This window comes from Viridibacillus sp. NPDC096237, assembly GCF_050278625.1.
GTDB lineage: Bacteria > Bacillota > Bacilli > Bacillales_A > Planococcaceae > Viridibacillus.
Genome location: NZ_JBNNTI010000033.1, coordinates 1 through 49,143, shown reverse-complemented (window position 1 = coordinate 49,143; position 49,143 = coordinate 1). Strand labels below are relative to the sequence as shown.

Annotated in this window: 44 protein-coding genes and 3 pseudogenes; 13 read left to right on the top strand and 34 right to left on the bottom strand. The window is 33.9% G+C overall.

Features of this window, described 5'->3' with window-relative positions; all coding sequences use genetic code 11:
* Window positions 1-344: 344 nt before the first annotated feature.
* From ACQKMD_RS16375 to ACQKMD_RS16360, 4 genes are all read right to left on the bottom strand, one after another.
* Window positions 345-1,154 carry a YitT family protein gene (locus tag ACQKMD_RS16375; protein WP_427753257.1) on the bottom strand — a complete coding sequence of 270 codons (810 nt, stop codon included), beginning with the start codon at window positions 1,152-1,154 and terminating at the stop codon, window positions 345-347.
* A 257-nt stretch (window positions 1,155-1,411) separates the two neighbouring features.
* A complete protein-coding gene (locus tag ACQKMD_RS16370) occupies window positions 1,412-2,677 on the bottom strand; it encodes a M48 family metallopeptidase (protein ID WP_427753265.1) in 1,266 nt (421 codons plus the stop codon).
* Between the two features lie 316 nt (window positions 2,678-2,993).
* Window positions 2,994-4,712, bottom strand: coding sequence for a DHA2 family efflux MFS transporter permease subunit (locus ACQKMD_RS16365; protein ID WP_427753255.1), 1,719 nt, complete (start codon window positions 4,710-4,712; stop codon window positions 2,994-2,996).
* Between the two features lie 31 nt (window positions 4,713-4,743).
* Window positions 4,744-5,295, bottom strand: a complete 552-nt coding sequence (locus ACQKMD_RS16360) for a PadR family transcriptional regulator (protein ID WP_427753253.1) — start codon at window positions 5,293-5,295, stop codon at window positions 4,744-4,746.
* Between the two features lie 327 nt (window positions 5,296-5,622).
* Here ACQKMD_RS16360 and ACQKMD_RS16355 point away from each other — a divergent pair, with 327 nt between their 5' ends.
* Window positions 5,623-6,207 (top strand): GNAT family N-acetyltransferase, encoded by a 585-nt coding sequence (locus ACQKMD_RS16355; protein WP_427753251.1) that lies wholly within the window; start codon window positions 5,623-5,625, stop codon window positions 6,205-6,207.
* A gap of 63 nt (window positions 6,208-6,270) precedes the next feature.
* Here the strand turns inward: ACQKMD_RS16355 and ACQKMD_RS16350 are convergent, their stop codons facing one another.
* The 3 genes from ACQKMD_RS16350 to ACQKMD_RS16340 all read right to left on the bottom strand — a co-directional run bounded on the left by ACQKMD_RS16350 (window position 6,271) and on the right by ACQKMD_RS16340 (window position 10,236).
* On the bottom strand, window positions 6,271-7,482 hold the full coding sequence (locus ACQKMD_RS16350) for a NupC/NupG family nucleoside CNT transporter (RefSeq protein WP_427753249.1): 1,212 nt from the start codon (window positions 7,480-7,482) through the stop codon (window positions 6,271-6,273).
* 491 nt (window positions 7,483-7,973) lie between these two features.
* Entirely contained in the window at window positions 7,974-8,768 is a 795-nt protein-coding gene (locus ACQKMD_RS16345) for a VLRF1 family aeRF1-type release factor (RefSeq protein ID WP_427753248.1), read from the bottom strand.
* A gap of 262 nt (window positions 8,769-9,030) precedes the next feature.
* The gene (locus ACQKMD_RS16340) at window positions 9,031-10,236 is read right to left on the bottom strand and encodes an EAL-associated domain-containing protein (RefSeq protein WP_427753246.1); all 1,206 of its coding nucleotides are present in this window, start codon (window positions 10,234-10,236) and stop codon (window positions 9,031-9,033) included.
* Window positions 10,237-10,868: 632 nt separating this feature from the next.
* On the opposite strand from ACQKMD_RS16340, the gene ACQKMD_RS16335 reads away from it, so the two are divergent.
* On the top strand, window positions 10,869-11,147 hold the full coding sequence (locus ACQKMD_RS16335; protein WP_427753263.1) for a hypothetical protein: 279 nt from the start codon (window positions 10,869-10,871) through the stop codon (window positions 11,145-11,147).
* Window positions 11,148-11,230: 83 nt separating this feature from the next.
* Entirely contained in the window at window positions 11,231-11,518 is a 288-nt protein-coding gene (locus ACQKMD_RS16330) for a hypothetical protein (protein WP_427753245.1), read from the top strand.
* Window positions 11,519-11,678: 160 nt separating this feature from the next.
* On the opposite strand, the gene ACQKMD_RS16325 is transcribed toward ACQKMD_RS16330, so the two are convergent.
* The 3 genes from ACQKMD_RS16325 to ACQKMD_RS16315 form a co-directional block, all read right to left on the bottom strand.
* Complete coding sequence (locus tag ACQKMD_RS16325; protein WP_427753243.1) at window positions 11,679-12,173, bottom strand: hypothetical protein; 495 nt, start codon at window positions 12,171-12,173, stop codon at window positions 11,679-11,681.
* Window positions 12,174-12,205: 32 nt separating this feature from the next.
* Window positions 12,206-12,958, bottom strand: coding sequence for an N-acetylmuramoyl-L-alanine amidase (locus tag ACQKMD_RS16320; protein ID WP_427753241.1), 753 nt, complete (start codon window positions 12,956-12,958; stop codon window positions 12,206-12,208).
* A gap of 331 nt (window positions 12,959-13,289) precedes the next feature.
* Window positions 13,290-14,480 (bottom strand): hypothetical protein, encoded by a 1,191-nt coding sequence (locus tag ACQKMD_RS16315; RefSeq protein ID WP_427753240.1) that lies wholly within the window; start codon window positions 14,478-14,480, stop codon window positions 13,290-13,292.
* Between the two features lie 308 nt (window positions 14,481-14,788).
* On the opposite strand from ACQKMD_RS16315, the pseudogene ACQKMD_RS16310 reads away from it, so the two are divergent.
* Window positions 14,789-15,762: pseudogene (locus ACQKMD_RS16310) on the top strand (carbohydrate kinase family protein).
* A 147-nt stretch (window positions 15,763-15,909) separates the two neighbouring features.
* On the opposite strand, the gene ACQKMD_RS16305 reads toward ACQKMD_RS16310, so the two are convergent.
* Window positions 15,910-16,005, bottom strand: coding sequence for a PH domain-containing protein (locus ACQKMD_RS16305; protein WP_427753261.1), 96 nt, complete (start codon window positions 16,003-16,005; stop codon window positions 15,910-15,912).
* 111 nt (window positions 16,006-16,116) lie between these two features.
* Complete coding sequence (locus tag ACQKMD_RS16300; protein WP_427753238.1) at window positions 16,117-16,692, bottom strand: GNAT family N-acetyltransferase; 576 nt, start codon at window positions 16,690-16,692, stop codon at window positions 16,117-16,119.
* A 495-nt stretch (window positions 16,693-17,187) separates the two neighbouring features.
* Here ACQKMD_RS16300 and ACQKMD_RS16295 point away from each other — a divergent pair, with 495 nt between their 5' ends.
* Window positions 17,188-17,376 (top strand): hypothetical protein, encoded by a 189-nt coding sequence (locus tag ACQKMD_RS16295; RefSeq protein ID WP_427753236.1) that lies wholly within the window; start codon window positions 17,188-17,190, stop codon window positions 17,374-17,376.
* A 68-nt stretch (window positions 17,377-17,444) separates the two neighbouring features.
* Here ACQKMD_RS16295 and ACQKMD_RS16290 read toward each other — a convergent pair whose 3' ends face one another.
* The 11 genes from ACQKMD_RS16290 to ACQKMD_RS16240 all read right to left on the bottom strand — a co-directional run bounded on the left by ACQKMD_RS16290 (window position 17,445) and on the right by ACQKMD_RS16240 (window position 28,831).
* Window positions 17,445-17,660: a hypothetical protein gene (locus ACQKMD_RS16290; RefSeq protein WP_427753235.1), complete on the bottom strand. Its 216-nt coding sequence runs from the start codon at window positions 17,658-17,660 to the stop codon at window positions 17,445-17,447.
* A gap of 586 nt (window positions 17,661-18,246) precedes the next feature.
* Window positions 18,247-18,921, bottom strand: coding sequence for a peptidylprolyl isomerase (locus tag ACQKMD_RS16285; protein ID WP_427753233.1), 675 nt, complete (start codon window positions 18,919-18,921; stop codon window positions 18,247-18,249).
* 155 nt (window positions 18,922-19,076) lie between these two features.
* Complete coding sequence (locus ACQKMD_RS16280) at window positions 19,077-19,235, bottom strand: NUDIX domain-containing protein (protein WP_427753260.1); 159 nt, start codon at window positions 19,233-19,235, stop codon at window positions 19,077-19,079.
* Between the two features lie 448 nt (window positions 19,236-19,683).
* Complete coding sequence (locus ACQKMD_RS16275) at window positions 19,684-20,811, bottom strand: conserved virulence factor C family protein (protein ID WP_427753232.1); 1,128 nt, start codon at window positions 20,809-20,811, stop codon at window positions 19,684-19,686.
* A gap of 14 nt (window positions 20,812-20,825) precedes the next feature.
* Window positions 20,826-22,709 (bottom strand): ABC-F family ATP-binding cassette domain-containing protein, encoded by a 1,884-nt coding sequence (locus ACQKMD_RS16270; RefSeq protein WP_427753231.1) that lies wholly within the window; start codon window positions 22,707-22,709, stop codon window positions 20,826-20,828.
* A complete protein-coding gene (locus ACQKMD_RS16265; RefSeq protein ID WP_427753229.1) occupies window positions 22,706-23,335 on the bottom strand; it encodes an HD domain-containing protein in 630 nt (209 codons plus the stop codon). Before ACQKMD_RS16265 ends, ACQKMD_RS16270 begins: the two co-directional genes overlap by 4 nt.
* Window positions 23,336-23,404: 69 nt before the next feature.
* Window positions 23,405-24,538: a bifunctional cystathionine gamma-lyase/homocysteine desulfhydrase gene (locus ACQKMD_RS16260; protein WP_427753228.1), complete on the bottom strand. Its 1,134-nt coding sequence runs from the start codon at window positions 24,536-24,538 to the stop codon at window positions 23,405-23,407.
* Complete coding sequence (locus ACQKMD_RS16255) at window positions 24,539-25,474, bottom strand: PLP-dependent cysteine synthase family protein (protein WP_427753226.1); 936 nt, start codon at window positions 25,472-25,474, stop codon at window positions 24,539-24,541.
* Window positions 25,475-25,512: 38 nt separating this feature from the next.
* Entirely contained in the window at window positions 25,513-26,157 is a 645-nt protein-coding gene (locus ACQKMD_RS16250) for a class I SAM-dependent methyltransferase (protein ID WP_427753225.1), read from the bottom strand.
* Window positions 26,158-26,370: 213 nt separating this feature from the next.
* On the bottom strand, window positions 26,371-28,050 hold the full coding sequence (locus tag ACQKMD_RS16245; RefSeq protein WP_427753224.1) for a formate--tetrahydrofolate ligase: 1,680 nt from the start codon (window positions 28,048-28,050) through the stop codon (window positions 26,371-26,373).
* A 388-nt stretch (window positions 28,051-28,438) separates the two neighbouring features.
* On the bottom strand, window positions 28,439-28,831 hold the full coding sequence (locus tag ACQKMD_RS16240) for a DoxX family protein (RefSeq protein ID WP_427753222.1): 393 nt from the start codon (window positions 28,829-28,831) through the stop codon (window positions 28,439-28,441).
* A gap of 426 nt (window positions 28,832-29,257) precedes the next feature.
* Here ACQKMD_RS16240 and ACQKMD_RS16235 point away from each other — a divergent pair, with 426 nt between their 5' ends.
* Window positions 29,258-30,028, top strand: a complete 771-nt coding sequence (locus tag ACQKMD_RS16235) for a polysaccharide deacetylase family protein (RefSeq protein ID WP_427753221.1) — start codon at window positions 29,258-29,260, stop codon at window positions 30,026-30,028.
* 115 nt (window positions 30,029-30,143) lie between these two features.
* Window positions 30,144-30,398: a GlsB/YeaQ/YmgE family stress response membrane protein gene (locus ACQKMD_RS16230; protein ID WP_427753220.1), complete on the top strand. Its 255-nt coding sequence runs from the start codon at window positions 30,144-30,146 to the stop codon at window positions 30,396-30,398.
* 332 nt (window positions 30,399-30,730) lie between these two features.
* Here ACQKMD_RS16230 and ACQKMD_RS16225 read toward each other — a convergent pair whose 3' ends face one another.
* Window positions 30,731-32,566, bottom strand: a complete 1,836-nt coding sequence (locus tag ACQKMD_RS16225; protein WP_427753219.1) for a DNA ligase D — start codon at window positions 32,564-32,566, stop codon at window positions 30,731-30,733.
* A gap of 113 nt (window positions 32,567-32,679) precedes the next feature.
* On the opposite strand from ACQKMD_RS16225, the gene ACQKMD_RS16220 reads away from it, so the two are divergent.
* Window positions 32,680-33,507 (top strand): Ku protein, encoded by an 828-nt coding sequence (locus tag ACQKMD_RS16220; RefSeq protein WP_427753218.1) that lies wholly within the window; start codon window positions 32,680-32,682, stop codon window positions 33,505-33,507.
* 584 nt (window positions 33,508-34,091) lie between these two features.
* Here the strand turns inward: ACQKMD_RS16220 and ACQKMD_RS16215 are convergent.
* Window positions 34,092-34,364 (bottom strand): annotated as a pseudogene (locus tag ACQKMD_RS16215) (ArsR/SmtB family transcription factor).
* Window positions 34,365-35,282: 918 nt separating this feature from the next.
* Between ACQKMD_RS16215 and ACQKMD_RS16210 the strand changes: the two are divergent.
* Entirely contained in the window at window positions 35,283-35,483 is a 201-nt protein-coding gene (locus ACQKMD_RS16210; protein ID WP_427753217.1) for a cold-shock protein, read from the top strand.
* A gap of 328 nt (window positions 35,484-35,811) precedes the next feature.
* On the opposite strand, the gene ACQKMD_RS16205 is transcribed toward ACQKMD_RS16210, so the two are convergent.
* The 3 genes from ACQKMD_RS16205 to ACQKMD_RS16195 all read right to left on the bottom strand — a co-directional run bounded on the left by ACQKMD_RS16205 (window position 35,812) and on the right by ACQKMD_RS16195 (window position 39,314).
* Window positions 35,812-37,119, bottom strand: a complete 1,308-nt coding sequence (locus ACQKMD_RS16205; protein WP_427753215.1) for a hemolysin family protein — start codon at window positions 37,117-37,119, stop codon at window positions 35,812-35,814.
* Window positions 37,120-37,494: 375 nt separating this feature from the next.
* The gene (locus ACQKMD_RS16200) at window positions 37,495-38,868 is read right to left on the bottom strand and encodes an aspartate kinase (RefSeq protein ID WP_427753213.1); all 1,374 of its coding nucleotides are present in this window, start codon (window positions 38,866-38,868) and stop codon (window positions 37,495-37,497) included.
* A 254-nt stretch (window positions 38,869-39,122) separates the two neighbouring features.
* Complete coding sequence (locus ACQKMD_RS16195; RefSeq protein WP_427753212.1) at window positions 39,123-39,314, bottom strand: zinc-finger domain-containing protein; 192 nt, start codon at window positions 39,312-39,314, stop codon at window positions 39,123-39,125.
* A gap of 191 nt (window positions 39,315-39,505) precedes the next feature.
* Between ACQKMD_RS16195 and ACQKMD_RS16190 the strand changes: the two genes are divergently transcribed.
* Entirely contained in the window at window positions 39,506-39,892 is a 387-nt protein-coding gene (locus tag ACQKMD_RS16190; RefSeq protein ID WP_427753210.1) for a ribonuclease HI family protein, read from the top strand.
* 111 nt (window positions 39,893-40,003) lie between these two features.
* Here the strand turns inward: ACQKMD_RS16190 and ACQKMD_RS16185 are convergent, their stop codons facing one another.
* Window positions 40,004-40,555, bottom strand: a complete 552-nt coding sequence (locus ACQKMD_RS16185; protein ID WP_427753209.1) for a GNAT family N-acetyltransferase — start codon at window positions 40,553-40,555, stop codon at window positions 40,004-40,006.
* 581 nt (window positions 40,556-41,136) lie between these two features.
* On the opposite strand from ACQKMD_RS16185, the gene ACQKMD_RS16180 reads away from it, so the two are divergent.
* Window positions 41,137-42,561, top strand: coding sequence for an anion permease (locus tag ACQKMD_RS16180; protein ID WP_427753208.1), 1,425 nt, complete (start codon window positions 41,137-41,139; stop codon window positions 42,559-42,561).
* A 333-nt stretch (window positions 42,562-42,894) separates the two neighbouring features.
* Here ACQKMD_RS16180 and ACQKMD_RS16175 read toward each other — a convergent pair whose 3' ends face one another.
* From ACQKMD_RS16175 to ACQKMD_RS16160, 4 genes are all read right to left on the bottom strand, one after another.
* The gene (locus ACQKMD_RS16175; RefSeq protein ID WP_427753207.1) at window positions 42,895-43,287 is read right to left on the bottom strand and encodes a hypothetical protein; all 393 of its coding nucleotides are present in this window, start codon (window positions 43,285-43,287) and stop codon (window positions 42,895-42,897) included.
* A 346-nt stretch (window positions 43,288-43,633) separates the two neighbouring features.
* Window positions 43,634-43,843, bottom strand: coding sequence for a DUF3923 family protein (locus ACQKMD_RS16170; protein WP_427753205.1), 210 nt, complete (start codon window positions 43,841-43,843; stop codon window positions 43,634-43,636).
* Window positions 43,844-44,027: 184 nt separating this feature from the next.
* The gene (locus ACQKMD_RS16165; protein WP_427753203.1) at window positions 44,028-44,594 is read right to left on the bottom strand and encodes a GNAT family N-acetyltransferase; all 567 of its coding nucleotides are present in this window, start codon (window positions 44,592-44,594) and stop codon (window positions 44,028-44,030) included.
* A gap of 215 nt (window positions 44,595-44,809) precedes the next feature.
* On the bottom strand, window positions 44,810-45,061 hold the full coding sequence (locus ACQKMD_RS16160; RefSeq protein WP_427753202.1) for a hypothetical protein: 252 nt from the start codon (window positions 45,059-45,061) through the stop codon (window positions 44,810-44,812).
* 1,314 nt (window positions 45,062-46,375) lie between these two features.
* Here ACQKMD_RS16160 and ACQKMD_RS16155 point away from each other — a divergent pair.
* Both ACQKMD_RS16155 and ACQKMD_RS16150 read left to right on the top strand, forming a co-directional pair.
* Entirely contained in the window at window positions 46,376-47,500 is a 1,125-nt protein-coding gene (locus tag ACQKMD_RS16155) for a YibE/F family protein (protein WP_427753200.1), read from the top strand.
* Entirely contained in the window at window positions 47,500-48,273 is a 774-nt protein-coding gene (locus ACQKMD_RS16150) for a YibE/F family protein (RefSeq protein WP_427753258.1), read from the top strand. The genes ACQKMD_RS16155 and ACQKMD_RS16150 overlap by 1 nt, the downstream gene beginning before the upstream one ends.
* Before the next feature lie 274 nt (window positions 48,274-48,547).
* Here the strand turns inward: ACQKMD_RS16150 and ACQKMD_RS16145 are convergent.
* A pseudogene (locus ACQKMD_RS16145) lies at window positions 48,548-49,143 on the bottom strand (IS3 family transposase); the annotation flags it as partial.

The window sequence follows — 49,143 nt, the reverse complement described above, 5'->3', positions numbered from 1 at the left end:
GTTCTTCTTTTACTGGACATAGTAGATTCTCCTTCTTGTTATCTATTATTCTACTTGCCCTTAATTTTACTGTCCAACTAAGTGTAGACTATTCATCATATGTTCTTATTATGCAAAGTTATAACTTTTCTACATTACCTAACAAGTGAGGTGTATAAAGATCCCTTATACAAACTTTTAGGTTTACATAAAAAATCAGAAAGTAATATGTAAGTTACAGTAAAGGTACGTTGAAAACGGCTCTTGAAATAATAAAAAAATCAGAGTTGACCTAAAATCAGGTTCAACTCTATTTTTCATGCTAAAACAACAGTGTAATTTAACATGACTTATTTTATAATATCTTATCTCCGATCAAACATACCAATAACTTCTTTTGTCTCTGTGATGTTCACAAACGCATTTGAATCGACTTCATTAATCATCTCTTTAACTTCTGATAATTGATAACGTGTGATAACAGTAATAAGGACTTTTCTACCTTCTCCTGTATACGCGCCTTCACCGTCCATAATTGTAATTCCTCGATAAAGATTCGCAAGTAATTTCTTCTTCACTTCGTCACCTTTACCCGTAATGATCATGAGGGTTAGTTTAATGTGATTCGTATGAATCGTATCAATAACCTTACCAGTTGCATAAATCGTTACTAACGTATATAATGCTGCATCCCAGCTAAATACAAAGCCAGAAATTATTATAACAACCGCGTTCATCGCAGAAATCATTGCTCCAAGAGGAAAATCTCTTTTCTTATTTAGAAGCATCGCAATAATATCGAAGCCACCTGATGAGCCTGATGCTTTAAAAATTACTCCAATTCCTATTCCCGTAATAACTCCACCAAATAGTGCGGCTAGAAGTGGCTCATGTGTTACTTTATAAACCGGAATTACATACAAACTGACTGAAAGTACTAGTACTGAAAGAATCGTATTTCCAATAAACCGTTTCCCTAATTTCATTACGCCTAAAATAAGTAAGGGAAGATTTAATAAAAAGTTTAATATACCTGTATTGAAAGGTGTTACTAGACCAAGCATGATGGCAATTCCACTTAATCCACTGCTTAGAATTTCATGAGGAATTAACAAGAAGTTGTAAGCAAACCCCACTAAGATAGAACCCATTGTAATAATAAAAATATTGCGCATAGCTACTCTCCCTAACAAATAATCCTGTGCCACCATTTTTTTATCCATTAAATAAAAAATTACACAACACTTCATAATAACGCTTCCGAATTTCTACTCGGTCCATGTCATAAGCGCAATTGAATTATATTATAGTTGAGTTTAAACGAATAAAAAATTTAATAGTTTTTTCTGAAAAATGGGAATAACTACAACTAACCAGTAACAACAAAAATTGTTCACAAGTATATATATGAACAATTCATACACTGCCTTCCTTACTCTTTTGCACTTTTTTGATCCGCCACTTTATAAATCCTTTCTAACATTGGAGGATGCGTATATCGGAACCATTTTACGAGTAATGGTGGATTTACTTCACTTAACCCAGACTTCGTGAGCTGTTGAAACGCCTTCACTGCTGCCTCTTTATCTCCCATTAACTCGATTGCATACTGGTCAGCTCTTGATTCTTGATATCTAGAAACATAATTCGAAAGAGGACTTGATGCAAATAATAGAATCGAAGTAATCAGTAAAAACAAAGGGAGCGAACTAATATCGTTTATTTTCTTTATTTTTAATACCTTACCATGTCTTGCGATAACCCAAATCATGATCCTCGAAGTTAGCCAAAGTCCAATAAGTGTCATAAAGATATAACCTAACATGCCAAAATAAATATGTTTCTCTACATAATGTCCCATTTCATGTGCCATTATGAAAAGAATTTCATTATCTGATAAACGATTTAAAGTCGTATCCCACAGCACAATTCTCGAATTACTACCAACCCCAGTAACATAAGCATTGAGTGCATTGGTTTTTTCCGCCATATTCACTTCATACACATGTTCTGTTGGAATATTTGCCTGTTCTGCTAACGACAGAATTTTTGTTTCTAATTCTTTATTCTTTAGCGGGTAAAAATCATTATATAATGGGTCAATTACTACCGGTTGGATAAACATGATAAAAATAGAGAATGGAATCGTTAATAACCAAGCATATAGCCACCATCTCTTGGTACTTTTTTTAATGAGCCAGTACAGAACTGACACAATCACTACAGTCATGCCGAAGCTAACCCAAAAGTCTATTACTCCATCTTTCATCCACGAAGAAAAATTCTGATTACTAATCCCGTATTTTTTACTTAGAGAAAAGCGATAATAGTCTAATGGAAATAATACAATATACGTAAGAAGCGACAATAAAAATAAATAAATTACGTTTTTCAAGATTGTCCATTTAGATAATGACGCTGACCATTTTTCTAACATGAAAGAAAGCCCTATCAACAACATTAAGAAGTAGAAGAGCCATTCAAATGGCGTAGCTACAAAAAAGAGGAAATTCCTAATTTTCGAGTACTCCCCACTTAATAATAATTCGCGCTCAGACATAAATACCGAAGGATCTGCAACAGTCCCCTTTAAAGCCGCGGGTATAGCGCCTCCACCACTATGAAAAATATAAAAGTACATCGCTAAAGCATACACTCCAAATATCAATAGAGCTGAAATTCCCAATTTTTTTGCTATGTCGTTTCCTCCCTTGTTCAGTTCTTCCTACATTAAGTGTAATCCAAAATGACAAAGATAGAACAGGTTTCTATGTTAAAGCTTTGTTAACAATTGCTTAATCAACACTTCAGGAGAAATTTGTAAAACTTTTTCCTTATTGTGAAAATTTATAAGTATATTCTTCCCCAAGATGAACAAATTCATGATTTTTTTATTTTTTATTCATGAGGAAGATATACAGATATTCGAGAGTTTGGTATTTATGAGCATAGAACGGGGTACAAGCCTACGAGTTTGATGTTATTCAGGATATTATCATCCACACTTGAATTTATTAAATTGATTCCTTTCTTCTCCCAATAAACAACAAACTCACTAATCCACAAACCAAAATAATTGGTGCGCTTACTTTATATAAATCAGTAAAACTCATTGCTAATTCTTTTTCTGCGTAACGACTAATGTCTTGTGAGTATTTCTGAATTTCATCATTTATTTTCTCTGACTCTTCTTCCACTTCTTTTGTTACTTGTTTTGTTATCTCTACTTTCTTTATTTCTTTATAATTCTCTGGGATGTCTTTTATTGCTTTCCCCACGGTTTGTTGAATTAAAGCATCTTTTTGCTCTTGAGTAACTCCGAATTTTTCTCTTACTTGTTTCTTTTGATTACTTTCTTCTAAATTGTTTTCGTTTATTTTATCTTTAGCAGCTAGTAATATTTTATCTTGCTCTTTTTTATCTACATGAATTTCACGTACTTTTTCTTCCGCAAATTGTTCAATTTTATTTTTATTAATTGTTAAATTATGCGTTAAACTTGATACAAATATTGCTACTGCTAATACTATACCTACTTGTCGTAACATCGATACAACACTTTGGGAAGCCGTTAGTAATTCTCCTTCAAATGAGGAAGCAGTTAAGATCGTTATTGGTCCTACAACTAAACCATATCCAACTCCTAGTAACATACACGGTAAAATAATCTCTTGATTTGAAGACTGAATACTGATCATTTGTAGCCAAAAATACGAAATACTCATAGCAATAAATCCTAATAATATAATAGGAACTTTGCCGATTTTGTTAAGAAGAATCCCCGCAAAAGGAGAAACCAAAAATATCATCGCTGAAATTGGTGTCACTAATAAAGAAGCTGTTAATTCTGTTCGATTTTGCATTTTTGTAAGGAATGTTGGAAGTAATACAGTTACTCCGATTAAAAATAAATTACTTAGTATAACAACAATCGAAGCTCCGACAAAAATCCGATCTTTAAATAGCTGTAAATTCACCATTGGCGAAACTACTTTTCTTTCGACTAATATAAATAATACGAAAGATATGCTACTAGTAACGTAACATACCCATGCAAGCCCACTCATCCAGCCCCATGCATTTCCTTTTACTAAAACTAAAGTGAATAAGAAAATAGTTGAACTACATAGTACGCATCCAACCCAATCTATTTTAGATATCACGCGTTCTTCATTTCTAACTTGGAGTAAAATAAAACAAAGTATAATACCGGCTATACAAAATGGAATATTAACAAGGAACACCCATCTCCATCCTAAGTTTTGTGTAATAACGCCACCTATCACGGGACCCATGGCTGCGGATAGACCTTGCGTAACCCCTAATATTCCAAGAGCTATATTCCTCTTAGCTATTGGCATTGCGGATACACCAATTACCATACTTGTAGGGAATAATATAGCAGCTCCTATGCTTTGAATAAATCGCGAAAAGATAAGAAAATCTCCTGTATTCGCAAAAGCACATAATATTGAACCAAATCCAAATACAAATAATCCAATAATGTACATTTTCGCTTTCCCAAATATATCTGCAATACGTCCTAATGGAATCGCTAATACCGCAATAGACATTGTGTATATATTCAAAATCCATGACATCTTCTCTAATGTAGTTCCTAAATTAGTTTGTATTGCTGGTAAGGCTATATTCATAATCGTTGTATCAATCATACATAGGAAAATACCTAAACACATTAAGAAGACGATTTTAATTCCTTTTGACTGCTCCATGTGAATCTCCCCCTTTAATTATCTATATAATTCACTCTCGAAAACTATCTTCTTGCTCATATCCTTCTTTTTCCCTTAGCTGTGTTAACTTTCTCTTTAAGGTTTCAACTTCTGCAATATAGGTTGCGATACCAACTTCTAATGAAACTTCTCCTTCAAATGTCATGTCCTCTTTCCACGTTTCGTATTTCGACAAAAGATCCTCGATAGCCGATTCTTTTCTTTTTATTTGATCTTCCATCCATGTTTGAATAGTTTTTGCATCGCTATATTTACCAAAATACATGCGCATTAAAAAATCAGAACGCAATACTTCTTTTTCCACATCGCTCTCCAAATATTGCTGGAACTCTTTTCGTCCCTCTTCCGTTATAAAAAACATTTTTTTATTTGGTTTTCCATCTTGCATCAAGACTTCTTTCCTGATTTTTCCGTCCTTCTCCAACTGTTTTAAAGTTGGATAAATCATTCCAAAGCTACCATCAAAAAAATGTGTGAATACATCTTCAAATACAATTTTTATATCATAGCCTGATAGTTCTTTCTCCATCAACAATCCTAAAACAACGTCTCTTCCCTTCATACAAACACCTCACACAATTTTTATTATTGATATTTATATTAACATTATTAATATACTTAATGATAATATATTATATATATTAAATTGTAAAATAATACATTTCATATAACCTCAAAATTCATAGTTGCAGTTGTTTTAATTATACAAAGCCCCAAAAATAGCTGTGAAATTAACCATCATCATTTTACCTAAAATGGTATAATTAACTAATTCTAATTGAAAGGTGTGATTGTAGATGAAAAATTTATTTAAGGTGATTGAACAGTAGGAAATACAGCCTTCTTTTCCATCACAATGCACTAATACTATTTGAAAAGAGGCTATAGAATGTACAGAGATCAAGAATTAGTAATTAGACCAATTGAAAATGAGGATTTACCGCGCTTATGGGCGTTAATCTTTAAAGACGAAAATCCCGAATGGAAACTGTGGGATACCCCTTACTATCCACATAAAACAATGGCCTATGAAGATTTTCTTAATATGAACTTTAAGTTTGTCCAGAATGATGCCTTTTGGGCAATTGAAGTAAATGAGGTTGTTGTAGGAATCGTATCTTACTACTGGGAACATGAGCCTTCTAATTGGCTTGAGATCGGGATTGTTTTCCACGAAGCTCCCAATTGGGCGAAAGGGCTTGGCACGAGGGCTTTAACATTATGGATTAACCACCTATTGAACACGTTGCCAATCGTACGCATCGGTTTTTCAACTTGGTCAGGTAACAAGAGAATGATCCGTGTTGGCGAAAAACTTGGTATGCAAATGGAAGCCTGCATTCGAAAAGCACGTTATTATAATGGTGAATATTACGATTCTATCCGCATGGGGATGTTAAGAGAAGAAGGCTGCAATGAAGAGAAGAATTTTCGAAAAGCTTCAGCTGAAAATGCAAAAGACCTTACCAAGTAATTGGTAAGGTCTTCCATGTATTTTTAAAACAAAATTATGTTACCTTTAACTCAGTACGGTAGTTTAAATAAACATTCCAGCTATGGCAGCACTTAATAACGATGCCAACATCCCTGAAGCGACAGCTCTAAATCCTAAGCGAGCAACATCTGAGCGACGGTTTGGTGCCATCGAACCTAAACCACCTAACAAAATTGCCATCGAACTTAAGTTTGCAAATCCACATAACGCGAAACTAACTACAATAACTGTTTTTGGAGATAACTCTGCAATTTGAGGTGCAAAAGCAGAATAAGCAACAAATTCGTTTAGCACTAACTTTTGCCCGATAAAAGAACCAGCCTGAACTGCTTCTGACCAAGGGACACCGATGACAAATGCAAGTGGTGAAAAAATTAAACCTAAAATTCCTTCAAGTGTTAATCCTTCAAATCCAAAGAGATTCCCTAATCCACCTAGTATTCCGTTCAAAAGTGCAATAATTGCGATAAAAGCCAGTAGCATTGCTCCAACATTTAACGCCAGTTTCAATCCATCACTTGCACCGCGTGCTGCTGCATCCACTACGTTGACAGAAGAATTATCTTTTTCCATCGTGAAGTTTTCATCATTCACAACTTCAGTTTCTGGGATCATGATCTTCGCCAAAATTAATCCTGCTGGTGCAGCCATAAAGCTTGCAGCAATCAAATATTCTAATGGAACACCTAACAATGCATAACCTACTAAAACAGACCCAGCGACCGAAGCAAGTCCTCCTGTCATAATAGCGAAAAGCTCTGATCTTGTCATTTTCGCTATAAATGGTCGGATAACAAGCGGTGCTTCCGTCTGCCCTACAAAAATATTTGCGGCAGCCGAAACAGATTCTGCCTTACTAGTTCCAAGAAGCTTTGAAAGCGCTCCTCCGAGAATTCGAATAAAAAACTGCATTATTCCTAAATAATATAGAACAGAAATTAATGCAGAGAAGAAAATGATAACGGTCAACACCTGGAAAGCGAAGACAAAACCGAAATTTTCAGTATCAGCTGCAGGGCCAAATACGAACGAAATTCCTTCACCCGCATACGAAATTAAATTTTGTACGCCATTTGAAAAAGCAACGAGACCTTCACGCCCTGTTTCCCATTTCAATACAATAAAAGCAAACAGGATTTGAATCGCTAATCCCCCTAAAATTGTTCGCAAATTGATTGATTTTTTTGCACTTGAAAAAATAAAAGCTATACCAAGAACAGCAAGTATACCGCATATTCCCCATAATACGTTCATATTAGACACCTTCTTTGTATGTAGTTTAAAAACAATTCCTTTTTATAAAATTCCTTTATTATACATCTGATGACAGACAACCATAAAGCATCTTAACAAATAGCACAAAGGATGTAAATTAAAAGATAATTCAATTTTTTCAACTATTTTAAATACTTCCAAAATCAATCTTCTTTCGTAAACTGACTTGATATAGTTTTACCCCAAATCCAAAAAATTATCATATTCTTTTATAGAAAATTTTTGCACTGTTAATGGAGTAGAAAAAAGCTCTAATGCTATATTTAGCATTAGAACTTCTACTAAACCAATATTGAAAATTTTTACCTTATTTGTGATAAGTGATAGTAACTTTATCCTCTATCACTTTGCTTAAATCTACAATTATCTAGCAAGATGTTATAACTTTTTTGATTAATTTTCAATTTAAATAATAAAAAAGAACTAACCACTCCTATAAAATAAGAAAGTTAGTTCTCTCTGGTATACGGTTATTTTTCTAAAACTTGGTGGAGTACTTCATAAGATTTACTGTTATTTAGGTTTTTGTGAAGGCAGCTTGCTGGTTTTTCTTGTAAGGTTTCAGCGAAAGCATTTGCCAATTCGGCTTCGCCTGCCACATAAATCTCCTTCCATCCACGTTCTTTCTTTAATTTGTCAACAATTTCCCCTATTCCTTTATAGAAGCGACCCAAATTTTCTTTTAATCGAGGTTCTAATGCATTTGCTTTTGTACTTCCAATCCCTGGATGATTGTCAGGCGTCACTTTTTTTCGATTTCCCCATTCTTGAAGGTTCGGTTCGAAATCGTAAATAAGTTCATCATACAAGAAACCCATAGCCGTATCTAGAATGCGCACTTCTCCAAAACTCGGTAAAACAATACCTGCCTCAGGATAAGCTTTATAGATGTATTCCATTTCTTCAATTACCGGATGTTTCTCCCAATGAAAGCTCGTTTTCATATGCACTTGTACATAATGGACCGACCACAGACTCGGATTGTCCGAAGCGAAAATGACGACTCCTTTATTCAATTCTTTCTGACGATCTTCAATTTCTTTTAAGACTTTTTCTTTCACTTTTTTAAATGCATTCAGTTCATCCTCATCTTTGGAAGCAATTATATACTCTTCTATTCTTTTCAAACCACTTCTCAAATGAATGCTCCATGCACCTTTTAGCTGATCCGGATCAGCTGGATTAGTATTTAAATATACACTTAACACACAACGATTCGTACATTGAAATTCTTTCAGCATCTGAAGTTCTTTGCTTATTGACATTAATTCAGTAACCTCCTTAAGTTGTTTAACGATATAAGCATGCCCAATTAACGTACCCACACACGCTAAAATCTAAAACGAATCACAAACTACATCGAAAGAACTGTATAAAATAAATTTAAAATAAAGTAATTGTCGTAAGTAAATTTTGCACAATCGTTTTTTTACACTTAATAAAGGTAAGAACATATCAATTTGTAATTTATAAAAAAAGAAAAAGTACTACTTGGCTGAGACATTATCTCACCTAGTAGTACTCCTTTTATCTAAAAATATTATGATTGTATAAATAATCATAGGAAATATCAATAAATAAATATTCATTCTCACTAACTGCTATTGAGAAAGTACATGTCATTTCCCCAGTGTCAATATCACTATATAAATCAGATAACACACCACTTTGGTCATTACGCATTTTAATAATTGTTTTTAAAAAATATGGACGCCAGCTCCAATTTTTATTAACCGCTTCTTCCTGTATACGCCACTTCTTATCGATACACATGATATTAGGAGATGTCTGAAAACCCTCTCCATCACAAATATAAAGACGGAAGGAGTAAGCATCTAATTCTTTAGCAAGCGCTAGAAGTTGTTCTGTACTGTCGCTCGATGGCTTCATAAGATGTACGGATTTCTCTAATGTATTCTGCAAAGTTTTCAAGGCATTGTAATTATCTTCAAGCAAGCGCTTTTCTGCTGAGATAAACTGCTGACATCGTTCTTTGAAACTTTTTTTCAATTGATCCCGTGGAATTGTTCCTGTATGTACATCAGCTAGATATTTCCCTTGATAATAACGTCCTCCATTTTTCCACGCAAATTGAAGTTGAAATTCTTTATCGATTCCCTCAAATAACATATTTGCGCCAATTTTACGCGCTAATTTACCAAGAGATGTGAACAAATCATTTTGCTCACCCCAAGATTGATAAGTTAATTGCTCTATATTCAGCTTCAAAATATTCGGAGACAGCGTTTTAATATAATCCCAATGACTTTCAGAACCAACCTGACTAATAGCAATTTTCATACCATATGTTTGAAAATAACGAATGATATTATTAAGCTGTCTGAATTCTCCAGTATAAGTGTGCTCTGAAATTACAAGAACAATACGTTTCAGCTCTTCTTCAGGGATATATTTTTTTATGATTTCAAAATAACTTTCTCCATAATCAAGTACTAACAAGTTGGCATTGCAAGGTAAGTAAATATCAAAATCCTTTGACTCCTCAGCTATTTGCGAAAGAGCTAAATGCAAAATCCTATGCTCAACATCCACTCGATATTCTTCCGGAATATCGTCATCGTAGGCAAATGAATTTAAACTTATAGGCTCTTCATTGTTTATCAGCTTGCCAGAGACTTCATATGCAATGACAACATGCTCGTCTGCACTAAAAATGGGCTGGAAGTACGCCTTCAACTTCTCTAGGTTTGTTAACACATCAATTGCGTCCATCCCATATACCTCCTTAACCGATTGACCTTTAGACAATCTTGACATAGTGAAACAATCACTTTTTTGAAAAACAATTATTTCTATTTTCATGATATTCCGTCATATACGAATATGCAAATAAACTCCTATAATTTCATAAAAAATGAACCAGATTACAATAACAGAAATTTATTTTATCGAAATCGGTTAGACCATCGATAATAAAGACCCATATTACTAGGTCAATCAACTCATGATACTGCCCCTACACTACCTTCTTTCACACTCCTTATTTACAATACGTTTTGTACAAGTTACACCTACCTAAAAATTATCATACACTATAAAAAAGAATTTAAATTCTAAAAGAGCATTCGTTGTCCTATACAGATGATTGGTCTTTATTTTTTGGAACTAAATTGAACAATAATACAAGAAAAAACGAATTCAAAATTAAAACTTACAATATCTCCTACCAAAGGAAAAAACACTTCCAATTTAGATTTAGTCGGCACTGCAGTCAATATACTAGGTGATGCAATAGCAACATGTCACTCATACCGCAAATTCCCCCTAACATAGTGAATAATTACTTTGTTTCAGGTGAAAATATAATCATTATAGTTGAAAGTGGTGTGCGTATGAATTTCCCTATTAATTTCCCTATTATCCATACAAATTTTTGGGATGCTGTTATTGCCATTCCAATTATTATGATTATTACTCAACTGATTAAAATTATTTATCATACTCCTTCGAAATTTGTTCCTACAATTGCATTATTCTTTGGATTATTTATTTCTATTTTCATAAGCCACCGAAATGATTTACTTGCTGGTATATTTATGGGCTGGTTTTACGGGTATGCAGCTATAGGAAATTATGCTGCATTAAAAACTGCTCTTATTAGTTACAGAAATCCCGAGAAATAATAGGAACTTATTAATATTAGAGATGAAGGTGTATCATTAATTAATTTTTAGATGTTATGTTTTATCTGAGGGAGGGTAAGGCATTGAAGAAGAATAACGTTAATATAGATTTAGATGAATTAATAAGTTCTGCAATACCCGGAACAAAAAATTCCGAAAAAATTGAGGTTCTTGCTGCGACTGTTAGAGTAATATCCGATGCTTTATTCACTTTAGCCCTTGTCGAGGCGATAGATGAAGTTCAGGCAGAGGAACAGGTAAATACAAAGAACCAATCAAATAATAATCGCCAATTGAAAAATATGCAAAAACAATTAGACTTTATAGTTGCTCAAATAGCAAAAATTGAGCGAAAAATTGATAGAAACTAAATATTACATGTACACATAATACATACTTTACTCAGCAATAGCATGTAAAAAGCCAAGCCTGAAGTATAAGCCTAGCTTGGCACTTTTACTATTTTGTTAAAATACTATTGTAATTACAATAACTTACAAATTACTTATAGATAAAGAAGCTTAAGTGGATTCACTGTTTTACAGTACGCCAACTAATTGCAGGAACTCCAAAATGTTTTTTAATATTTCTTTCGACGTTCATAAATGTTGCATCTAGTGGATCGTTGTTTGTTCCTTTTATGCAACGTGATGTGAACATATGGCAATTATTTCTGATTAGATTGTAACCATTGTGTGTATTTTTTGCTGCTATTGCTCTTCTAGCGATGGCTGGGTCATGCAAGACATTACCATTCATATCGCAAGCTACATATAATTCTGTTCCAGATCGTACAGATGAGCCATTTAAAAAGTTATAGTAATTTACTTCTATTATTTTTTCGTTACCATTCAACTCTATTATTCTTTTTCTACCAACATAGATGCCGGTATGATCAGGTGTACCTATGATTTTATTTGGAAGTCCTAGTAACTTACAATAGACAATACTACCTGGAATAGGTTCTACATGTTTGAGTAGGTGAGAGCTTAAGAACCTTCTCCACTTCGGATTATTAAATGCCATTAAACTTACCCCCTTCGAACCAAAGTAAATTATTAATAATCATATGATTTATCATTTTCAGGATTAAATTTTTTTACATATTTTGAGTTTGCTGTCACATAAGTGCCTGCAATTGTTTTAAACATCGCTGAACCATTTACAAGTACTTTCTTTTCTATAGTTAATTTCTCACCTTTTTTTACTTTACCAGTTGGTTTAGACCATCTTGGTCCATCATAGTAATTTAATACGCTTGCCAACACTTGAACTTGAAAAGTCTTATTTGTTATAGGTTTTGAAACGGTAATAATTTGTGTTTTTATGACTAAATTCCTGAATGTTGACCAAGTGTATGCCGCTTTACCACTACGCATTTTAGATGGACAGTTTTTACCACTCCAATGATTGTGTTGAACAACATTACTGATGGGAATTTTTTCATCTTTCATAATTTTAGCAACCAAAATAGCGGTGTTTTCAACTGCTTTTTTGTAGTTTCCGTCTTCATTTACGCATATTTCAATGTGGATTGAATTTGCATTACCGTTGCCATTACCGTCCCCGGCAGCCCAACATTTAACATTATGATTAAAAGATTGTACCGCTTCCTTATCATCTACTGTCCAGTGCCATGAGGCTGCACGACTATTTCCCATTGCTTGTAAACGAGCATGAGCGTTTGCATTGGCAGTTTTTTTAGTATTATCTGTCTCGTGAATAGTAATCCATTTTTGACCGTTTCCAGTCCCGCTCGTTACTTTATTCATGATTGATTGTGAAACTAGGTGTTTTCTAATTTTGACCACTCGTTTTTCATCTCCTCCGTTTTAGATTCTTGTCCCTAATAAAAGTTTTATTGCAGTGTCATTACTACTTATTAAATGCTGAACCTATCACTTTTGTGAAAAATATGAGTTTTAAGCCTATTTGTACCTTATGAATGGTTAAATACTGGAATATCGGGAGTTATAATTTTTGTACATCCCTACGCACTCAGATGGTAGTTCAGATATTACGTGAATATGACAAATCACCGTGTAACCTTTTCCCCCTTACTTGTTACATAGGTTTTACATATATAAAGAAAGATTTTTTTCATAAAAAAATCCCAGATGCATCTAAGCATCTGGGTTTTCTTTATGAATGTAATAATTCCAAATTATATAATATAAGATCTTTTCTATCTGATTTTAATATTTTATTTAGATTTTCCACCTTTTGCTCTTCTATCATTTCACCGGTTACCAAATCATATTTCTCTAAATAATAGACATCTTTTTTTCGATTATTTAAATAAAATAGCGCTTGTCCTCTAAAATCGACTTGCTCAAACTTTGGATGGAAATTTCCAGTTGGTCGGTTTAGTCGAAACTTTTTTTGAATGACATTATTTGAAGTATTGTATGAATATACTTCCCCTAAACCGTTAATATAATATAATTCCTGATTATGAATGTGTGTTGAATTATCAAAGTTGTAAGGTAAAGAGTCTGATACAATTTCTTCACTACGATACTCAGCGAGGTTTTTAACATCTACAGTGAATGTTAGTTTATTTATAGTTGCAAGCAATATATCTTCTTTTGCATCGTTTTCTAAATATGAGAGAACAAAATAATAATTTTCCTTATCTTCTAAAATGGATGAGATTGGATCCAATTCTACTGCATGAGGTAAAGGAACTGATGCTAACTGTTCTATTTTTACTTTGTCTTTTATAGTAACCGATTTTAAATCAAAGTTATCCTTAATAAGGTCTTTTGTTAAAACAATTATTTGATCTTTCATCGTACCTGCAGTAGCCACGTAAAATGGTAGTGATGCTGCTTTAAAGCCAGATGTATTGCCATACCTTACACCTGTGTCATAATCAGCATCATTACTAAATCCGGTGTTATATAGGCTATAAAAGATTTCTTCTGAAGCGATATAACCAGAAAGAGTATTACGGATTTCATCACGTTTCATCGGGAATTGTTGTGCGTTTTTCCCTAAAAGGTAAACACTCTTTCTGGCATCCAAATATAATTGTTCACCATTGTATTTACTTACTCCGAATTCCATTCCCGCCATTTCCGTTGCAGTGGCAAAGCCTTTTTTATCAATAAATATCGCTAAACTTTTCCCTGCTCCTTTTTCTAGCTGTGGTGTCGCTGAAGATGCATAAAGAACTGCACGTTTATCTACTAAGAATTTTGGTTCTTCCATCGTCTTTTGCTGGAAGAATATAGACTTCCTTTGATGTATGGCAGATACATGAAGAATTGCATATAGTCCAGCACCCATCACAACTAGGCATGTGATGACTATAATCAACTGCTTTTTCATCTAAACCTCCTGTTTAACTATGTATGAATCGTATAAATGTAACATTATTATAACTATAGTTTACATAATTAATCATACTAAAATTTCTCACGTTTTACTATTAATAGCGGAACCTATTCCCTAGGGAAGACTTATACATCAATACTATTGTGAATTAATAAGTTGTTTAGCATCAGTTCAATATTAGCAACTGGAATAGAAACCAAATACCAACTATTCTTTTCCTATCAGAAATCAACTTAATCATCATTTTTCATTTCCATGTAAAATAAAGTGAATATATAGCATATTGAAGGTGAAGAAACTATATGAAAACTTTATATACAATTGGAGAAGTGTTAATAGATTTTATCCCTCAACAACAAGGTATCATGTTAAAAGACGTGGCATCTTTTGAAAAAATGGCAGGTGGAGCCCCTGCAAATGTAGCTGCAACTGTAGCAAAACTCGGGGAAACGTTTCCTTAATAAGCCAAGTAGGAGCCGATGCTTTTGGCCAATTTTTAATTGAATCATTACAAAAATTGCAGGTAAATACTGATTTAATTAAATTTACAAATGAAGCAAATACTGCACTTGCTACTGTTTCTTTAACTGACAAAGGAGAACGAGATTTCTCCTTTTATCGAAAGCCTTCCGCTGATTTGCTATATAAAGAAGAATATATAGAATCAGAATGGTTTTCACATGGTGATATTTTGCATTTTTGTTCGGTTGGTTTAGTGGAAAGTCCGATGAAAGAAGCTCATAAAAAAGCGCTTTCCCTTGCACGTGAAAATAATACTTTGATAAGCTTTGATCCAAATGTTCGACTTCCTTTATGGGCTTCAAAAGAAAATTGTAGAGAAACTATTTTAGAATTTTTACCTCTAGCAGATATTGTGAAAATTTCAGATGAAGAACTGTTTTTCATTGCTGGTATCGAAGAGGAGGAAACAGCAATCGCATCATTGTTTACAGGTCATGTAAAAGTTGTGATTTATACAAGAGGTGCTAGTGGCGCAACTCTTTTTACAAAGGATACACCCTTTAGTATTCCAGGTTGTGATGTTATGGTACAAGATACTACCGGAGCTGGTGATGCATTTATCGGTGCATTCTTATTTAAGCTTTTAACAAATAACGTCGAGCTAAATGAATTAGCTAATTATTGTACACAGTTTGCTTGCGAATTACTGTCCTTTTCTAATCATTGTGGTGCTCTAACTACTACTAAAAAAGGAGCATTTTCTGCTCTACCAACATTAGATGACATTCATAAACTTTTAAAAAGAAAAAATTAGTGAAAAAAGAGGTTGTGTAAGATGATATTCAAAATCATACTTACACAACTTCTTTTAACCGTTTATCTAACTTAATTTGTGGAGAAACAAGTTGCCATGCTATAGGCAGTCCCATAAATTATTTCAAAACAACAGCGCTTGAGAAGCCTATAGATTTTTCGTTCTGGATATTTTATTAATATCCTTTATTAGAATTTTCCTTTTGAACGGTCCACCTTGAATGATAAGTAACTCGTTAGAGATTCTACATCCGGTAGTAAACCAACCCCAACATAGAAGAGATCACTTATTGACTTTTCTACTTCTCTATATAATGAAAGTAAAAACGACTCCTACTATAAGGAATCGTTCTTTTTAACTATTCGCAACTTTACCCAAATATTGAAAATGGTACCACGCTTGAAAATCGTCTCGTTTAATGACATTTAAAACACATAGCGTTTTTTCTTGACGTTCAATTTTTTTAAGTTCTTCAGGAAAATCTTCTTCAACTGACAATGTCATATACGGAAGTTTTGCTTGTGCTTTTTGAGAACGAATGTTTTCTACTCTAGCACCCGCAAATACATAATCTAAATTGAAGCGATTAAATGCTAATAACAGAATCTGTTCTTTTGCTTGCTCATTATATCCTAATCCCCAAAAAGGCTCAGCAATCCATGTACCAATGTGACATAACTTCTTTTCATGATCTATTTCTTTTAGAGTTGTAACACCTACTATTTCAAAAGCAGAATTAATAATAACACGAGATAATTGTTGATTTTCTCTTTCAGCAAGTTGCATGCCACGTATAAAATTGAGTACCCCACTGACTGATGTTTGATAATCATTCATACCTAGTGCACTTTTCACTAATTTCGAACTGATTAATGGTGATATTTTTTCTGCGTACATAACATCATGAGGTATAAGTCTAATTTTATCCATAGACAATCTCCTTTCTATACAATCTTATTGATATTTCGTTAATACTAAGTGCCTTTATATAGCTTTTTAAACATATAATTATCAATACTTTTTTATTTTTGACAAATTCTTATCCATTAGCTTATGCTAAACGATCTACATGTATTAGGAATGTCATATTTCTTTTTCTTCAATGAATTACGAAAGTTTTAATCAAATTCATTTTCTTTTTAAGAAGACTCTAAGTCACTTTTTTTCTTTTATATTTATTATTAGTACAATTATAAACAATTGTTCACAAATTTTTCAATATTTTTTCATTTTTTATATTGATATTCCAAAAACCTTTTCAATTCTATTGATTCCCAAAAATGGCTTGTGAATTTTTAAAAGGAGACTTTACTTTTATTCATTAAGATTTTAACAATTATTTTTTTATTGCGAGTGTATAGAAAGATTGTAGTGTGAGAAAAATACATTAACAATCATAAGTAGTATTAAAAAGGAGTTTTGTTGATGAAAGATGTCAATACAGCTGTCTTCTTTACTGTTCTAGGCATCTCACTATTTGTATTTTCAATCGTAGCACCTATTCAAAGTCCCGTTGTTCGAGTAATCATATTTCTATTATGTATACAGTTTATCTATCGTAGCTTGCGCATATTTTCATCCAAGGAATATAAAAAGCGTAAAGTATTGAACTAAAAATAAATGATCAAAAAAAGGACTTCCAATTTCAGAAGTCCTTCTACAGATATGTACAAATTATTTTATTAAATCTCTTCAAATGAAATATTATGTATACCTTGTAAATGACTATTTTCTGATGCATATTGTTGCAGTTCCATTCTGATAGAAGGTGCTAACCATACATCACAATCACAAAGCGCTGCAGGTATATTTTGAATATGAAGTTCTCCACCGTGAAGGTTGAAGTTTTGCACGACTAAAGCTGGCTTTTTTTCACAATCGCATTTCCCACAAATCATATAATCTCTCCCATTCTTAATTTCACTACTTGATAACCCGCATAAAGCCTTTAAATCCATTCACTATTTCTTTTTACATAACTATACCATTATACTATAGAGAGACAAAAGTCACACTATAAATATAAAATAAAATATAAAGGAACTATTTTCTGAAATTGATTGTTGATAAAAGTGCCCTTTGTATTTTTTCGATTATCTGCATTAAAAGCTAGCAATATCTCCCCTATTTAGGTAGTTATGATTGGATTGAAATGGAACTACATTCTTTTTCCGATGCTTTAGGAATTCATATTGAAACAAATACAGAAATCTATAATAGAATACGTAAATTTCTTGCAAACTTCACTTTTAATATTATTTTTTAGTCAAAAAAATCAGCAACTTCTATTCTAATAGAAGTACTGATTTTTTTTGCTCACTTATCTATGATATGGTTCTTCGTGACTGATTTATGTGCGGTTTTATTATTCTTCATTCACTACTTACAATACAATCAAATTGTATTCATTTCTAATTTAACAAATTGTTGGATTGGTGCTCCCGATATAAGATAAATTCGCCCAATTTCGGATTCTCACATCTTCTATTTTCGTACTTCTGGTGCAGGGTAGTCAAAGCCCTTCGTATCCACTTCTACCTTTTTCATTTGCTGATCTTCTAACGGTTTATCTGCACTATCTCGTTTAGCGGCAACGATAGTATCTACTGTTTCCATGCCCTCAATTACTTTCCCAAAAGCAGCATATTCTCTATCAAGATGTGGCGATTCTTCTGCCATAATAAAAAATTGAGACCCCGCAGAATTTGGATCATTAGACCTTGCCATTGAAATGACACCACGTTCATGTTTCAAATTATTTTCAAAACCATTTTCAGAAAATTCACCTTCAATAGAATAACCTGGTCCACCTGATCCATTTCCTGAAGGATCTCCTCCTTGGATCATAAAATCAGGGATAACCCGATGAAAAATTAGACCATCATAATATCCTTTTTTAACTAATGAAATAAAATTAGCTACCGTATTGGGAGCTTTAGAAGGCTCTAGTTCAATAACGATTTTTTCATTATTGTTCATCGTAATCGTCACAATTGGATTTTCTTTCACAGCTGATGAATAATCCTTTTTTTCGTCCGATTCCTTTACCACTTTTCCCTCTGACTGTCCACTTTTTGTTGAAGTTCCACAACCCGTCAAAACAAAAGCTACCGCTAGCAGGCTAAAGACTAAATAAAATACTTTATATCGCGCGAACATGTTCCTTTTCAACTCCTCTATATAATCAGTTTATTAATTATATAACTATATGATAATTTACGACAACTCATTAAAATGTGCATTGTATGCAAACTTTATCTTCCTAATTTAGAAAAACCGCACCTATAACGCTCTTTTAATCGAAGATGCATATTTTAGAGTACATTAAACCTTTTTACCCATAATAGTTTTATGATATTAATTTCCACATCTAATTCTTCTTTGTATTCTCTTTTTAAAGCTTCCATAGTGGTTTCGTAATCTACACCATTAAACTCCATAGCTCCTCCTGGTAAAATCCAGAAGTCGTCCATCTTATGTAAAAGTACATGTTCAAATATTATACCAAAAACTCCCTTTTTCAATAGGACAGTACTAAATTTCTAATATAATCTGCTAGTTCTGAACTTTCTTCTTTACGTAACTTTTTGTTTTCATCTGTCAATTCTTTTATTCTAGCTTCTGATTTTTTGGCCTTTGTCACTTCTACAGAAACATAACCGTTATGATCTTTACCCGCTGTGATGAGATCATAAGTGGCAGCAATACCATTTACCTCCCTTTTTACAAATAATCTATTATTATTTCGCTTTATTATATAAAACCCTTTTATATCTTATTCAACTAAACTCCCTCTAACAAGAATTATTTTTTAATGATTTTAATATGTAAGAAAAAGAGAATATATGTTCATTTGTTGAACATAATATCCTCTTTTTAGTTTATTCTATTAAATTTTTAATCCCAGTGTCTTTTTATTATTTACTTAATCTTTTTTGAAGCACGTGCTTCTGTCATTTGTTTCCAAACAGAACCCTTTGCTTCCTCGCCTTGTGAAATACGAGCGATAGCCATTTTCACTTGTAGTTTCACTTCAAATTCGCTGTCATCACTTGCTTCTTCAAGAGCTTTAAGTGAGGTTTCTGTACCCGTTTCATACAAGTACATGGCTGCACGCCAGCGCACAAGTTTGTTACGGTCTTTAAGCGACTCCATCATTGCCGCTTCAAACTCTACAAAGCCAAGATCACTTATACAATCCCCTGCAGTTCGACGTACAGAAGAACTCTTATCATTTAGTGCTTGTACTAATAGGGGTACAACTGCAACATCTTCTACCATGCCTAAGTAAATAGTTGCTAGACGACGAATAGACATTTTCTCATCTTGTAAAGCTTTTTCAAGTAAAGGTAAATCTTCAACTTCTGGATCTGCCATTTGATCTAGCAGTTGGAAGCGGGTTGCCCAATCATCTACTGAAAATTCTTCTAATGAAACGTTTCGTTTACGTGTCTCAACAACGTCTTTTTTCTCTTTACTTGCCAAAATCAGTTCATCAATACGCTGTTTAGGGAAAGATGCCTCAAGTTCTGCAACAACGCTATCACCAATTTCCTGTTTATCACCGTAACGGACACCATAGTCTACCCATTTGCGTTCATAGATATAGTTCTCATCCGTACTCATCGCTTCATTAAAAGCATTGATAAAACGTTCTGCTAGGCCAAAACGTTTTTCAGCAATACTATCAAACACTTTGACTTGTAATGGGATACCTTTAAACATTTGAACATGTACATATACTTCTCCAAAATGTTCGTCTACCTGTTCTTCACTATTCTTTACTTGCTCATCCTCACCAAATGCAATGCGAACAGCTGCTAAGATACTTTCCCAGTCATACTTTGCAATACGTTCTACCGCTAGGAAATCTGCTACATGATAGACTCCTTTGACACCTTCGATTGTTAGTATGTCTTGTACTTCTTTTGGCGCATCAGATTTATTGGCTTCGTTATAGTTATATGCTTTGCCAAAAGGTAATTCATGATCTAAAACGATTTTCATTGTATTTGGACTTGGTGTTGGTTCTATAGTTAAAATGTTCATTTGTAATCCCCCTCTTATTGGTTCACAATGTCTTGTAAGTATTCCCATCGTTCAATAAGGTGCTCATACTTCGCGTTCAGTTCTTCCAGCTCCGCTGTTAATTGTTGAAGTTTTGTGAAGTCAGAACCAGCTGTAGATACACCTTCTTCTGCTTCCATTATCGCTTCTTCTAATTTTGCAATATCAGCTTCTATTGTTTCCCACTCTTTTTGTTCTTTGAATGAAAGTTTTTTCTTTTGAGTTTTCACTTTTTGTTCTTTTGGTTTTTCAACTTTTTCTTCTTTCACAGGTGCAGGTACTGCTTCAAGTTTTGCTAAATAATCACTGTAAATGTCGAGACTTTCGTCGATTCCACCTTGCCCATCCAATATCCAGAGTTTTTTCGCAATACGATCTAAGAAAAAACGGTCATGGGAGATGGTCACAACAACACCTGGGAATTGTTCGATAAAGTCTTCTAAAACAGAAAGCGTTTCGATATCTAAATCATTTGTAGGTTCGTCCAGTAAAAGAACATTAGGTTGCTCCATTAACAGTTTCAATAGATATAGTCGTTTACGTTCTCCACCAGACAACTTGCCGATTGGCGTTCCATGCGTATGCAATGGAAATAAAAAGCGTTCGAGCATCGATGCAGCCGAATGATGTTCCCCTTCTGAATCTTGAATATCATTAGCTGACTCACGAATATACTCAATCATTCGTTGATTGTCATTCATTTGCGGCAGTTGTTGTGTAAAATGTGCAATACGGACCGTGGAGCCCACTTCTATTCGCCCCTGATCAGGTACAACCTCACCAGCAAGCATTTTCAAGAGAGTACTTTTCCCTGCTCCGTTTGCACCAATAATACCGATGCGATCGCCTTGTTGTAAAAGGAATGAATAATCCTTAATTAAATGACGTTCACCAAAAGATTTTGTGATACTTTCTGCTTCCAACACTTTTTTACCTAGTCTTGATGTTGCTAAACCAAGTTCAAGACCTCCAGCATCTGATTTACGGTCTATATTATCAGATAGTTCTTCAAAGCGTTGAATACGTGCTTTTTGCTTGGTTGAACGGGCCTGTGCTCCGCGACGAATCCATTTCAGTTCTGATCGATAACGGTTGTGCATTTTTGCTTGAGTGGCAACAGTCATTTCCTCACGAATCGCTTTGGATTCTAAATAGTCTCCGTAATTACCTTTATGTTTGTACAATATTTGATTTGCAAGTTCATAGATATGCGTCGAAATTTCATCAAGGAAGTAGCGATCATGGGTGATAAAGATGACAGCGCCTTTTAAACGTAGCACCATTTCTTGTAGCCATTCAGTTGATTGCACATCCAAATGGTTGGTTGGCTCATCTAGTAAATATAAATCTGCAGGTTCAATTAGTACTTTTGCTAAAGCGACACGTTTTTGTTGCCCTCCAGATAGATTAGTAACCTGTTCATCAAACATTTCAATACCGAGCTTTGTAAGAGCTGTTTTCGCTAATGCGTTAATGTCCCATGCTTGCTGTGTATCCATTTCTTGTTGTAAACGGAATAATTGCGTCTGTAATTGAGATGATTCTGGATTTTTCCCTAGTAAAGAGAGTGTATCTTCATAATCACGGTTTAATTTTAGAATCGGTGAATCACCGGAGAATACAGCTTGTAATACTGTTTTATCTTGAGCAAATTCTGGATTTTGAGGTAAATGTGCGATGCGGTATTTGTTTGGGTGATCTTTTTCAATTTGGTCTGCGTCTAGCTCTCCAGCTAGTATGGACATAAGCGTTGATTTACCGGTGCCATTAATGCCAATTAAACCAGCGCGTTCACCGCTATAAATAGTAAAGTCGATATCTTTAAATAGAGTTTTATCTCCGACTGTTTTTGTTAGATTAGATATAATTAAATGGCTCATAGTTCCCCGTCTCTTTCATTTTTAAGCTGTTTTAAAAAGCATACCATAAATTCATGTCTTTCTTTAGCCATCTGCTTACCTTTTGTTGTTGTCATTAAATCTTTAAGTAGTAAAAGCTTTTCATAAAAGTGTGTAACAGAAGCTGTTTCTTTATTTCGATAGTCTTCAACAGACATATTATGGCGTGCTTCTTCTTGATCATCATAGAGTTTACGACCTTTCGCCCCTCCGAAAGCAAATGTTCTTGCAATTCCTACGGCTCCGATTGCATCTAAGCGATCTGCATCTCGTACAATTTGCGCTTCAATTGAAGTAGCTTCTAATTGATTGCCACCATTGTAAGAAACAGAAGCAATGATATCTCGAATTATTTGTTGCTGTTGTTCAGATATATTAAGCTGTTGTAAAATACGTTGTTCATTTTCTTTTGAATCTGTATATTTCGAATCACTTACATCATGTAATAAAACTGCAAGTTCTACTAATTCACCATCTGCTGTTGGTTCCGTTTTCAAAATTGCTTGTGCATTTTGCATAACTCGTTCTATATGTTGCCAGTCATGACTAGCATCAAACTGATTATAAATATCCTTTACCATTTGCTCACATTGTTCTACAATTTTCATTTTTGTTCCTCCTAAATAAAACAGCTACCTCTATTATAAAGGTAGCCAATCACTTTGTTTCATTTTATTTTATAACAGAGCTTGAGCTAAGTCTTCTAGTAAATCTTCTACATCTTCAATACCTACGGAAATACGTACAAGTCCATCTACAATTCCAAGTTCCGCACGACGATCAGTAGGAATGGAAGCATGTGTCATACGCGCCGGAATGGATATCAAACTTTCTACTGCACCGAGGCTTTCCGCTAATGTGAAATATCGTAATTTAGAGATTACTTCTTCTGCCTTCTCTGCACTTCCAACATCAAAGGAAATAATACCGCCAAAACCAGTTGCTTGTGTCTTTTGTAATTCATGACCTGGGTGATTTATTAGTCCCGGATAATACACTTTGCCTACCTTGCTATTTTGTTCCAAGAATTCTGCTATCCTTTGAGTACTAGAATTTACTTCTTCTACTCGAATTGGCAAAGTTTTAATCCCTCGAATTAGTAACCATGAATCTTGAGGTCCTAATATTGCTCCAACTGAGTTTTGAACATAATGTAATTGTTCTGCCAGTTCTGCATTATTTACAACGACCAAACCTGCTATGACATCACTATGTCCACCAATATACTTTGTTGCACTATGCAAAACAATATCTGCACCAAGTGTGATTGGTTGTTGCAAATATGGGGTTAAAAAAGTGTTATCTACGATTGTTAGTAACTGATGTCGTTTTGCTAAAATACTTATCTGCTTAATATCTGTAATTTTCAATAATGGGTTCGTTGGTGTTTCTACATAAATTCCTTTTGTATTAGGTTGAATTGCATCTTCTACGTCTTGAATATTAGCAGTATCAACAAATGTTGCCTCAATACCAAATCGATTTAAAACTTTTGTAAAGACTCTAAAAGTCCCTCCATAGACATCGTCGGTTACAATAATATGATCACCCTGTTTGAAAAGCATAACTACAGAGCTTACAGCGGCCATTCCTGAACTAAAAGCAAATCCAGCATGTCCATTTTCAAGTTTACTAATTAAAACTTCTAATGCATGGCGTGTTGGATTTCCTGTTCGAGAATATTCATATCCACGAAACTTTCCGACAGCATCTTGTTTATAAGTACTTACTTGATATATAGGAGTTGATACTGCACCTGTTGTTTCATCACCAACAATACCAGCATGAATAAATTTTGTTTTTGCTCTCATTTAAATAGGCTCCTCTTCAAATAATTCATATATAGATTGACTTAAATAACGTTCACTAGAATCAGCAAAAACAGTAACAATATAACTTCCTGGCTTTGCAACTTGTGCTTCAAGTAGCGATGCATAGAAAGCTGCTCCTGCGGAACTTCCTACAAGTAGGCCTTCCTTTTTTGCTAACTCTTTTAATGCGTGGAAAGCATCCTCATCTCTTATAGTATGAATTGCATCAAAATACGATTTTTCCATATAACCAGGTAAAAACTCCATTCCAATACCTTCTGTAACATGAGTTGATGCCTCTCCTCCATTTAAAATGGAGCCAACTGGTTCTACAATAACTGTTTTCAAATTTGTTTTTTGTGTTTTTAAGTAACGAGCTGTTCCCATAAATGTACCTCCAGAACCTGCTCCTGCTACAAACACATCAATGTTTCCATCTAAATCTATCCAAATCTCTGGACCTAGTGTTTTTTCATAGGTTGCTGGATTTGCAGGATTTGAAAACTGACTAGGTGAAAAAGAGTCCGGAATGGCTTCAACAAGTTCTTTTACTTTTTTTATAGCACCTTTCATCCCCATTGCTGTTGGTGTATTAATAATTTCTGCACCTAAAGCTTTCATTAATATTTGTTTTTCTTGACTGAATTTTTCAGGTACAACGAACATCACATGAAAACCTTTACCTATTGCTGCCAGTGCTAAACCAATCCCTGTATTACCAGCAGTCGCCTCAATTATTGTACTTCCTGGTCGTATTACTCCTCGATTCTCCGCATCCTCCAATAAAGAAATACCCAGACGGTCTTTCACACTACCACCAGGATTTAAATACTCTAATTTCGCAAATATACGGCAATTATTAGGAATCTCAATATTGGTAATTTCCATTAAAGGTGTATTACCAATTAATTGTTGAACCTTATTATACAAAGTCATATTCATGCCACCTTTTAAACTTTATAAATCATTTATTATTAGGTGCTTTTCTTGATTGCTTCCATATACCAAACATAATCGTTTAATTGTTCAAATGAGACGTCAAAGCTTGCCTCTTGAAACATTGTCAGTAATTTTGTTATCGTAGTATAATATTCACGTTCTAAATCATCCGCGACTTCATGGTAGCCACGAGATCTCTCCTTCTTTATCTGTGCCTTTTTATGCTCTTCAGATACAAATGCTGTATCTGCAAAAATAATTTTACCGCCAGGTTGTAATAGCTTGGCATATGTTTTTAGAGCTTCTAGTTTTTCCTCATCAGTTAAATGATGAAAAACATAGGTGCTAACGATTGAATCTATATGCTTATTTTCGACTGTGAAGTTTTGCAAATCACCGTCAACAAGCTGAACATTAGGGCATCGTTTACCCGTAATTTCACGCATAGTCTCATGAGGCTCAATCCCAATTACCTCTCTCCCTGCTGCCTCCAATTTAAGTGTCAAATTTCCAGTTCCAGTTCCAAATTCAATAACTGTACCTATTGAAGCATTTGCAACTTTTTCTAATATACTTTCGTACCCTTCGAAAACATCACGATATTCTTTATGCTGACCAGTTACTGATTCCTCATACGACTTCGCCCACTCATCAAACAGGTAAATAAATTCTCTTCCCATTCTTACTGCCCCCTATTATAATTAACCTTATTTGCATACTTGGTATTGAATTGTAGTTTAGTGTTAAATTCAGTCATGACTCTTTCCTACACTATATGACCCCCTAATCTTATTGGTGAAAACTTTTTTCGAAATGAAGTAATTACTAAGAAAGAGCTGCCTAAAATTGATTTTCAAATCAATAATTAGACAACTCTTCATTCAATTCACTAGTTAAAATAGTCCAACCGCATTACCTTCAGCATCGATATCCATTTTCAATGCTGCTGGAGTTTTTGGCAAACCAGGCATTGTCATAATATCTCCTGTTAAACAAACGAGGAATTTAGCACCTAATTTAGGGATAATTTCTCGTACTGTTACTGTAAAGTTTTCTGGACGACCTAATAATGACTGTTGATCTGATAAAGAATACTGTGTTTTCGCCATACAAATCGGTAGTGCATCCCAACCAAATTTTTCGATTTGTGCCATTTGTTTTAATGCTTTATCTGTAAAGTGAACACCAAGTCCACCATATACCTTTTGAACGATTGTACGTACTTTTTCCTCAATAGGTGCTGAAACATCATAAAGTGGTGCAAAATTATTTTCTTCGTTAATAACAGATAGTACTTGTTTGGCTAATTCAATGCCACCTTTACCGCCTTCTTCCCATACATTCGTACGAGCTATTTTAACGTCATTTTCTTGGCACCATTCTAAAATAGTAGTAAGTTCAGCTTCCGTATCTGTTATAAAGCGATTTAACGCTATTATTGGTTCAACACCGAAGTTACGAATAGTATCCACATGCTTCGCTAAATTTTCAATTCCTTTTGTAATCGCCTCTACATTTTCCGCTTTCAACTCGGTTTTCAAAGCACCACCGTGCATTTTCAAAGCACGTGCAGTGGCAACAATTACGACCGTACTAGGTTTAAATCCGCCTTGCATTGCTTTAATATTCATAAATTTCTCAGCACCTAGGTCTGCCCCAAATCCTGCTTCTGTCACGACAATATCTGCTAACCTACGAGCTGTATTTGTTGCTGCTATTGAATTACAGCCATGTGCAATATTAGCAAATGGACCTCCGTGAATAATAGCTGGGGTTCCTTCTATAGTTTGAACTAAATTAGGCTTGAAAGCATCTTTTAACAATAGAGTTAGGGCGCCTTCTACTCCTAAATCACGAACAAACACTGGTTCACGTTGATATGTGTAGCCAATGACAATATCAGAAATACGTTTTTTTAAATCTTGTAAATCTTTTGCTAAACAAAAAATAGCCATTATTTCTGAAGCTACTGTAATGTCAAAACCATCTTCTCGTGGTGTTCCTTGCACGGGTCCACCTAAACCAATAACAATGTTCCGAAGTGCTCGATCATTCATATCTATGCATCTCTTCCATATAATACGTCGTGGGTCTATTTGCAAAACGTTACCTTGCTGAATATGATTATCTATTAATGCAGCAAGGGCATTATTTGCAGTGGTAATTGCATGGATGTCTCCAGTGAAATGAAGATTGATATCATCCATAGGTAATACTTGAGCGTAGCCACCACCAGTTGCCCCGCCCTTCATACCCATAATTGGGCCAAGTGAAGGTTCTCGTAATGCAACGATGACTTTTTCATTTAGCTGGTTAAGTGCGTCAGCTAGTCCTACGGTAACAGTAGATTTACCTTCGCCTGCAGGTGTAGGGCTGATAGCAGTTACAAGAACCACTTTTGCTGCAGTTGTATTCTCAATTAATTTTAATGGATTGATTTTTGCTTTATAATTTCCGTAAAGTTCTAACGCTTCTAATGGAATACCTGCAATCTCTGCAATCTCCGTAATGGGACGCATTGTAGCACTTTGTGCGATTTCTAAATCTGATAATGGTTGAACGGTTTTAGACACAGCAGATCCCTCTTTCGTTTACTTTAATCATTTTTTAGTATTGAAGGTAATAAGATGTATTCTTTATATTTTTCTACCCAAGACTATTATATAGTACTTTCCCCAGCAAAACCTACGCTTATTCGACAATCAATTGACAATATAATTTGTGGTGTTTGGATAAAATTTCATCACATGTCATTCCTATCTTTACCGTACTATTTGCTAAAAAATATTTTGTAATAATTTTAAGTACATTTATTTTCGGCACCACAAATGTTTAAGATAAAAACCCGAAAGTGTAAAACAAAAAGAGTAACGCCATCATCGGCTATCACTCTTTAAATTTATCATTTTTCTTAATATAAATGAGGTTTCTCATGATATATCATTTGAATACCTCATCTAATTATTTTTTAGATTTCAATAAAGCATCTACAGAAAGTGGTGTTGGCGTTGCAAAAACAAAGTACACTGACATTGCCAGTAAAGCTAACTCAAATTCATATCCAGCCATACCATCAGCTCCTAACAAGCCTAAAGACCATTTTGCTGTCATGATGGCACCTAACATAATGATTGCAAATAATGCACCGATAATTCGGCTACCTAGACCTAATATCATGGCTACCCCCCCAACGAGCTCAACGATTGCAACAAAATGTGCTAGAAAGCCTGGAATACTTAAGCTATCAAAGTAGCCGACTATATTTGAAATACCTCCTTGGAATTTCATAAAACCATGGATGGCAAATAGCCCTCCTAAAATCACTCGTAAAAAAACTGGTCCAATCTGTTGCATAATTTATATCCTCCATATCTCTTTTACTTACTTTTCGTAACTTAGTATATTTTAATTATCTAGTAATGTCAAGTAAGTTTATAAAATTAAAATTAAAATTAGCTGTCCTAAACAAAATCCAACTTTTAGGACAGCCATTTTCTATTTTTTCACTTATCCTAATTCCCAGATAACCTCTCGATATTTGTAATTTTTTCCACCCTTCATCTACCCGGGTTCTTAATGCACCCTTATATCAAATAGAAGTAAAACGAAGTGCTTGAATTAAACGGCGTCTCCTGCAAAAGGTAACGTCGCAAGTAAAAAAAACAGGGAGTGGATAAACGTTTAATATTCTTAAATTAAAGATGTTGGATTTTTTAAAGAATAATAAATTGCATTCTGTAGATATTAAGACATCGTTTCCTTTTGAAAAATTAATAACCGATGGTAGGTGTTGTTTTGAGACTTAATCATATATTAGTTTTAACTTTATGTATTTTAATGGTCTCTGTATTTTACGTTGGCTTTAGTACAGCTTCTGATAAGGGGAGGCGATACTATGAAGAAAGCGGACAAATGCTTTGGGATATTAATACGGACGAAAAAATTGTTGCTATAACATTAGATGATGGTCCGCATCCCAGATACACAGGACAAATTTTAGATTTACTGGCAAAATACAGAGTAAAAGCTACTTTTTTTGTTATTGGAGAAAATGCGGAAAAACATCCAGAGTTGGTTCTTCGGACATATAAAGAAGGACATGAATTAGCAAATCATACGTATACACATAAGTATAATCAACCTATTAATGTTCTAGAAAACGAATTAAAAAAAACAAACGATATTATACACAGTATTACAGGCTTCTATCCAGTGTTGTTTCGCCCTGTAGGTGGGCAATACACTGATAAAATGATAGATGTTGCTACGCGAAACGGTTATAAAGTAGTAATATGGTCTTGGCACCAAGATACTTTGGATTGGAAAGAAATTAAATCTCAAAAAATTATAAACAAAGTAGTAAATGGTACAAGCCCCGGTAATGTAATATTGTTCCACGATGGCGGAGGGAATAGAACTCAAACGATAAAAGCACTAAAAAAAATAATACCTGAACTACAAAAGCAAGGCTATAAATTTGTAACCGTATCAGAGCTTATTGATATTAACGAAGATCAGAATGATGATGATATTTTAAAGGATTTCAAATAGCACCCCATTTAAGAGGAAAGTATGCAATGTGTTAGAAATCCTTTTATGTTAGATTAAGCATTCATATTTCCACCTTATTTGGGGATTATAAAAAATACCTTAAGGAGGTGTGTATATGTTTAGCTTTATTTGGTTTCTAATTATTGGTGGTATTCTAGGATGGTTAGCAAGTTTGATCATTGGTAAGGATATCCCAGGTGGAATTATTGGTAATATAATTGCAGGAATTATTGGGGCTTGGATTGGAGGGAAATTATTAGGTCGGTGGGGTCCTACGCTAAGTGACTTTTATATTTTCCCAGCTCTAATTGGTTCCATCATTTTGATTCTTATCGTAAGTTTCATTTTGAAATTAATGCATAAGGATTGATGTAGACCTGGGCAATTGCTCAGGTTTTTTGTATTTCCCTTAAATATTATAACCTCATTCCTGAACGAGATAATTATGCTCAAAAGCATTAATCCAACTGAAGCTGCTTATCGCTGGAGCATATCTTCTTACACCTTACAAGAACGTTTGAAAGCAAGCAGACGTAATACGTAATGAAGAAGAACTACAGACATTTGTTAAGCATGAAGGTAAACGTGGTGAATGGATAATTGCAACCACAGCTATAGAGAAGTGATATGGTGAAAATAATTGTACTCCCGTCCTAAGTTTTATTTTGGGACGGGATTTTTTTGCTGTTTAGAGCATACATATTAGTCTTTTTCTATTAGGCTTTGTAATTGCTTAAGTACATCAGTAAATTTTTGTTCATTTTCATTTTGTTGAAAAGTTTGGAATGGATTACCCATCTTTTTAATACGTTCTAAAACAGCTGTTATTGTAAATATACCAGGGTTTAAATTCTCATTCAATTCATCCCATAATAAGGGTGTTGCTATTAAGCCTTTTTCGTTGCCTCTTGGAGAGTATGGAGCAATAATTGTCTTTCCTTCACGGTGTTGGACATAATCCAAATACAGTTTATTATTACGGTTCTTTTTCAAGCGTTCTGTCGTAAACCATTGTGGATCCTGCTCAATTATAAAGTCACATACAAACTTAGTGAATATACCTGTCTCTTCATAAGTAAAAGTATCTTTCGGCAATGGAATATATATTTGCATACCTTTTCCCCCAGAGGTTTTGACATATGATCTCAACTGAAATTGGTCAAAAATAACCTTCATATGCAATGCAGCTCTGACTGCTAAATGAAATTCATTTACTGATGGTGGGTCCAGATCAAATACAATTTCAGTTGGTTTATTTGTATGAATGGTTTGAAATGGAATGTGGAATTCTAAAGCTAATTGGTTTCCTAACCACAGAAGGGCCTCAATATTATTACATATAATAAAGTTCGTATCTCCAATTTGTTTGGTTGTAACAAAATCAGGCGTATTTTCTGGACTGCTTTTTTGATAAAAGCTTTCGCCGGTTGCGCCATGTGGAAAGCGAATAACAGTTAAATTTCGGTCACGTAAAAATGGCAGCATGTATGGAGCTACTTGCTGTAGGTATAACAAGTAATCTTCTTTTAAAATATTTCTTGCCGGCCATATAGGTTTATCTGGATGTGTAACCTGAACCGATTCAGGGAATGGGAAAAGTTGGCGTTGCATTTGCTTCCAATTACAATCCTCTATTTTCTTCTCGAAATTGAATGAATGAAAGCTTGGTTCTCTTAATGTTTCCCCCATAAAATCAATGCACGCTATTTCTACGCAGATAGACGGTGCAATTCCCCAAATTCCTTTCCTTTCAGTCCCATTTGTTTGGAATAGAGTTATCAAAGTATGAAGTTCTTCTTCATTAAGTCCATGACGAAAAGTGACTACCTCCACAAGAGATTCATTTCGATAAATAGCACCAGAGAAAAAACCATTGCTCTTATTATATTTTATTAAGATTACACTCACATATCTCCAATTCTTTATTTTTAACCAGTTAGTTGTTCGCTTATCGCTAATCCATTTACTATTCTTTCTTTTTGCAATAATCCCTTCCCCGCTGCTAATTAAGATTTCCTTCCATAATAACTTACTGTTTTGAAAAACATCAATGGACTGGATTCTATTTACATCTTGATAATTAATGGAAGTTGGAAGGTTGAGCATTTCAAATAGCTTTTGCAAGACTTCTTTACGCTTTTTCAAATATGAGTTTGTCTGACTTTTCCCCTTATATTTTAAACAATCAAACACAACATAATGACAAGAGAAAGCATCAGCATGTTTGTTAATGGTATTTTGGCAACGCATTCGACCTCGCATTTGAACTACAGAAAAATTACTTTGAAAATTATTTGTTAAAAAAACTAATTCACCATCTAAAGTTAATGGTAAAAACGAATTTATTTGTTCTTTTATTTCAAGACAATAATTAATGATCTCGGGAAATTTCTGATTAAGTATGTTCCCGTTCCTGCTTTTTAAAATAGGTTCATTCTCCCACTCTAATTCACAACGGAAGCCATCATATTTTGCTTCATATAGCCACTCATCCCCTTGAGGTATTTCTGTTGCAGCAGTTATTAACATGGGTTTCATTTTATGCCCACTTTCTTTCTTTTTTCTATCTAGTTTTTGATTAATCCTCTTCACTAATACATAAAAACTGTGAAAAGATTAATAATAAGAAGAAGAAAAGAGGTGCCTTGAATTTGCATACAGTCTGGAAGGGTAGCATTAGTTTTGGATTGGTTAATATACCAGTTAAACTCCACTCAGCAACCGAAAATAAAGATATTAAGTTGAGACAACTACACAAAGAATGTAATACACCAATTAGTTATAAAAAAGTATGTGAGGGTTGTAATAAAGAAGTTAATGACGAGGATATTGTAAAAGCTTACGAATATGCAAAAAATAAGTTTGTAGTATTAGACGCTGAGGAATTAGAGAACCTGAGAAAAGAAAATGAGAATAAGGCAGTAGAAATAATCGATTTTGTGAAGATAGAAGAAATTGATCCTATCTATTTCGATCGTTCTTATTTTTTATCTCCTGATACCACTGGCAGTAAAGCTTATTCCCTGTTAAGAAAAACCTTAGAAGATTCAGGTAAGATAGGCGTTGCGAAAATCATAATAAGGTCAAAAGAACAACTGGCAATAGTACGTGTTTATAAGGAGTCACTAGTCATGGAAACAATTCATTTTCCTGATGAAGTGAGGAGTGTTGCTGATGTCCCTAATCTTCCAAGCGAACAAACTGTAGTTAAGAAGGAACTTGATACCGCGCTGTTGTTAGTCGACCAACTAACAACAGTCTTCGAACCTACAAAATACACTGATGATTATCGTACGGCATTAATGGAATTAATCGAAGAAAAGAAAGCTTCTAATACTGTAACAGCAAGCGATAAACAACCAATACCTAATAATGTTACCGATTTGATGACAGCACTTCAAGCTTCATTAGATAAGACTCAAACTACTAAGAAAAAAACGACTACAAGAAAGCGAACTACAAAAGCAAAGACCTCCTAGTGAAGTCTATCCTTTCCCAAACTAATACAATGATTTAGTAATGATCCAAATATTAGATTAGACTACTAAGAAAAGACAAAATAAAGACCCCTTAATAAAAAGCCCCGTCCAATTAGGGAGGGCACTGAAACAGTCCATAAAGTGAATTTTAGCCATGGCGGAAAAGATTAATCGTTTCTGCCATGGCTTTTTCTTCGATGCGTTAATTTTTTTCCGTTCCGGCGGACGCTTTCCTGGGAGCGATCCTTGAGCCTCCTCGCCGCTAACGCTCTTGCGGGGTCTCAAGATGTTCGCTATTTCCCCAAGGAGTCGCCGCCTGTACTAGTTTTATCGTTTTGCTGAGTTTTCATTTTTTCCGATTCAGACCTAACCCTCAATAATAAAAGAACTAATTCAAGTTGGTGCTGTCCATGATTTCCAAACAAAAATATTCACTCTAAGCCCTTATATGGCGTTTTACGATTTAATTGTGCTTAAAGAGAATATACTTCGTCAAATCAAGGAACTCGTTATATATTCGATATTTATGTCATAAAGAAATGTTGCATGAGAGCATTTGAGATAACGTATGGTCAAATCAAATACTAAAGAGTCTCTAAAAAACCTGAAATATAAGTATTAAAATTCCTAAGTTAAGCTTGACATACTTTGTTCGAGCGTCTTTTCTCACTAGCGTTAATCCTGCTTCACGTAAAGTTTTAAAATGATATGAAGCAGTAGTTTTGTTTATCTCACACCTTTCACCTACCTCTCCACAACTTATTTCCTTATGGCTATGATAAAGCGCACGAACAATTTTTAATCCTAGATTCATCAGCAAGTGCTTTAAAAATCCGACTTGGTACTGAACTTCTCAATTCATGCTGCTATCCCCAACATTCATGTTAGATGAGCTCTATAAAATACATCGATAAAAAAAGACTACTACCTATTTTCTCTGATTTGAAAGTTAAGGGTATTACCCAAGAAATGTTTCAACAGTTTTTAAGTAAAGAAAGCAAGAAACTTTCAGATAATACTCTTTCAGGTACACATGGAACTGCACGTATGATATTTATATTCGCTCAAGAGTTAGAGATAATTCATACAGATCCAACAGAATTCGCCAAAATACTAAAAATAGTAAAACTGTTGAGGAATTAGAAAATGAAGTTGTAACAGATGTTTATTTCTAGAAAAACGAATTAAGAGAATTTTTGGATGCTTCATTAGCTTATGAAAAGCTGGAGATCACTTTATTTTCAACATGCTTGCATGGATTGGACTACGTTTAGGTGAATTATTAGTGTTAAAATGGACAGATATCGATTATAATAAAGTTACAATAAGTATTGCGAAAATATTGTATAATCCGAATGGAAATACTCTTAAGTATGAGATTACGACACCAAATACCAAGGGATCTATGCATGTTATCGACATTGAGTCAGAATTTATTGTGTTAGTTAAAAAATATTACACTTCTTAATTAGCTGTGGCAAATGTTCCACTCGAACTAATTGGCTCTAAAAGGGCATGAACTGACGAAACTACATCTATCTTCTTTTACTAAAGATAGAAAGAAAGTGGCTTCATAAAAATTCGGTGAATAAATGAAAAACCTCGAAACTTCATGGTAATTTTTATTTTTGGCATCATTATGGCATCAATACTTTATTAATATTCTTAAAAACCTTGTTATATCAAGATTTTTAAGAATATTCATCCATCATTTCACATATAATATGTGATGGATTTCATGCTTGAACATTCTGTTTCATATGGGAGGAACCTACATGCAACAAGGAAAAGTAAAATGGTTCAATAACGAAAAAGGTTATGGTTTTATAGAGTACAATGATGGTGAAGATGTATTCGTCCATTTCACAGGCATCCAAGAGGAAGGTTTCCGCACCTTAGAAGAGGGACAAGATGTTAGCTTCGAGATCATTGAGGGTAATCGAGGCCCACAAGCAGCAAATGTGAGTAAAATATAATGAATACAGCTATTCTACAAGTTTAACTTGAGAATAGCTTTTTTTATTTTTTATTGTGAATATATTATTAGAGATTGCTATCCAAATACGCATACAGTTAGTTAATTAAGAGAATCAACAACATACTTCTCGTACATTCCCTATTAACTTTTGGTGAATCCATAAAAAGTTCTTACAAAATTGGATTTATGTTTGTTCGTACTATTTAAACCCACAAAGTTAAGAAGAGGCAGTTTCAATCCCTTTTAAAAATACATATTAGTATTATCTGACTGCAATATAAAAAGGCGTTTCTAAGTTTTAAAACCACTTTAGAAACGCCTTAACATTATAAAGCTACTTTTTTCACTTCGAGTCTTACAATTTGATGCATATTAACATCTTGAATGGTAAATTCATAGCCTTCAGCTTCATGCTTCTCACCTTTTAAGATGCGATCATGATTTGTCATAAACCACCCTCCAATAGTATCGATATCTTCATCATTAATATCGATATTTAAGAGTGTCTCTACTTCTTCTAGTCTAAGCTTTGCATCTAAATTATAATGATTTTCTGCTATTTTTTGCACTTCTGGTAACTCATCATAATCGAATTCATCTTTAATATCACCAACAATTTCTTCAATGATATCTTCGATTGTGACAAGACCGGATGTACCTCCATACTCATCCATAAGAATCGCCATATGAATGCGCTTTAATTGAAATTTGAGTAATAAATCACTAATTGGAACCGTTTCAATAATACGAATCACAGGTTGCATAAAGTGAGTTATCTGCTTTAAAGCGTTCTTTTCATCTAAAATAAAAGCTGTTAACAGCTGTTTCATATTAACAATGCCAATAATATGGTCTTTATCTCCATCCACGACAGGATATCGCGTATATTGCTCTACATTAATCACATCAAATACTTCTTTAAGTGTGAGATGCTGATCAAGGCTAACAATTTCCGTTCGAGGGACCATAATTTCTTTTGCAATGCGATCATCAAATTCAAAAATACGGTTCACAAAACTATACTCAGAACGATTAATCTCACCACTTTTATAACTATCTGACAAAATCATCCGCAACTCTTCTTCACTATGAGCATCATCCGATTCTGACTGCATTTTCAAACCAAATAATGCGGTTAAGCCTCTTGCAGAACCATTTAAAATTTTAATGACTGGATACATAATATTGTGGAATAAAATAAGTGATCCAGCTGTTTGCAATGTGACGGTTTCAGCTTGTTGAATTGCTAATGTTTTTGGTGCAAGCTCTCCGACTACAACATGCAAAAATGTTACGATTGAGAACGCAATAATAAATGATACCACTGAGGAAATACGAGCATCTAAGCTGAATATTTCAAACAATGGTTTCAAGATAGCTTCAATAGTCGGTTTTCCCAACCATCCAAGCCCTAATGCCGTAATCGTAATGCCAAGCTGGCAAGCTGATAGATATTCATCTAAATTATTCGTGACCTTTTTTGCTCTTAAAGCCTTTTTATTGCCTTCAAGTACAAGCTGGTCAATTCTAGTTGATCTCACCTTTACTATCGCAAATTCCGCAGCTACGAAAAACGCAGTAAGTGCAATTAGTATTACGAAAACAACTAACTTAATGGCTATATCATTGTCCAATCATGTTCTTTATATCTGATCTGATCCTTATTTCAGATTCAGAATAAAGAATTCACCTCCTGTAAAATAAGTTACTATTACTAATCTATATGAAAGTATATGTAAATTGCAATTAAGAAGATGATTATTTTTAAAATTTTTTCATTTATCTGAACCTTCATTGATTTTATTTACTAAAATGTAGACGTTATATCTGCTGATAAACTAAAAAAATTCTTTATTTATCATAGTTTTAAATGATTCTGCTCTCTATTAGATATGAGATTACTCTTTGATTTAAAACTGTTTGCTTAGAGTATAAATTCACATTGTTTTTTAAAAAAAGAGCGCCTATAAATCGTTTAATCGACTTAATGGCGCAACTTCAATTAGATATTATGTTAATACTGAAGCTGAAAGTGCGAAAAATTCATTGTATAGTGCTTGTAAAATTTTGTTTTCAAATTCTTTACGCACACCAAATACGAGACTAACTTCTGATGATCCTTGATTAATCATTTCAATATTAGCCCCAGTTTTTGAAATGGCTGTTGTCGCACGCGCTGCTAAACCTGTGTTGTTATTCATCCCTTCTCCAACGATTACAAGCATTGAGAAATCATGGCGGAAGTGCACGTCGTCTGCTTGTAATTCAGTTTCAACACGTTTTACGATACGATCTTCTTTATCAGGAGTTAATTGGTGACTTCGAATAATTACTGAGATATCATCCAAACCTGATGGAGTGTGCTCATATGAGATATTCTCGTCTTCTAATATTTGTAGTAATTTACGACCAAATCCGATTTCACGGTTCATCAAATATTTACTCACGTATAAAATTGAAAACCCACTGTCAGCAGAAATCCCTGTTACTGGACTATGGTTTGACTTACGTTCAGATACAATTCTTGTGCCCAGTGCAGATGGGTTATTTGTATTTTTGATACATACTGGTATACCTACTTTATAAACAGGCATTAATGCTTCATCATGGAAAACCGAGAAACCCGCATAAGATAGCTCACGCATTTCGCGATATGTAATTTCTTCTATTTCAACTGGACAATTTACGACTTTAGGATTTGCACAAAACACTGAATCTACATCAGTAAAATTTTCATATAGCTCTGCTTTTACAGCTGCTGCCAAAATTGAGCCTGTAATATCTGAGCCTCCACGCTCAAATGTACGTAAAACTCCATCTTCTGTATAACCAAAGAAGCCTGGGAATACGACGATCTCTTGTGAATGTTTTAAGTCACTCAAATTATCAAATGCTTTTGGTAATGCTTGTGCCCGAGCCGGTAGATCATTAACAATTAAGCCACCTTCAAGTGGACTCATATATTTTGCTTTAAGACCAATACTATTGAAGTAAGCTGCAATCATTTTCGCATTATTGTCTTCTCCACTCGCTTTTAAGCTATCCATCAACAATTCGTCCGAAATCGAACCCGCTTCTGCAATACGTTTACGTAAATCCACTTCAATGACGTCACAAATAGCATTATCTAAGCCCAGTCCATCTGCGTTATTTTTATAACGCTTTACAACATTTTTTAATTTCTCTTCTACCGCACCTTGTTGCAATGCAGCATTAGCTAATTCTATTAATAAATCTGTTACTTTTGTGTCATCACTAAAGCGTTTACCTGGAGCCGAAACGACAATCAGGCGTCTTGAAGGATCAGCCTGTACGATTGCTCCCACCTTTTTAATTTGTTCTGCACTTGCAACAGATGTTCCTCCAAATTTACATACTTTCATTTTATCATATCCTTACATTATTTATTTACTCATTTGTATCTCCTATAAAAACATTTGTCTATTCACAGTGTACAAACACTATCCGAAGTAGTCAATATTTATTTACAAATTTACACAACAAATTGTTCAAATAGAACAATTATTGTAATTATTCAGTAATTGTTATCAACATGTTACTAGCATCTGTCAGTTATTTCAACTACAAAAAAAACACCAAGAGATAAAACTCATGGTGTTTTTAACATAGGAATAGGTTATTTTGTATAAACTTTTAAAAGTTCTTCGCCTAAAAAGTGTAACTGCTCCCCAATCGTACATGACTCAATACAGAATCGGTGGGCACCAGACTTCCCTCGGTCTTTCCGAAGTTGATTTTTCACGAAGCAACCTTCACAATAATTTTCCACAATTTCGTCAATTTCTTTTATGACGGTTACTTTGTCCATCAATTCGATTCACCTCTAAATTTCAATAATTTTTATTGTACTACTTGGAGCATTTAGTTACAATTATTTGCTTTCTATAATTGCTTTTTAGTTTACGCTATTCAAACTAGTCCTATTCCTCTTCTTTATCTTTGCATATTTTGCTACATCAAATATACTAGAGTAATAAATATGATGTAGCAGGTGACTAAATGATTGAATTATATATTGATGCAGCAACTGCTGGAAATCCTGGACCTAGCGCAATAGGAATCTTTATAAAAGGTGAAGGTCAATTAATTAAAATCGGAGAGTCTATTGGGGAAAGTGATAATCATTCTGCGGAATTCATCGCACTTGTTCGCGGATTAAAAGAAGCATTCAAATTATCAACTGGTATGATTTCTGTTCGTTCTGATTCTAAAATTGTCGTCGCCTCTATTGAAAAGGAGTATGTAAAAAACGAAGCATATAAACCTTATTTGGAAGAAGCGCTCGAGCTTTCAAAGAAATTTGATTTATTTTTTATTAAATGGATTCCTAGTTCGGAAAATCGTGCAGCAGATACACTTGCAAAAGAAGCATTAAGAAAAAAATAAGCATTATACTAATCATCCTTAACATTAGAAAAAACGCTATTCTTTGTGTAATTAGAATGGCGTTTTATTATTCTTCGATTACTGGTAAGCAGCAATTATTTTTCAAAAGTATTACAACAGAGGATTTGCCATAGAGAAGAAAAGTAAACCTTCAAATTCTTGAAATTCTACTTCTATGTCTTTAACTTTATACTTAAATTGAAATCCCAATTTCTTTAATACATGGATAGAGGCTAGATTTTCAGGATAAACAGTAGTTACGACATTTTCTATCCGTAAAACTGAAAAGCCATATTTTAAAAGAGCCTTTGAAGCTTCTGTAGCATATCCATTTCCCCACTTATCTTGTCTTAATGCATAATATAATTCTGTTGATGACGGGGCAAAGTCTAACGGGCCTAATCCACAATAACCGATTATTTTTTGAGATTCTTTTTCTACTATAGCAAGATTGAATTTTACAATATTATTTACAGTGTTCTTTTTGTTTGCAACTATACTCCACTTAATAATATTCTCCATTTCTTCCAAAGAATAAATTGGTTCTGGAATAAATCGGTGTACTTCAGGATCTTTTTGTAAATTATATAAACTCTCCAAATCATCGAGTTGGTAAGGCCTAATAATTAATCTTTCAGTTTCAATACAAGCATTTGTAAACATAACACACCTCTATTATTTAATATTAGGAATATTTTCATACCTTTTATTAACCTCTATTTTGTATTTCGACACCTTCAATTATTTTTCCTTGTTCAACTAACCTCCCTCTTTAGTTGAACAAAGCATCTCTTTTTTTATCTCCATTGTGATTTTTTATCCAAACAATATCATCTAATTCGTATTATTCAAAACGTGATGAATACATGGAAAGCATTATTCAAAATAAATCTTCTACGTAATTTAAATACACCCATTCGCAATTCATCTTTATTATTAATTATTGAACTTTGTGATAAATCATAATCTTTTTTACAAAGCTACAGTTCACGAGACGTTTGAACTAATGAATGAGTAAGTCTATAGTGACCTTTCTAACTTCGAGTTTTGGCTAGATCAAAAAATAAAAACGTAGAATGATAAAAAATTCTTTTCATTAGGACACGAAACAGTTATAATATTTTAGTTTTCAAGTAAATGGGGTGCATATTGGTTAAACTCAATATAAATAACCAATGATGGGGAAAATGTTAGACAGAGGACGTTTATGTTATAGAAGATAGACATGAAAGGAGTTTGTTGGCATGAAAGAAACATCAGGAAGTACGATAAAGTGGGTTCCTTTCTTCATTACCATTGCAATTGGCATTATTATTTGGTTTATACCAGCACCTGCTGGAGTAGAAGAAAGTGCATGGCATTTGTTTGCTGTGTTTGTTGCGACAATTGTCGGTTTTATTTCAAAACCATTACCTATGGGAGCTATTTCAATTATTGCTATGGCAGTGATCGCGGTGACTAATACGCTAACAATTGAAGAAACGCTAAGTGGGTTTGGTAATTCGACGATTTGGCTTATCGTTATTGCATTCTTTATTTCGCGTGGATTTATTAAGACGGGGTTAGGTGAGCGTATAGCTTATGTATTTGTTCGGTTATTTGGAAAGAAAACGTTAAGCTTGTCGTATTCTTTATTGATAAGTGATTTAATTTTGGCGCCTGCTATTCCGAGTAATACGGCACGTGCAGGTGGTGTGATTTTCCCTATTATCCACTCCTTATCACATACATTTGGTTCTAAACCAGAAGATGGTACAGAACGTAAAATGGGAGCCTTTCTTTTAACGGTTGGATTTCAAGGGAACTTGATTACATCTGCTATGTTTATGACAGCTATGGCAGCCAATCCTTTAATTGTTAAGTTAGCGAGTGATACGGCTGGTGTGACAATATCGTGGTTTGGGTGGGCAACTGCTATGATTGTTCCAGGATTAGTAGCATTGATTGTTGTTCCATTTATTATCTATAAGATTTTCCCTCCAGAGATTAAACAAACTCCAGAAGCAAGTCGAATTGCGAAAGAGAAGTTAGATGAGTTTGGGCCATTAAAAAGCTCTGAGAAACGTATGATTGCAGTGTTTATTGTTGTTTTAGGACTTTGGATTGGTGGGGATTCTTTAGGCATTGGTGCCACAACAGCTGCTTTAATAGGGCTTTCCTTACTTTTATTATTAGAAGTACTAACATGGTCAGATATTAAAAATGAACAAGGAGCCTGGGATACGCTTGTTTGGTTTGCGACGCTCTTTATGATGGCCTCTTATATGAATAAGCTTGGACTGATTCCGTGGTTTAGTAAAGAGGTCAGTTCGTTTGTGTCTGGCTATAACTGGATGTTTGCGGTATTGATATTAGCACTTGTCTATTTCTATTCACACTATTTCTTTGCAAGTTCTACAGCGCATATTAGTGCCATGTATGCCGCGTTTCTATCTGTTATGCTTCAAGCGGGAGCACCAGCCATGCTTGCGGTGATCCTATTAGCAGCATTCAGTAATTTATTTGGTGCCACAACTCATTACGGTTCTGGTCCTGCTCCTGTATTCTTTGGCGCAGGTTATATTGAACAGAAAAAATGGTGGACGGTAGGCTTTATTGTCTCTATCGCTACAATTCTCATTTTTGTTATAATCGGTGGCTTATGGTGGAAGCTACTTGGCTATTGGTAAGATAGGATTGAGCACGGCTACACAAGTGATAACAAATCTTTTTAGCCGTGCTCTATTCCTCTTTTAGAGTCTCCTTTTAGCTTCGCCAAATCCCAGATAGTTTTTGTTTTCTCAATATTTTCTTCACTAATTGTTACGTTTCTGTTTTTGAAGCAATATTATCAATATCTACAATTGGCTTTTATATCTCTTTTACTCTGAGTACAAAACTATCGAACGCTTCTTCCGCCTCAACTCGACGTCGTGCTGTACAAATTACAGGATATGTAGGACCAGTTGTAACAACTTCTCCTGTTCCATTTCAATAGGTAAATCACCATCTACCTTTACATCCTAAGACCCTTGCTTATTCTTATATGCAACAGCTAGAAAATCACTTTTCTCATCTCTGTTAAAATAGATATGCCAATGACGTCCAGGTAAATGCTCTTCAATTTCCTTCACATAATCGCTATAAGATGTTTTAATAAAAACAAGTTCCATCTCTTCCGTCACAAGATTAGCAGGAATGGGTGCCTGACTTGGTAAATTTTCATTTTCATATAGAGCACCAGCTAACAAATAAGCTAAAGCCTTCTTTGCATTTTGAATTGCTTCCTTTTTCGTCGGACCCGAGCTTAAGTTAGTCTCCCAGCCGTAATCTGGAAGCAATGTTGGGAAATGAATACCGAAACTTTCTTCTTCTTGCTTTATAAATGCTGGATAAACTATATTCTCAAATGCCATATCAACTACACCTGCTCTTTATATATTGGTAAAATTTCAAAATTCAAAAGTAATCTTGTTCAACTAAACTCCCCCTTTAGTGATAGATTTCCTCAAATTCCATATCTTTTTACCGCTTTCACTTATATAAATTCTGAAAGCTTATTATGTTACAAAAAAAATTCAAAAAAATAAAACCGAAAGATAAGAGATCTTCTACTCGGTTACAAACTTTGAACTAAGCTGCTTCGTTAACACAAGAAGCGATTGCTTTAATTGAACAATCGCCCCCGTTTAGTTGAATAAGGAAAAAGTGATATTTATGGTTTTTAAGTTAACTAAATAAGGAGCGATAATAATTCTACATTCAATATTTCAGTTTTTTGACAAAAAATAACCATACTAATTGGATAAACATAATAATTACGAATAAAATCCCTACCATTATGAATGTTATAGTTTTTATTTCAGGAGTTTGAACTATTCCAGCTCCATCAACTTCCCTTAAACCAATAATTATTGCACCTAATGCAAAAACAACCAACCAAAAAATATTTGCAAACCACCATAATTTCATCTTATTACCCTCTTTCTTCGAAACACATTGTATCAGTAAATGGGAAGAAGATCAAAAATAACCATATCAGTAAATACTCATACTTATCGGAATCATTTTTACTAATATTACCAGTTAGTACAATAAGTCCAAAAAATAGAGCGTAATCCTTCTTGGATCAACGCCCTTGTTAGTTTAATAAGAATTACTTGGAATTTATGTAATAGACCAGATGGTCAGTCCACTCTTCATATTCATATATAAATCCTTTACGCACACATTCAAATTCCATACCTACACTCTCTGCTAAATTTATAGAAGGTGCATTATCAACGTTTATATGTGCTTCAATCCGATGAAACTGCAAGTCCTTAAATGCAATATTTAGTGCACCTGTTACCGCTTCTTTTCCGTACCCTTTTCTCCAGTACTGATTATGAATTGTGTATCCTATTCTACCCCATTGAAAATTATTTCTTTCTAATGTGGAGAAGTCTACCATTCCCAAGTGTATACCATCATTTTTTCGAAAGATACCGAATACGTTAGCTGTATCACTTAATGCTAACACCTTGTGTTTCTTCACCAAATTATGAAACCATTCCTCAGTACATTCACTCATATCAATTTTCCCTATATCGTGTCTATGCTGAGAAGGAAATCTATTATTAAACTCGTTAAGCCAATTATGATAATCGTCATTTTTTAATGGTCTTATTACTAATCTTTCTGTCTCTGAAATACAATCAATTGTTTTTTCCTTCTTAATCAATGTGATATCTTCCCTTCTTTAACCTTTTCCTAGAACTACTTGTTTACCTATATGATTAAATGTATTAGCGAGAGAGTGTCGTTTCGAATCATATCTATTTTCGTCCCATGATCAGCGCAGCTTGCTTTAAAATATCATTCTCCATTCGTAAACGTTGAAGTTCTTTACGCATTTCTATCAGTTCGTTTTCTTCAGGCGAACGAATATACAAGAATTCACTCTGGAAATTCTTGGCGTAATGCTTCCAAGAATATCTCAGCTATACCATTAGGGTTTCCATTTTTCGTTGTTTCTTCTGAAAACCAAAAATACTCCAAATCGTGAATAATTATGGGTATTTCTCTTTTAAAAGTATTAATAATAACTTTATTTTCGTGTAATCTTTTTGCTACATTAGAAACTATCTGTAATAACTCATAATATCCGTTTGGTCCTTTTCCTATATAATTATAAGTCTCATCATACATTAATGTTTCGTCCTCGTACCCAATATCTTTTATGCTATTTCCCTTAAACCATTGTAATAAAATGGTTGTTGATTCTTCATCGCCAATAATTTCATTTTCATCTTGTCTCCAAAAGGCATAATTCCATCTCTGCTCACTGGGTTAACTTCACTAAGTTGTGGTCATGGGGCGACATGCTCGATTCTTATTTAAATATTCTAAAACAGCACTGGACAGATAATCCATACACAACCTAGTATTTATTGATTATGTATGTCTTTTCCTCGTTTTAGTTTTTTTAATAGTTGGACTAAAGTATCGAAAACAAGAACGCTGCTAAAAAATTGAAAATTCCATTTTACACCTCTCTTTACACGTATGGACCGATAAAAATTAAGATTCAAGCTAAAATTGTACCATTAATAATAGTAAATACATATTACCTACCCCTTATTTTACATTTATTCCTTGTTCAACTAAACTGCACCGTTAGTTCAATAAAGAAAAAAGAGCTGCCTATGCAACTCAATGATCTTTAATTTCTTTTCTTATTTGAATCTATAATTAATATTAAAACTAAGATTATAAGACTTATTCCAAGTATAATTGCACCTATCAAACTTACTCCCATTCCTGCAAATCTCCCAATTAACCTTACACCAACAAAATGCGTTATGATACCTAAATTTACAAGAACCAATGGAGCAACATATATCTTTCTCTTGTTCTTGATTACCCTAAACAAACCCCAAATACTTAGTAATGAAATAGCAATAGGTAAATAAATAGAACTGAAGCAAACAAGTTTAAACCCCCGATATATCAAAGGCTCTTTTCACTTTGACGGGCTACATGGGATGTGGAACACTCCATGAATGGTCGTTGCGCAGAACAAAAAAACTTAATTTTTGTGTGTCCAGAATATTGACGTAGATCAAGTATATATATCTACTCTTTTAACTTAAGTATATAAAAATAGCCAATACAAAATGTATTGGCTTTATAATTATGATCTTGTTTAACCTTATTTTTAGATGGAACAAATAATGTTAATACAAATGCAATTATAGCTAAGATTGTCATGAAATAATATGCATCACTTGATCCTAAAATTGAAGCAAGTGTGCGAATGCTTCAACAGTAGCATTTGGTGTTTCTCCTACAATTAGTATATAAAAGACGATTGGAATAAGGAACCTCAATCCTATTAGAGCGTTACTATATACGCTGCCAGATTGACAATGTGTTATTGTGTATCATTGTTCGCTGGATCGCCTACACTATGGACACTTGCAACACATATAGTCAAATCCCCATATTGGAGGTTTTTATTCATTGTATGACATTTTCAAAAAAAGATATAAACAAGTTTCAATTTATATTCTAATAGCACTTTGCTTCATTCTCTCTGTTTTTTTCGTTAATAACAATGAATCATTTTATGACCGACCAATCGCTGAAGTCGTTAAGACAGTATTAGAAGATACAACTCCCTTAACAAATATGTATAATCATAGTGATAATTTGTTTACTCAGCGCATTACAGCCATATTAAAGAATGGCGAAGAAAAAGGTCAACTCATCCATTTAACGAATGAGTATTCATCTTCTGGCGCATTTGACCATGAATACAATGTTGGTGACAAATTATTTATTTCAATTGATGCAAGCACAGTTAAAAACACAGAATTGACCGGAACGATTATAGACGTGAAACGAGATCAATTTGTATTAATGATGGCCTGGATTTTTATATTTGCTTTAGTAATCGTAGGCAAAAGACAGGGATTGTTTTCATTAATCAGTTTGATTGTTAATACTCTTGTATTGTCCTTCGCGTTGGATTTATATGTGAAGTACTCAAATATAAATTTGTTATTCATATGTGGTGTATGTGTTTTTTTATTTACGGTTATTTCTTTGTTACTCATTAATGGTTTTAATGAAAAAACTTATGCAGCAATCGTTGCGACACTCATAGGAACCTTTATTTCGCTCTTCATTAGTTATTTTGTGATGTGGTTAACATCCGAAAATGGACTCCGTTATGAAGAAATGCAATTTCTAACTCGTCCTTATCGATTGGTTTTTATGGCTGGATTATTAATTGGATCATTAGGGGCTGTGATGGATGTAACTATTACAATGTCTTCTTCAATCTTTGCTTTATTTGAACAAGATAATAATATTACTGTCAAAGCACTGAAAACCTCAGGATTAGATATTGGAAGAGATATTATGGGGACTATAACAAGTATTTTGTTTTTTGTGTATATTTGCGGTTCATTTCCAATACTTATTTTATATTTGAAAAATTCTTATGCATTAGGACAAACACTTTCAATAAACCTATCATTAGAATTAGCTAGAGCACTCTCAGGTGGTATTGGCGTCGTATTAACAATTCCCATCAGTCTTTACACTTCTATTTTTTTCATTAATCGAAAGAGGGTAAAATGATGAATGTATTAGTGTGGCTCGCAGCCATCTTATTTATATTGATGATACTAATTGGTGGTAAAAAAGGCGTACGGTCTTTTCTTTCATTATTTTTAAACATTGGGGTGCTTTTTGTTACTATCTTTTTTATGACAAACCCAGAGAATAGTCCAATTATAATCACATTCATTTCCTGTACACTTATAAGTTGGATTAGCTTATTCTATATAAATGAAAAGAACAGTAAAACAATCACCGCTTTCATTTCTACGATGATTACCATTGTGATTTTACTACTTTTTATTGTCATAGTAACAGAGAAATCTAAGATACAGGGATTTGGAGAAGAATCAACAGAAGAAATTAGCATGTTTTCACTTTATATAGGAGTAAATTTTGCCCAAATTGGAGCCTCTGTGATTATTATGAGTACAATTGGTGCTATATTAGATGTGGCCATTTCTATAGCTTCATCCATGCATGAAATTTTTTATCACAGCCCATTTATTAGCAGAAAAAGATTATTCACATCAGGATTAAGCATCGGGAAAGATATTTTAGGAACAGATACGAATACTCTATTTTTCGCTTTCTTTGGTGGATATTTAGGATTGCTTATATGGTTTAAAGATTTATCCTACTCGATTGGCGAAATCGTTAATTCCAAAGTGTTTAGCACTGAGATTATTACCATATTTTGCGCAGGCATCGGAATAGCGCTCATTATCCCTATTACTGCTTCAGTGAATGCATATTATTTAGTAAAAACACGTGGAAAATCAGAAAATATTTAAAGAGACTGCCTATTACCTAGTAAAAAGTATCAAGATGATTAAGCACAAACTTAATGGGTAACAGGTGCTATATTGAAAAAAACAATGATTTACTTACGCTACTTTTATTATATCTTTAATCTGTTTTCTCAAAGATTATTACTCAATAAGAAGGTAAATAAAAACAGAATTTTATTTCTACTTGTTGAACTTTTAAACTAAAGCACTCATTCGTAGTATAAGGTCAACCTGAGCAATAAATTGTACCCTTTGTAAAGGACATTTTTGAAAAAGGTCATGCCACATGGAGAAGATGATTTCTGTATTGTACAGGAGTCATCTTCTTTAAGTTCCATTGGTACCTGAAATTGTTATAGTACGTCATATAATTTTTGATTTCTCTTTTAAGTTCTTCAAGCGTATTACACCGCTTTATAAAGGCTTCATCTTTGAAGTGACCAAAGAAAGACTCTTGGGGAGCGTTATCCCAACAATTTCCTCTTCTTGACATTAAATTGGGCAATACAGTGTGTTCTTGAGTGGCTTTCAACATTTTCTTATACGGATTGGCTCTTCTAATAGGACATACAATTTTGTATTTCTTCATAACTCTTCGAATCCGTTTCAAATTGTAAGTAATTTGAAACTGTCCTTCTAATGTCATCTTAATCTGGCGCGCACCCTTTTTACGGCGTTTAAAATTAAAGCCTTTAAAATATTTTCTTTAATGATCAAGTCTTCTTTTTCTCGTTTCTCTCTTCTTTCCTTAGACTCTGAAGAAAAATAGTTATAATAACCTGAGCGCGAGATCCCCGAAATTTCGCATAGGAAACTTACCATCTTTTTGAGTTCGTACTTTTCGATCACTGAACATATTAAAAGAAACCTCTG

Excerpts from the sequence above, each read along its gene's own strand:
- ACQKMD_RS16375 (WP_427753257.1), bottom strand. The coding sequence starts at position 1,154 with ATGCGCAATATTTTTATTATTACAATGGGTTCTATCTTAGTGGGGTTT.
- ACQKMD_RS16365 (WP_427753255.1), bottom strand. The coding sequence starts at position 4,712 with ATGGAGCAGTCAAAAGGAATTAAAATCGTCTTCTTAATGTGTTTAGGT.
- ACQKMD_RS16360 (WP_427753253.1), bottom strand. The coding sequence starts at position 5,295 with ATGAAGGGAAGAGACGTTGTTTTAGGATTGTTGATGGAGAAAGAACTA.
- ACQKMD_RS16355 (WP_427753251.1), top strand. The coding sequence starts at position 5,623 with ATGTACAGAGATCAAGAATTAGTAATTAGACCAATTGAAAATGAGGAT.
- ACQKMD_RS16350 (WP_427753249.1), bottom strand. The coding sequence starts at position 7,482 with ATGAACGTATTATGGGGAATATGCGGTATACTTGCTGTTCTTGGTATA.
- ACQKMD_RS16345 (WP_427753248.1), bottom strand. The coding sequence starts at position 8,768 with ATGTCAATAAGCAAAGAACTTCAGATGCTGAAAGAATTTCAATGTACG.
- ACQKMD_RS16340 (WP_427753246.1), bottom strand. The coding sequence starts at position 10,236 with ATGGACGCAATTGATGTGTTAACAAACCTAGAGAAGTTGAAGGCGTAC.
- ACQKMD_RS16325 (WP_427753243.1), bottom strand. The coding sequence starts at position 12,173 with ATGGCATTTAATAATCCGAAGTGGAGAAGGTTCTTAAGCTCTCACCTA.
- ACQKMD_RS16315 (WP_427753240.1), bottom strand. The coding sequence starts at position 14,480 with ATGAAAAAGCAGTTGATTATAGTCATCACATGCCTAGTTGTGATGGGT.
- ACQKMD_RS16300 (WP_427753238.1), bottom strand. The coding sequence starts at position 16,692 with ATGGATAAAATTAGACTTATACCTCATGATGTTATGTACGCAGAAAAA.
- ACQKMD_RS16295 (WP_427753236.1), top strand. The coding sequence starts at position 17,188 with ATGAAAGATGTCAATACAGCTGTCTTCTTTACTGTTCTAGGCATCTCA.
- ACQKMD_RS16290 (WP_427753235.1), bottom strand. The coding sequence starts at position 17,660 with ATGATTTGTGGGAAATGCGATTGTGAAAAAAAGCCAGCTTTAGTCGTG.
- ACQKMD_RS16285 (WP_427753233.1), bottom strand. The coding sequence starts at position 18,921 with ATGTTCGCGCGATATAAAGTATTTTATTTAGTCTTTAGCCTGCTAGCG.
- ACQKMD_RS16280 (WP_427753260.1), bottom strand. The coding sequence starts at position 19,235 with ATGGACGACTTCTGGATTTTACCAGGAGGAGCTATGGAGTTTAATGGT.
- ACQKMD_RS16275 (WP_427753232.1), bottom strand. The coding sequence starts at position 20,811 with ATGAACATTTTAACTATAGAACCAACACCAAGTCCAAATACAATGAAA.
- ACQKMD_RS16270 (WP_427753231.1), bottom strand. The coding sequence starts at position 22,709 with ATGAGCCATTTAATTATATCTAATCTAACAAAAACAGTCGGAGATAAA.
- ACQKMD_RS16265 (WP_427753229.1), bottom strand. The coding sequence starts at position 23,335 with ATGAAAATTGTAGAACAATGTGAGCAAATGGTAAAGGATATTTATAAT.
- ACQKMD_RS16260 (WP_427753228.1), bottom strand. The coding sequence starts at position 24,538 with ATGAGAGCAAAAACAAAATTTATTCATGCTGGTATTGTTGGTGATGAA.
- ACQKMD_RS16255 (WP_427753226.1), bottom strand. The coding sequence starts at position 25,474 with ATGACTTTGTATAATAAGGTTCAACAATTAATTGGTAATACACCTTTA.
- ACQKMD_RS16250 (WP_427753225.1), bottom strand. The coding sequence starts at position 26,157 with ATGGGAAGAGAATTTATTTACCTGTTTGATGAGTGGGCGAAGTCGTAT.
- ACQKMD_RS16240 (WP_427753222.1), bottom strand. The coding sequence starts at position 28,831 with ATGCAACAGATTGGACCAGTTTTTTTACGAGTGATTTTAGGAGGGCTA.
- ACQKMD_RS16235 (WP_427753221.1), top strand. The coding sequence starts at position 29,258 with ATGGTAGGTGTTGTTTTGAGACTTAATCATATATTAGTTTTAACTTTA.
- ACQKMD_RS16230 (WP_427753220.1), top strand. The coding sequence starts at position 30,144 with ATGTTTAGCTTTATTTGGTTTCTAATTATTGGTGGTATTCTAGGATGG.
- ACQKMD_RS16225 (WP_427753219.1), bottom strand. The coding sequence starts at position 32,566 with ATGAAACCCATGTTAATAACTGCTGCAACAGAAATACCTCAAGGGGAT.
- ACQKMD_RS16210 (WP_427753217.1), top strand. The coding sequence starts at position 35,283 with ATGCAACAAGGAAAAGTAAAATGGTTCAATAACGAAAAAGGTTATGGT.
- ACQKMD_RS16200 (WP_427753213.1), bottom strand. The coding sequence starts at position 38,868 with ATGAAAGTATGTAAATTTGGAGGAACATCTGTTGCAAGTGCAGAACAA.
- ACQKMD_RS16195 (WP_427753212.1), bottom strand. The coding sequence starts at position 39,314 with ATGGACAAAGTAACCGTCATAAAAGAAATTGACGAAATTGTGGAAAAT.
- ACQKMD_RS16190 (WP_427753210.1), top strand. The coding sequence starts at position 39,506 with ATGATTGAATTATATATTGATGCAGCAACTGCTGGAAATCCTGGACCT.
- ACQKMD_RS16185 (WP_427753209.1), bottom strand. The coding sequence starts at position 40,555 with ATGTTTACAAATGCTTGTATTGAAACTGAAAGATTAATTATTAGGCCT.
- ACQKMD_RS16180 (WP_427753208.1), top strand. The coding sequence starts at position 41,137 with ATGAAAGAAACATCAGGAAGTACGATAAAGTGGGTTCCTTTCTTCATT.
- ACQKMD_RS16175 (WP_427753207.1), bottom strand. The coding sequence starts at position 43,287 with ATGGCATTTGAGAATATAGTTTATCCAGCATTTATAAAGCAAGAAGAA.
- ACQKMD_RS16170 (WP_427753205.1), bottom strand. The coding sequence starts at position 43,843 with ATGAAATTATGGTGGTTTGCAAATATTTTTTGGTTGGTTGTTTTTGCA.
- ACQKMD_RS16160 (WP_427753202.1), bottom strand. The coding sequence starts at position 45,061 with ATGTATGATGAGACTTATAATTATATAGGAAAAGGACCAAACGGATAT.
- ACQKMD_RS16150 (WP_427753258.1), top strand. The coding sequence starts at position 47,500 with ATGAATGTATTAGTGTGGCTCGCAGCCATCTTATTTATATTGATGATA.